Source organism: Streptomyces sp. NPDC027962 (genome assembly GCF_055566095.1).
Window position 1 is genome coordinate 1 of record NZ_JBVHTA010000041.1, and the last position, 40980, is coordinate 40980.

Annotated in this window: 32 protein-coding genes and 4 pseudogenes; 18 read left to right on the forward strand and 18 right to left on the reverse strand. The window is 70.3% G+C overall.

Going from position 1 to position 40980, the window contains the following annotated elements; genetic code table 11:
* Positions 1 to 914: adenosylhomocysteinase (locus tag ACZ4SA_RS29370; RefSeq protein WP_468280532.1), on the reverse strand; the 914-nt coding region annotated here is incomplete at its 3' end.
* 735 nt (positions 915 to 1649) lie between these two features.
* Here ACZ4SA_RS29370 and ACZ4SA_RS29375 point away from each other — a divergent pair.
* A pseudogene (locus tag ACZ4SA_RS29375) lies at positions 1650 to 2011 on the forward strand (fructose PTS transporter subunit IIA).
* A gap of 119 nt (positions 2012 to 2130) precedes the next feature.
* Positions 2131 to 2325 carry a hypothetical protein gene (locus tag ACZ4SA_RS29380; RefSeq protein ID WP_468280534.1) on the forward strand — a complete coding sequence of 65 codons (195 nt, stop codon included), beginning with the start codon at positions 2131 to 2133 and terminating at the stop codon, positions 2323 to 2325.
* Between the two features lie 177 nt (positions 2326 to 2502).
* Here the strand turns inward: ACZ4SA_RS29380 and ACZ4SA_RS29385 are convergent, their stop codons facing one another.
* The 6 genes from ACZ4SA_RS29385 to ACZ4SA_RS29410 all read right to left on the reverse strand — a co-directional run bounded on the left by ACZ4SA_RS29385 (position 2503) and on the right by ACZ4SA_RS29410 (position 8632).
* Positions 2503 to 3468, reverse strand: a complete 966-nt coding sequence (locus ACZ4SA_RS29385; protein ID WP_468280536.1) for a cation diffusion facilitator family transporter — start codon at positions 3466 to 3468, stop codon at positions 2503 to 2505.
* Between the two features lie 94 nt (positions 3469 to 3562).
* Positions 3563 to 4741 carry a mannose-6-phosphate isomerase, class I gene (gene manA, locus ACZ4SA_RS29390; RefSeq protein WP_468280538.1) on the reverse strand — a complete coding sequence of 393 codons (1179 nt, stop codon included), beginning with the start codon at positions 4739 to 4741 and terminating at the stop codon, positions 3563 to 3565.
* Positions 4742 to 4918: 177 nt separating this feature from the next.
* Positions 4919 to 6058 carry an SIS domain-containing protein gene (locus ACZ4SA_RS29395; RefSeq protein ID WP_468280540.1) on the reverse strand — a complete coding sequence of 380 codons (1140 nt, stop codon included), beginning with the start codon at positions 6056 to 6058 and terminating at the stop codon, positions 4919 to 4921.
* A 102-nt stretch (positions 6059 to 6160) separates the two neighbouring features.
* Positions 6161 to 6343, reverse strand: coding sequence for a Trm112 family protein (locus ACZ4SA_RS29400; protein ID WP_356630592.1), 183 nt, complete (start codon positions 6341 to 6343; stop codon positions 6161 to 6163).
* Positions 6344 to 6553: 210 nt separating this feature from the next.
* Positions 6554 to 7915: a phosphomannomutase/phosphoglucomutase gene (locus ACZ4SA_RS29405; protein WP_468280542.1), complete on the reverse strand. Its 1362-nt coding sequence runs from the start codon at positions 7913 to 7915 to the stop codon at positions 6554 to 6556.
* 288 nt (positions 7916 to 8203) lie between these two features.
* Positions 8204 to 8632 (reverse strand): DUF3499 domain-containing protein, encoded by a 429-nt coding sequence (locus ACZ4SA_RS29410; RefSeq protein ID WP_468280544.1) that lies wholly within the window; start codon positions 8630 to 8632, stop codon positions 8204 to 8206.
* A 274-nt stretch (positions 8633 to 8906) separates the two neighbouring features.
* Here ACZ4SA_RS29410 and ACZ4SA_RS29415 point away from each other — a divergent pair, with 274 nt between their 5' ends.
* Complete coding sequence (locus ACZ4SA_RS29415) at positions 8907 to 9335, forward strand: metallopeptidase family protein (RefSeq protein ID WP_468280628.1); 429 nt, start codon at positions 8907 to 8909, stop codon at positions 9333 to 9335.
* A 69-nt stretch (positions 9336 to 9404) separates the two neighbouring features.
* Here ACZ4SA_RS29415 and ACZ4SA_RS29420 read toward each other — a convergent pair whose 3' ends face one another.
* From ACZ4SA_RS29420 to ACZ4SA_RS29430, 3 genes are all read right to left on the reverse strand, one after another.
* A complete protein-coding gene (locus ACZ4SA_RS29420; protein ID WP_468280546.1) occupies positions 9405 to 10961 on the reverse strand; it encodes a DUF5719 family protein in 1557 nt (518 codons plus the stop codon).
* On the reverse strand, positions 10958 to 14689 hold the full coding sequence (locus tag ACZ4SA_RS29425) for a glycosyltransferase family 2 protein (RefSeq protein ID WP_468280547.1): 3732 nt from the start codon (positions 14687 to 14689) through the stop codon (positions 10958 to 10960). The genes ACZ4SA_RS29420 and ACZ4SA_RS29425 overlap by 4 nt, the downstream gene beginning before the upstream one ends.
* A gap of 196 nt (positions 14690 to 14885) precedes the next feature.
* Complete coding sequence (locus ACZ4SA_RS29430) at positions 14886 to 15149, reverse strand: WhiB family transcriptional regulator (RefSeq protein ID WP_053557226.1); 264 nt, start codon at positions 15147 to 15149, stop codon at positions 14886 to 14888.
* A gap of 644 nt (positions 15150 to 15793) precedes the next feature.
* Between ACZ4SA_RS29430 and ACZ4SA_RS29435 the strand changes: the two genes are divergently transcribed.
* From ACZ4SA_RS29435 to ACZ4SA_RS29445, 3 genes are all read left to right on the forward strand, one after another.
* Complete coding sequence (locus ACZ4SA_RS29435; protein ID WP_468280549.1) at positions 15794 to 16288, forward strand: cysteine dioxygenase; 495 nt, start codon at positions 15794 to 15796, stop codon at positions 16286 to 16288.
* Between the two features lie 120 nt (positions 16289 to 16408).
* A complete protein-coding gene (gene cofD / locus ACZ4SA_RS29440) occupies positions 16409 to 17365 on the forward strand; it encodes a 2-phospho-L-lactate transferase (RefSeq protein ID WP_468280551.1) in 957 nt (318 codons plus the stop codon).
* Positions 17362 to 18660: a coenzyme F420-0:L-glutamate ligase gene (locus ACZ4SA_RS29445; protein WP_468280553.1), complete on the forward strand. Its 1299-nt coding sequence runs from the start codon at positions 17362 to 17364 to the stop codon at positions 18658 to 18660. The genes cofD and ACZ4SA_RS29445 overlap by 4 nt, the downstream gene beginning before the upstream one ends.
* A gap of 441 nt (positions 18661 to 19101) precedes the next feature.
* Here the strand turns inward: ACZ4SA_RS29445 and ACZ4SA_RS29450 are convergent, their stop codons facing one another.
* The 3 genes from ACZ4SA_RS29450 to ACZ4SA_RS29460 all read right to left on the reverse strand — a co-directional run bounded on the left by ACZ4SA_RS29450 (position 19102) and on the right by ACZ4SA_RS29460 (position 22973).
* Positions 19102 to 20100, reverse strand: a complete 999-nt coding sequence (locus tag ACZ4SA_RS29450; protein ID WP_468280554.1) for a DNA-3-methyladenine glycosylase family protein — start codon at positions 20098 to 20100, stop codon at positions 19102 to 19104.
* A 9-nt stretch (positions 20101 to 20109) separates the two neighbouring features.
* Entirely contained in the window at positions 20110 to 21201 is a 1092-nt protein-coding gene (gene manB, locus ACZ4SA_RS29455) for a mannose-1-phosphate guanylyltransferase (protein ID WP_468280556.1), read from the reverse strand.
* A gap of 116 nt (positions 21202 to 21317) precedes the next feature.
* Positions 21318 to 22973, reverse strand: coding sequence for a peptidoglycan recognition protein family protein (locus ACZ4SA_RS29460; RefSeq protein WP_468280558.1), 1656 nt, complete (start codon positions 22971 to 22973; stop codon positions 21318 to 21320).
* A 129-nt stretch (positions 22974 to 23102) separates the two neighbouring features.
* On the opposite strand from ACZ4SA_RS29460, the gene ACZ4SA_RS29465 reads away from it, so the two are divergent.
* The 4 genes from ACZ4SA_RS29465 to ACZ4SA_RS29480 all read left to right on the forward strand — a co-directional run bounded on the left by ACZ4SA_RS29465 (position 23103) and on the right by ACZ4SA_RS29480 (position 29363).
* Complete coding sequence (locus tag ACZ4SA_RS29465) at positions 23103 to 23855, forward strand: TIGR03089 family protein (protein WP_468280560.1); 753 nt, start codon at positions 23103 to 23105, stop codon at positions 23853 to 23855.
* Positions 23856 to 24076: 221 nt separating this feature from the next.
* Positions 24077 to 25618, forward strand: coding sequence for an LCP family protein (locus ACZ4SA_RS29470; RefSeq protein WP_468280561.1), 1542 nt, complete (start codon positions 24077 to 24079; stop codon positions 25616 to 25618).
* 222 nt (positions 25619 to 25840) lie between these two features.
* A complete protein-coding gene (locus tag ACZ4SA_RS29475; protein ID WP_468280563.1) occupies positions 25841 to 27616 on the forward strand; it encodes an LCP family protein in 1776 nt (591 codons plus the stop codon).
* Between the two features lie 61 nt (positions 27617 to 27677).
* On the forward strand, positions 27678 to 29363 hold the full coding sequence (locus ACZ4SA_RS29480; RefSeq protein ID WP_468280565.1) for an LCP family protein: 1686 nt from the start codon (positions 27678 to 27680) through the stop codon (positions 29361 to 29363).
* Positions 29364 to 29420: 57 nt separating this feature from the next.
* Here the strand turns inward: ACZ4SA_RS29480 and ACZ4SA_RS29485 are convergent, their stop codons facing one another.
* Positions 29421 to 30449: a glycosyltransferase family 2 protein gene (locus ACZ4SA_RS29485; RefSeq protein ID WP_468280567.1), complete on the reverse strand. Its 1029-nt coding sequence runs from the start codon at positions 30447 to 30449 to the stop codon at positions 29421 to 29423.
* Positions 30450 to 30559: 110 nt separating this feature from the next.
* Here ACZ4SA_RS29485 and ACZ4SA_RS29490 point away from each other — a divergent pair, with 110 nt between their 5' ends.
* Positions 30560 to 32065, forward strand: coding sequence for an LCP family protein (locus tag ACZ4SA_RS29490; RefSeq protein WP_468280569.1), 1506 nt, complete (start codon positions 30560 to 30562; stop codon positions 32063 to 32065).
* Positions 32066 to 32094: 29 nt separating this feature from the next.
* Here ACZ4SA_RS29490 and ACZ4SA_RS29495 read toward each other — a convergent pair whose 3' ends face one another.
* A complete protein-coding gene (locus ACZ4SA_RS29495; protein ID WP_468280571.1) occupies positions 32095 to 32643 on the reverse strand; it encodes an acyl-CoA thioesterase in 549 nt (182 codons plus the stop codon).
* 108 nt (positions 32644 to 32751) lie between these two features.
* Here ACZ4SA_RS29495 and ACZ4SA_RS29500 point away from each other — a divergent pair, with 108 nt between their 5' ends.
* The 4 genes and pseudogenes from ACZ4SA_RS29500 to ACZ4SA_RS29515 all read left to right on the forward strand — a co-directional run bounded on the left by ACZ4SA_RS29500 (position 32752) and on the right by ACZ4SA_RS29515 (position 35787).
* A complete protein-coding gene (locus tag ACZ4SA_RS29500) occupies positions 32752 to 34023 on the forward strand; it encodes an LCP family protein (RefSeq protein WP_468280572.1) in 1272 nt (423 codons plus the stop codon).
* A gap of 396 nt (positions 34024 to 34419) precedes the next feature.
* Complete coding sequence (locus ACZ4SA_RS29505) at positions 34420 to 34782, forward strand: DUF1304 domain-containing protein (RefSeq protein ID WP_468280630.1); 363 nt, start codon at positions 34420 to 34422, stop codon at positions 34780 to 34782.
* A pseudogene (locus ACZ4SA_RS29510) lies at positions 34773 to 35324 on the forward strand (TetR/AcrR family transcriptional regulator); the annotation flags it as partial. The gene ACZ4SA_RS29505 and the pseudogene ACZ4SA_RS29510, both read left to right, overlap by 10 nt.
* A 196-nt stretch (positions 35325 to 35520) precedes the next feature.
* Positions 35521 to 35787 (forward strand): hypothetical protein, encoded by a 267-nt coding sequence (locus ACZ4SA_RS29515; RefSeq protein WP_468280573.1) that lies wholly within the window; start codon positions 35521 to 35523, stop codon positions 35785 to 35787.
* A 134-nt stretch (positions 35788 to 35921) separates the two neighbouring features.
* Here the strand turns inward: ACZ4SA_RS29515 and ACZ4SA_RS29520 are convergent, their stop codons facing one another.
* Entirely contained in the window at positions 35922 to 36128 is a 207-nt protein-coding gene (locus ACZ4SA_RS29520; protein WP_468280574.1) for a DUF397 domain-containing protein, read from the reverse strand.
* A 229-nt stretch (positions 36129 to 36357) separates the two neighbouring features.
* Between ACZ4SA_RS29520 and ACZ4SA_RS29525 the strand changes: the two are divergent.
* A pseudogene (locus ACZ4SA_RS29525) lies at positions 36358 to 37571 on the forward strand (IS110 family RNA-guided transposase).
* Positions 37572 to 37619: 48 nt separating this feature from the next.
* Here ACZ4SA_RS29525 and ACZ4SA_RS29530 read toward each other — a convergent pair.
* A pseudogene (locus ACZ4SA_RS29530) lies at positions 37620 to 38006 on the reverse strand (DUF5753 domain-containing protein); the annotation flags it as partial.
* A gap of 189 nt (positions 38007 to 38195) precedes the next feature.
* Here ACZ4SA_RS29530 and ACZ4SA_RS29535 point away from each other — a divergent pair.
* Positions 38196 to 38492 carry a hypothetical protein gene (locus ACZ4SA_RS29535; RefSeq protein WP_468280576.1) on the forward strand — a complete coding sequence of 99 codons (297 nt, stop codon included), beginning with the start codon at positions 38196 to 38198 and terminating at the stop codon, positions 38490 to 38492.
* Positions 38493 to 38587: 95 nt separating this feature from the next.
* On the opposite strand, the gene ACZ4SA_RS29540 is transcribed toward ACZ4SA_RS29535, so the two are convergent.
* Positions 38588 to 40036 carry a helix-turn-helix domain-containing protein gene (locus ACZ4SA_RS29540; RefSeq protein ID WP_468280577.1) on the reverse strand — a complete coding sequence of 483 codons (1449 nt, stop codon included), beginning with the start codon at positions 40034 to 40036 and terminating at the stop codon, positions 38588 to 38590.
* A 146-nt stretch (positions 40037 to 40182) separates the two neighbouring features.
* On the opposite strand from ACZ4SA_RS29540, the gene ACZ4SA_RS29545 reads away from it, so the two are divergent.
* Positions 40183 to 40347: a hypothetical protein gene (locus tag ACZ4SA_RS29545; protein WP_468280579.1), complete on the forward strand. Its 165-nt coding sequence runs from the start codon at positions 40183 to 40185 to the stop codon at positions 40345 to 40347.
* Positions 40348 to 40980 lie beyond the last annotated feature (633 nt).

Genomic DNA, 40980 nt, shown 5'->3' on the forward strand with positions numbered 1-40980 from the left:
GCCGCCTGCAGCGCGCAGATCGGGTCGATCTCCGTGATGATCACCCGCGCACCCTGGCCGCGCAGCGACTCCGCACAGCCCTTGCCCACATCGCCGTACCCGAACACGACCGCCGTCTTGCCACCGATCAGCACATCGGTCGCACGGTTGATGCCGTCGATCAACGAGTGCCGGCAGCCGTACTTGTTGTCGAACTTCGACTTGGTGACCGCATCGTTCACATTGATCGCCGGGAACAGCAGCGTGCCGTCACGGTGCATCTCGTACAGACGGTGGACACCGGTCGTGGTCTCCTCCGTCACACCGCGGATCTCGGACGACAGCTGCGTCCACTTCTGCGGGTTCTCGGTGAGGGTGCGGTTGAGCAGGCGCAGGATGTAGCCGTACTCCTCGCTGTCCGCCGTGGCGGGGTCGGGAGCCGCGCCCGCCTTCTCGAACTCGACACCCTTGTGGACCAGGAGGGTGGCGTCACCACCGTCGTCGAGGATCATGTTCGGGCCGCCGGTGGGGGTGTTCGGCCAGGTCAGGGCCTGCTCGGTACACCACCAGTACTCCTCGAGCGTCTCGCCCTTCCAGGCGAAGACGGGGACGCCCTGCGGGTCGTCAACGGTGCCGTTCGGGCCGACCGCGATGGCGGCGGCGGCGTGGTCCTGGGTGGAGAAGATGTTGCAGGACGCCCAGCGCACCTCGGCACCCAGTGCGACCAGGGTCTCGATCAGCACGGCGGTCTGAACGGTCATGTGCAGGGAGCCGGTGATGCGCGCGCCGGCGAGCGGCTGGGCCGCGGCGTACTCCTTGCGGATCGACATCAGGCCGGGCATCTCGTGCTCGGCGAGGGTGATCTCCTTGCGGCCGAAGACGGCGAGGGAAAGGTCGGCGACCTTGAAGTCCTGGCCATTGGCGACAGTCGACATGCGAGCTGCTCCTCGTGGTTCGGGTCGAGGGTGGTTACGGCTGGCTCTGCGGCGGCCAGGGCATACGAATGCCCGGGAGTCCACAGGACAGTCCGTCGGAGGCCCTCTCTCCCTCGGTCGGTCCGCACGGGACCGCCCGACCGCCATCAGCAGCGACGTCTGACTGGTTACGAATCTACACCGATCGGCCCAGCCGACCCCAGCCCGCCCCTGTGCGGATTCCAGCCAGTTCGCTGGGGCCGTGGCGGGGAGAAGCAGCGCGACCGGGGGCTTTGGTCATGGCCGGAATCCGTTGCGCGATGCTGCGACATCCTGCTGCGGGACCGGAGGCATCCGTACCAGCGCAACCATCGCAGGACGAGCGTTAGGAGAACCACGTGACCAGTCCGGCGAGCGTGCAGCGGAAGTTGAAGCTGCTTGCGATGCCCGCCATGCGCTGATCGGTATCAACGAGCGCGGTAGCCGTCGCACCGCCCCTGCCCTCGTCCCCATCGGTGCCGCCACAGCCAGTGCCACAGCAGGAAGCGGTGCCGTAGCAGGCGCCGGAGGCCGTGCCGGAGCCGAGGCTCTCGTGCCCGATACGGCGAGTGCCGGCGCAAGGGCCACAAGCGCCCCGGCAGTCCAGGAGGCGAAGGCCGTCAGGGCAACCGCGCCCGCCGCCCCGCAGCAGCAGCGGCCGAGGCGGAGCATGCGGACGAGGTCCTGTCCGGCTATCTGACCGCGCAGACCGTCAAGGTGCGGCTCGAGGCCGCCGACAAGGACTCCGCCATCCGTGAGATGGCCGCGATGCTCGCCACCACCGGCAAGGTCGCCGACCCCGGGGCGCTGGTGCAGGCCGCGTTCGCGCGCGAAGAGCAGGGAACGACGGGGCTCGGCGAGGAGATCGCCATTCCCCACGCCGAGACCGACGCCGTCACGTCGCCGATCGTCGGCTACGCGCGGTCCTCGGAGGGCTGGAGTGGGGGTCGCTCGACAGCACCGAGGCCAAGCTGATCTTCATGATCACGGTTCCGGAGGCGGCTGCGGGCGACGAGCACCTGCGGATTCTGGCCATGCTGTCGCGCAAGCTCATGGACACGAGTTCCGTGAGCGGCTGACCGGGGCGCCGGACGAAGCCGCTGTCCTCACCATGCTGCGCGAGATCCGGTAGCGCACCGGGAGCGCCCGCCACGTCTCGTGATCGTGCGTCAGGTCCGTCCCGTAGGGTGCGGGCGCCGTGCATCGTCTGCGCGGCGCCCACGGCGGGACCGTGCCGGTGTCCGCCGTGCAGGAGCGGGTGCTCGAGGACAACACCGTCCCGGTTGCGCTCGGCCTCGGCGCGATGCTCGGGGTCGCGGCCGGCCTGACCGGGGCGGGTTGCGGGCCCGCCGAGTGGCTGTCAGGGCGGCTGCTCCCGGTTGTGTACGCCTGAACCGGCAGCGCGCGCCCCGAGCGCACATGTCGCACACGCGGCGGCAAGCGGACGGCCCGAATCCACCCCACAGCAACCCCGCCCCAGCAACGGGGCTGAACGGACAGGGTCCCGGACCGTCAGGTCCGGGACCCTGTCCGGCACTTTCGCGCTACCGCGCTCCCGCGCCGCGAGGCCTCAGTGGCCTTCGCCGCCCGAGGACTTGGACGAGTCGGCGCCCGCCGCGGCCGCCGACTCGTTGTAGATGTCCGGCTCGAGGTAGATCACTCGCGCGATCGGCACGGCTGCGCGGATGCGGGCCTCCGCGGCGTCGATCGCGTTCGCGACCTCGTCCGCGGTCTCGTGCCGCTCGACCGCGATCTTCGCCGCGACCAGCAGTTCCTCGGGGCCGAGGTGAAGCGTGCGCATGTGGATGATGCGTGTGACCGTCTCGCCGTCGACCGTCGCGGCCTTGATCTTCTCGATGTCGTCGAGACCGGCGGCCTCGCCGAGCAGCAGCGACTTGGTCTCCGCGGCCAGCACGATCGCGATCACGATCAGCAGGACACCGATGCACAGGGTGCCGATGCCGTCCCAGACGCCGTTGCCTGTGGCCAGCGCCAGGCCGACACCGCCGAGGGCGAGGAACAGACCGGCCAGCGCGCCCAGGTCCTCGAGGAGGACGACCGGAAGCTCGGGGGCCTTGGCGCGGCGCACGAACTGAGTCCAGCTGAGCTTGCCGCGCACGAGGTTGGACTCCTTGATGGCGGTCCGGAAGGAGAACGTCTCAGCGATGATCGCGAAGACGAGGACGCCCACCGGCCAGTACCAGGCCTCGATCTCGTGGGGGTGCTTGATCTTCTCGTAGCCCTCGTAGATGGCGAACATGCCACCGACGGAGAAGAGCACGATGGAGACGAGGAACGCGTAGATGTAGCGCTCGCGCCCGTATCCGAAGGGATGCTGCGGCGTCGCTTCGCGCTGGGCCTTCTTCCCGCCCAGGAGCAGCAGTCCCTGGTTGCCCGAGTCCGCCAGCGAGTGGACGCTCTCCGCAAGCATCGACGACGACCCGCTGAACAGGAACGCCACGAACTTGGCCACCGCGATTGCGAGGTTGGCGGCGAGTGCCGCCACGATCGCCTTGGTACCGCCTGACGCGCTCATGTTTGCCGGATGTCCCTTCGTACGTATCGCCGACCGGTCCTTTGCCCGGTCTTTGCGGTGCGCCATTGTTGCAGCACCCGCCGGCGGTGCCGACTCAGGCCACCACTGTTGCGCGGAAGACGGTTCCGGAGCCTTTGCCCGTGCCCGAGATCTCCGCCTGCTCCCCTGCGGGCACGAACGCCGACTCGCCGGGCGCGAGGGTCAGTTCGCCGGCGGTGACGCTGCCCGCCGTGCACAGCAGGATCTGCGGTGCGGACGCGGTGACGTCACAGGGCTCGGCGTCCGGCGCCAACACGTAACGGGACAGCCGGAACTCGTCGACAGGAGTGTCGTAGACCTCCTCGCCGGACGGGGAGACCTCGGGGCGCAGGATGCCGGGCTCGGTCGCCTCGAAGCGGACGATGCGCAGGAGTTCGGGGACATCCACGTGCTTGGGGGTCAGCCCGCAGCGCAGCACGTTGTCGGAGTTGGCCATGATCTCGACGCCCAGGCCGTCGAGATAGGCGTGCGGCACGCCGGCGCCCAGGAACATGGCCTCGCCGGGCTGCAGTCGGACGTGGTTGAGCAGCATCGCCGCGATGACACCGGGGTCGCCTGGATAGTGGTGGGCGAGTGCCGCGTAGGGCGCGTAGTCGCCGCCGAGCCGCTCGGCGGCCGCCGCGGCCTCCGTGACCGTGTGCGCCATCTCCTCGCGGTCCGCGGTCAGTACGGCGGTCAGCACCTCGCGGAGGGCTCCCTCCTCCGGATGGGCGTGCAGCAGGTCGACGTACGGCTTGAGGGAGTCGACGTCGAGACCGGCGAGCAGCTCGGCCGACTCGGCGGGTGCGCGGAAGCCGCACAGGCCGTCGAACGGCGTCAGCGCACAGATCAGTTCGGGTTTGTGGTTGGCGTCCTTGTAGTTGCGGTGCGGCGCGTCGATGGGGACGCCAGCGCTCTCCTCCGCGCCGTAGCCGTCCCTCGCCTGGGCGAGATCAGGGTGCACCTGGAGGGAGAGCGGGGCGCCGGCCGCAAGGATCTTGAGGAGGAACGGCAGACGAGGACCGAACTTGGCGACGGCCGCCTCGCCGAGTTCCCGGTCGGGTGCGGCGGCGATGACCTCGGAGAGCGGCTGGTCGGCGGCCCCGCCGCGGGTCACGCGGGACGGCGCTCCCGGGTGGGCCCCCATCCACATCTCGGCCTGTGGCTCGCCGGTCGGGGCGACGCCGAGCAGCTCCGGAATGGCCGTCGTGGACCCCCAGGCGTAGGGGCGCACGGTGTTGACGAGGCGATCCATGATGTTCCCTGGTCCTTCATCGGTACGTCGTGGTGCGGGTACGTCGTGGTGCGGGCGCGTCGTGATGCGGGCGCGTCGTGATGCGGGCGCGTCTTCGTGCGGATGCCGCGTGATGGGGCTGCGTCGTGATGCGGGTACCGGCCGACGAGGCGCTGCTGCGGCGCGAGGCCGACGTGTCTACGTCTGGTGGTTGCCCGAGGACGCGAGGGCCAGGTACACCGCCGCGAAGTCGGTGATGGTGAGCAACTCGGCGATCGACTCGAGCTCCGAGCCGTCCTCCGGCTCGAGTTCGCTGATCGGCGTGTCATGGCTGAGTGCGAGCTCACGCGCGGCGGGCGCCGCGGTGAGGCCGCCGACCGGCCGGTCGCGCAGCAGCACGACACGGGCCCGCAGCGCCTGCGGCTCGTCGACCCGGTCACGGAAGAAGTCGTCGGGGTCGGCGCCTGCCGCGAAGTCGCCCACCAGAAGGACGCCATGGGCAGGCAGCGCCTCCGGCAGCTCGGCGGCGAGCGCGGGGCGTCCCGCGAGCTCGGCCAGGACCGCGGCGAACCGGCGGCCCGCCGGGGCAGCCCCGGGGCCTTCGGTCCAGATGAGCGGCAGGCTGTCGGCCAGGTCGGCGGCGAGCGTCTTGGCCGGGTTGCTGTACGTCGCGATGGCGGGCCCGCACCGTTCCGCCGTGTGGTCGAGACGATCGGCGACCTTGGCGACCGTCTCCGGCGGCGCCTCGATCAGGCCCACGCGGTCGAGGAGCGCGAGAAGCGGCGTGAAGAGCGCCCACAGCGCGCCGGGCGTGGCTGCCTGCACCTCCTCGTACGCCTCGTACGGCGCGGTCGCCATGGGAACGACCAGGCCGTGCACCCCGTCCACCGCCTCCGCCAGCGGTGAGCGCTGCGGAGAGACGGCGACGACGGTGCAGCCACGCCGGTAGGCCTGCTCCGCGAGCAGCGCGAGCCCCGGTTCGCTGCCGTCGGTGGTCGTCAGGAGCAGCAGGTCGAGCGAGCCCGCCCAGCCGGGCAGAGCCCAGCGCAGGGCCCCTGCCGCATGCGCGACACCGGTGGGGCGCAGGGCGATGACGGGTGCGGAGGCGCCGGCCAGGGCGCCGATCAGGTCCGCGACTCCGAGCGCGGCGGTGCCGGGGCCCGCGACGAGGACGGCGCGCGGGCGGCCCTCCGGGGTGAGCTTGGCGATGCCGGCTTCGTCGGCGTGCCGGGCTGCGGTACGCACCCGGGCTCCTGCCTCGGCCGCGCCGCGCAGAAGACCTCTGCGGTCGGCGCGGGCCAGGGCTTCCGGAGCGTCGAGGAGCGACTCGTCGAGCATGAGGGTGGGCCTCCGATCGCCGTACGCGTGCGAGGGGTCAGTGCGGTTGTAGGGGACGGATCCGTCCCCTACAACTTCCGCCTGAAGCGTGTTGCAACAGCTTCAGGCGGGGCGGCGCGCCTCGTCCACGAGGAGCACCGGGATGCCGTCCCTGACCGGGTAGGCGAGGCCGCAGCCCTGGCCGGTGCAGATCAGCTCGGGTGTTTCGGCTGCCGTGCGGTCGTCCAGCGGTGCGTGGCAGGCCGGGCAGGCGAGGATCTCCAGGAGGCCGGCTTCGAGCGGCATAACAGCGATGTCCTTTCGGGCATGTGACACATCAAACGGAGCGGTTGCGGTCGCGTCGGACATGCGGTGACGGTCAAGCGGATCAGGCCTCGTCAGCCTACCGCCGGGGGGCGGGGTGCGGCTTGTTCTGGAGGCGCCCGCCGGACGCGGTTGCGCGAGGGCGGGGTGTGCACGGGTGGGGACCGGACGTCCCCACCCGTGCCGGCGGACTCAGGCGCGCACCAGCGCCAGCACCTCGTCGCGGACCTTGGCCATCGTCGCCTCGTCGCGCGCCTCCACGTTCAGCCGCAGCAGCGGCTCCGTGTTCGAGGCGCGCAGGTTGAACCACCAGTCGGCGGCCGACACCGTGAGCCCGTCCAGTTCGTCGGCCGTCACATCCTGCCGGGAGGCGAATGCCGCCTTCACCGCCGCCGCCCGTCCGGACTGGTCCTCGACCTTGGAGTTGATCTCTCCGGAGGCCGCGTACCGGTCGTACTGCGCGACCAGGTCGGACAGTGTGCCGTCCTGGGAGCCCAGCGCCGCGAGGACGTGGAGAGCCGCCAGCATGCCCGTGTCCGCGTTCCAGAAGTCGCGGAAGTAGTAGTGCGCCGAGTGCTCACCACCGAAGATCGCGCCGGTGTGGGCCATCTCCTCCTTGATGAAGGAATGCCCCACTCTGGTGCGTACCGGGGTGCCGCCGTTCTCGCGCACGACCTCCGGGACCGACCACGAGGTGATCAGGTTGTGGATCACCGTGCCGCCGGGGTGCTTGGCCAGTTCACGTGAGGCGACGAGGGCGGTGATCGCCGACGGCGAGACGCCCTCGCCCTGCTCGTCGACGACGAAGCAGCGGTCCGCGTCGCCGTCGAAGGCCAGGCCCAGGTCCGCTCCCTCGGACCGCACACGCGCCTGCAGGTCGACGATGTTCGCCGGATCGAGCGGGTTCGCCTCGTGGTTGGGGAAGGTGCCGTCGAGCTCGAAGTACATCGGGACGACGGTGAGCGGCAGCGACTCGAAGACGGTGGGGACCGTGTGGCCGCCCATGCCGTTGCCGGCGTCCACGACGACCTTCAGGGGCCGCACGGCCGACAGGTCCACCAGGGACAGCAGGTGGGCGGCGTAGTCGACCAGCGTGTCGCGCTCGGTCACGGTGCCGGGCGTCCCTGCCGGGGCCGGCGCGCCCTGCTCGGACCAGGTCTCCACGAGCTCGCGGATGTCCGCCAGGCCGGTGTCCTGGCCGACGGGTGCCGCGCCCGCCCGGCACATCTTGATGCCGTTGTACTGCGCCGGGTTGTGCGAGGCGGTGAACATCGCGCCCGGCAGCCCCATGTGCCCGGAGGCGAAGTACAGCTGGTCGGTCGAGCAGAGGCCGATGAGGGTGACGTCGGCGCCCCGGGCCGCGGCGCCCCGCGCGAAAGCGCCCGACAGCCCCGGCGACGAGGGCCGCATGTCGTGACCGACGACGATCGCGTCCGCTCCCGTCACCTGGACGAAGGCGGCGCCGAACAGTTCGGCCAGCGACTCGTCCCACTGATCCGGCACCACCCCGCGGACGTCGTACGCCTTCACGATCGCAGACAGATCAACAGCCACGGCCCAACCCCTTCTGAAGTCCATGTGGTCACCAAACTACCGGCACGAAAGGGTTCGGCCGCCCGGCCCGGCTCGAAGAGCTCGCGGCCCGGCTCGAAAGGAGTCATGCGCGTGGCGCCACGCGATCGTGCGGGAGAACAGCCGGCGACCGAAGGGGGACAGGGGCAGGGACCGGAGCGGAGCAGGGACCGGAGCGGAAAGGAGCAACTGACAGGGACCGGAGCCGGGAAAAGACAGGACCGGACGCGGCTACGACAGGCCCGGAAAGAAAGGGGAAACCGGCTGCGGTCAGGAGTCGGGCGAGCGCAGCACCCGCAGATGGCCGCGGCGGGCGACCTCCATCGGGTCCGCCGAGCGCCGGCCCCCCTGGCCGCCGGCCTCCGCCCTGCGCCCCTGGGGGCGCGCCGCCTCGCGCACGGCGTTCGCGAGTGCTTCGAGATCGTCGCCGCTGGGGCGGGCCGGGGCGGAGCCGTCCGTGAGCCGTACGACCTCCCAGCCGCGCGGCGCCGTCAGCCGCTCGCTGTGCTCTGCGCACAGGTCGTAGCAGTGGGGCTCGGCGTAGGTGGCGAGCGGACCGAGGACCGCAGTCGAATCGGCATAGACGTACGTCAGTGTCGCGACGGCAGGGCGGCCGCACGCGGTGCGCGAACAGCGACGTACAGGGCTCACGACGTTGGACGGTACCGCACTCTTGAGCGGGCTGCGACGACTCTCCACCAGGTCACTCCCCCGTGTCGTCGTGTGACATCGGACATATGGGCAGCTCGAGCAACTGGCCTGACCTGCACGGAAAGAGAACCACATGGGCGACGGCCACACGCCGCGTGGTCATGAGTTGGGGTGAATCAGGTCAACGGCATCGAGAACACCGATCGCGAGAGTCTCCGAATCGAGCCCAACGATGGCTGGAATGTTCAATTGGAGACATGCCTGTCGCCCGGTGACTCCGGGGCGATCGCCGCATGCCCGGGAGAGCTACCCTGCGTCAGTGATGGACAGTCCTGTACCGCCCCGACCGGCAGAGCCGAGGCCCCGTCGCCGTGACCGGCACGGGCGAGGCATGCGCGGGCCCGTCGCCCCTCCGCAGGTGCCGCTCTCCGCCAGCCGCGCCGAGACCTTCCGCGACCTGGTCCTGGACTCTGTGGAGCGGCTCGAGCGGCGCTGGCCGCAGCTGGCCGATGTCGACTTTTTGGTGCTGGAGGTCCCGGGCTCGCCCGAGGAGTCGGTGCCGCTGGGCAACGCCGTCCCGGCGGACAAGGAGCGGCCCGCACGGATCATGATCTATCGCCGACCGGTCGAGATTCGGACAAAGAACCGCGACGAACGAGCACTTCTTGTCCACGAAGTCGTCGTCGAGCAGGTGGCGGAGCTGCTGGGGCTGGCCCCCGAGTCGGTCGACCCCCGCTACGGGCAGGACTGAGCTCCCTGGGGGTACACACCGGGCCCGACCACGCGGGGTCGGGCCCGGCTCGAAGTACACCCGATCGCGTCAGTCGTCGAGCACCGACAGGTCCTGCTCCGCCTTCGGCACCGCCACCGTGCCCCGATCGTCCGGCATCGTCTGCACCGTGAACATCGGGATGCCGTCCTCGGCGATCTCCAGCGACCGCGACGCGTGCACCGGACCGCCTGAGACCGTCTCGACCGTGATCGCGTACGAACCCTTCAACCCGGCGGGCACGGGCGCTGTGATGGCCAGCGTCGTGCCCGCCTTCACCTTGTACGTCTTGACGGTCGGGCTGCCACCCTCCGTGCCGGCCGATGTGATGACCTTGACCTCCCCGGCCTTGTCCGGTGCAGTCAGCGACAGCAGGGCGCCCTTGGCCCGGTTGTCGGCCACCGAGGCGCGCCCGCCCACCGGCGCGGTCGCCGGGATGAACGCGATCTCCTTCTTGTCACCCTTGCCCCGCACCACGCGCAGCGCGGCGACCACCGGAGTCGCCCGGCCGCCCGATGCGGGGCTGAGGATCAGCGAGCCGGCCTCGCCCCTGGTGATGTTCTGGAGGTCGACGCTCGCCGTCATCCCGGACTTCACGTGCAGCGTCTCGTGCCCGGCCGGGGTGATGGTGCCGGTCGCCCCCGCCAGCTGGAGCTTCAGCTCTGCATCGTCGTCCCCGGGAGCGAAAGCCACCAACTGCACCGACGTCGCGTCCGCCGGGACGCCGGGCAGCACGGCCGTGCCGGACGGGTCGGACGAGGCGCTGAGCCAGTCGCTGCCGCTGTCCTCGTCCGCGGACCGCACGACAGCGCCCACCCGGCCGGCACGGGTGGTGACATGGACGGTCACGTCCTCCGCCGGATCGGAGGTCAGGGTCGAGAGCAGGACCGGGACACTCGATCCGCCGGGGACCGTGATGCCCTCGGTCAGGTCGCTCTTGAGCGCGCCGTCCTTGCCGAACAGCTCGATGTCGACGACTGCGGCGCCCTCGTCCGGGTTGGTGAGGTGGACGTAGTCCTGGTGCTTGTCGGCGAGCGAGGCGGCCGGGAACCAGAAGTCCGTGTCAGGCGCGGTGCAACTGACGCCCAGGAGACCACGGCCACCACCCGCGGAGACCGTGGTGGTCTGCTGCGCGGTCCAGCCAGGGGCGAGCCGGCCGGTGGCCGTACCGACGAGCGCGGGAGCCTGGCCGCCGCTCTTCTCCGCGGAGACGGGCTTGCCGGGCTCCTTGAGCGCGAGAAGGGGTTTGTCGGAGGCGGACTGTTTCGCCTCGTCCTTCTCCTCGTCCGTCTTGCCCTTGTCCTTGTCGTCCTTCGCGGCGTCCGGGTCGGCCAGGGTGGCCGAAGACGGCTTCAGTTCGGCGGAGTCCGCCTCGACGCCATCCTCTGCTCCCGCCTTCGCCGCCGGGGTGAACGCCGTGTACTGCGTCTCCGCGAGATCCGAGCTGCTCGGCGCCGGACAGAGCAGGCTGGAACGTTCGACGGGCAGCCGTGCCGGAGCCTCGCCCGCCACCGGCCCGCCGCCGTCCGATGCCGTCAGCGAGGCGAAGCCGGTCACCGCGGCGAGAGCCGTGGCGACCGCGATCAGGGAGATGGTCGTGCGCTTCACTCTGACTCGCCTCGCGTCCTGCCCGGGGCTTGTGCCGGGGGTTCTGGGTACTGGCCGCCGTTCGGGTCGCCGTAGCCGTAGGGGTCGTACTGGCCGTCCTGCGGATGCTGCTGGAACTGGCCGTCCTGCTGGTACTGCCCGTTGCCGTACGAAGCGGCCTGGTACGGGTCGGCCTGGTACGGATCACCTTGGTGCGGCTGCTGGTACTGGGGGTCGCCGTACTGCTGGTCCCCGCCGTACTGCTGACCGTCGCCGTAGGACCGGCCCTCGTACTGACCGCCGCCCTGGTACTGCCCCTGGCCGTACGAGGTGTCATAGCCGGCGTCGGCGTACGTCTGCGTGTCCCACTCGCCGTACTGCTGCTGCGGCACCGCCGCGTACGGTGCGGGCTGCTCTGCCCGCGGCTGCTCCTGAGCCTGCCCGGGCTCCGCGCCCGCGTCCGTTTCCGCGGACTCCGCTTCCGCCTCCGCCTGGGCCCGCAGCCTGCGGGCCCTGCGGCCCTCCCCGGACACCGGCTGGTCCGGTACGGCGGCGGGCTCCTCCGGCAGATCGTCGTCGATCTCCCGGCGCCTGCCCGGAGTTGCGAGGACGAGCAGCACGAACGCGAGGAACGCCTGGGTCCATATCCAGGCCGTGTGAGCGGCCGGGTCGTCGTACGTGAGGTCCAGGCGGCCGCCCTCGGCGGGCAGCTCGAAGCCCTGCGCCCAGCCGTCCACGGTGGTCTTGTTCAGCGGCGTCCCGTCGAGCGTGGCCTGCCAGCCCTGTGCGGCGCGGTCAGCGATACGCAGGATCCGCCCGCTTTCACCGGCGGGGATGTCGGCGTGCGCCTCCACGGCGTCGGAGGCCACGGGCAGCGGGTCGCCCTTGCCGGTGACGATCGTGGCCCTGGCGACCTGGCGGTCCACCCGCCACAGGGCGCTGCCGTCGAGCTGGCTGAGCCGGGTCAGGCCGGGGGTGGCGTCGAGGACGCGACTGGTCTGGCGGGGCGCTCCGTCACGTACCAGCACGTAGCGGATCGCGAAGCCGCTGAGCTGGCTTGTCTGGTCGGCGCCGGAGCCGGCGACCAGGTTGGCGACGATCTTGTCGAGGCGGGCGTCGCCGCCCCCGGCCTCGGTCAGCTCGGCGTCGCCGAGTCGGCCGCCGGAGCCCCGGACGAGCGTGTAGGACACCTTGGCCGCCGAGGTACCCCCGAGGACGAGGGTGCGCGGCTGGTCCCGGGTGTCGCTCTCCTCCGCGACGAACGCCGGCACCTGGACCGGGTCGCGCCGCTCGAGCGGTCCGCCCGCGCCGCTCAGCATCCAGTTGGCCGCGGCGACGACCGGAGCGAGACCCGCGGCCAGCGCCACGAGGGCGGCGACGGGCTGTCGCCAGCCGAAGCTCTGGGCGGCGACGCGGGTGCGTCCGCCCTCCGCGCCGAGCACGGCGGCGGCGAGCAGCGCGATTCCGTAGACGAGGGTGGCGGGTCCGGCCCAGCCGGCGCCGGTGTCGCCGGAGCCGTTGACGAGCACCGCGAAGACGAGCGCGACCAGTGCGACCGTCCAGGCCCCGCGGATCGCGAACTGGCGCTCCTCGCGCAGCAGTGCGCCGAGCGCGGCCAGCACGACGCCGATCATCAGGAGGCCGCCTACCGTCCCGGGGCCGCCGGGGCTGATGCCGAGCAGGTCGGTCGCGCCGGCCGCGCCGCTGCCGTACTCGCGCCCGGCCTCGCGGAAGAACGCGGAGGGACTGGTCAGCAGGGACAGCGACCAGGGGGCGAGGACGAGCACCGGCGTGCCGACGGCCGCGAGGAAGCGCAACCCGTAGGCGGTGATGTCGTCCCGCCGCAGGAGGAGGACGGCGATGCCGATGACCACCGCGATCGGCCACACGACGGGCGTGAAGGCCATGGCGAAGGTGAGCAGCAGCGCGTACGCCCAGGTGGCCCGCCATGTGCCGCGTCCGTCTCCCCGCAGACGCAGACCGTGGGCGGCGACGGCCGCACGCGCGATGAGCGGCAGCACGATCGCGAGCACCGCCGTGCCGAGCCGCCCGGTCGCCAGCGCGCCGGTGGCGGCGGGCAGGAAGGCGTACGCCACGCTCGCCCAGGCCCGCAGCAGCCGGGACTCGACCATGGGGCGGGAGGCGAAGTACGCGGTGAGGCCGGCCAGCGGGACCGAGCAGACGAGCAGCACGGTCAGTGCCAGGCCGGTCGAGCCGAGGAACAGCGCGGAGAGCACTGCCAGGACCGCGAGGTAGGGCGGCGCGGTCTGGGTGCCGCCGGTACCGGTCGGGTGCCAGCTGTCGGCGTAGCGGCCCCAGAGGTCGGAGATGTCGGCGGGCGCGGGCAGCAGCGCGCCGCCGGCCAGTGCACCGCCGGCGAAAAGTCCGCGGCAGGCGACGAGGGAGGCGACGAGCAGCAGGGCGAAAAGCAGCGGGCCCGGCTTGCGGGCGATCTTCTTCAGCCTGGCGAACTGCTCGATCTCCAGGAAGTCCGCGTCGTCGCCACCGGGGCCGGTCTCGACGGCGCCGTGCCGGGAGCCGCCGGATTCGGCGTCCGAGCCGCCGAAGCCGGAGACGACCTGCTCGACGGTGGCGCGGACGGTCGCACCAGGTGGCGGGAACAAGGGGCGCAGCTCGCCGGCCTCGACCGCCCGCCCGGACCGTCTGCGCCGTCGTCCCGCCAGGATGCGCTCCGGGCGCAGCAGGACGCCGAACAGGCCCATGACCTCGTCGACGGCCTGCCCGGGCACTTTGCCGACCAGGTAGGCGAGGGTGCGCAGCAGGGTGCCGAAGACGATGCGCAGCAGTACGTACGGCAAGGCGATGCCGCGGGTGTTGGTGAGCAGGGTGTAGACGGCGCCGGCCTTGTCGACGCGGTGCGGACTGGCGACCGACCGGCCGGCGCAGTCGACGGTGCGGCGCTCGCGGGCGGCGGCCTCGGCGTGCCTGAGGACGGCGTCGGGTGCGATGAGGACCCGGTGCCCGGCGGAGTGGGCGCGCCAGCACAGGTCGACGTCGTCGCGCATGAGGGGCAGCCGCCGGTCGAAGCCGCCGAGCTCTTCGAAGACGTCTCGTCGGACGAGCATGCCCGCGGAGGAGACGGACAGGACGGAACGGATCTGGTCGTGCTGGCCCTGGTCCTGTTCCCGGCGGTCGAGTCCGGTCCAGCGCCTTCCGCTGTTGGCGATGGAGACGCCGGTCTCGAGGAGTTGCTTGCGGTCGTACCAGCCGCGGAGTTTGGGGCCGACGATCGCGGCGTACTCGTCAGAGTCGGCGACGCGCAGCAGCTCGGCGAGGGCGTCGGGCTCGGGTGCGCAGTCGTCGTGGAGGAGCCACAGCCACTGGACGGGCTCGCCGTGCGGCAGCTCCGGCATGTCGTAGGTGTCGTCGCGCCAGGTCCTGCTGACCGGGTCCCAGCCGCTGGGCCGCTTCAGGTAGGGGAGGTCGTCGGGGCCGAGGACGCGGGCCGTGCGGGCGGCTTCGTCGACGGCGGCTCCGAAGCCGGTACGGCGCGCGAGGTGCAGTACGCGGTCGGCGCCGAGGGCGTCGGTGAGCAACTGAGCAGAGGCGTCGGCGCTGCCGGTGTCGGCCGCGACGACGTTCTGCACGGGGCGTTCCTGGCCGATGAGTCCGGCGAGGGCGTCGGGGAGCCACCGCGCGCCGTCGTGAGAGACGAGCACGGCGGTGACGACGTGCCGCGGGAACTCGGGCGCTGCTGCCGGAACAAACTCGGCTGTGGTGGCGGACATTGAGGTACGGGCCCTCCGGCCGGGGTCGCCCTGTCGGGGCTGTGGTGCGTCACGGACGGGGCCCCACACTAACGGCTGGCATGTATGCGGTCCGCCGCCTGTGGACAACCCACAGACCGCGGACCGTTCGTTACGTATGCAGTTGACGCGCTTGTACCGTTTGGCCGGACGGCGATCGGACGGTGATTCGGGCTGTTCAGACCGCCGCCTTCTTCAGGCGCCGGCGCTCCCGTTCGGAAAGGCCGCCCCAGATTCCGAATCTCTCGTCGTTGTTGAGGGCGTATTCGAGACATTCCGAGCGGACCTCACAGGCGAGGCAGACCTTCTTGGCCTCGCGGGTGGAACCACCCTTCTCGGGGAAGAAGGACTCGGGATCGGTCTGGGCGCACAACGCGCGCTCCTGCCAGCCGAGTTCCTCGTCCGCGTCCTCGACCAGCAGTTGTTCGAACAGCTCGGTCATGTGCGCCCCTCGTCTGTCTTTGCGTCCCCGTGATGTTGCCGCGATCGATTTCGGCCGAACGACACGAGTGAAATTACAAGTGTGTGGCTCCGAGCCAGTCAAGCCGAGATCTGCTATTGGGCCCGGTATTCACTCTGCGGAACCAAGGCTATGCGGAAAGTGTTCAAATCACCAAAATCGTGACACATGCCAGCGGCCTGCTCCGCACCCTGCCCCCCTCGGAAAGGAAGACGACTCAAACATCGATCTTGTTTCGGTCGAGCCGGCGAAGCGATCCGGATCACAGTCCGATCACTTCAGGCCTCGTTGACGTTTGCGAGCAGAGTTGCTGCCGCATGTCTCCGCGCCACCGACTGCACAAACCTTTCTCCGTTCGCAGTAACCGGAAAAGGTGAAACATTGCCGCCAAATCGGTCATTGGGTTGACAGTGGACGAGCCGACACGTCACCTTTGATCCCATGCCAGCGACCACAGCGCCCCTTGCGACCCGCCACCGCGGGTTCCGCAGCGCTGTCCAGGCTCGCTGTTGCTGTTGCTGTTCCAGCTGTTGATGCCCTCGCGCTCCAGCCAACGCTTCTGCGTTCTCTTCACCCTCTTCCTGCTCTGCGACACCCACGCACTTCTGCCGAGGAACCCCCGCACCGTGAACAGCGACAGCGACCTCCAGATCGCCGGCGACATCCTCGCCGTCCAGCACCTTCTCCGGCCCGCCCCCGAGCACCCGGCCACCGTGGCCGAGTTCGCCGGGCTCGCCCGCTCCATCGCCGCCGATCGCGCGCAGTGGGAGCATCTCGTCGAATACGACGCCACCTCCCGCTGGTACCACCGGCTCCGCACCGGTCCCGGCTATGAGATCTGGCTGCTCAGCTGGGTTCCCGGCCAACGCAGCGGACTGCACGACCACGGACCCTCCTCCGGTGTGCTCACCGTCCTCGAGGGCGAGCTGACCGAGCGCACCCAGAGCGGCGAGCGGTCGCTCGCGGAAGGCTCCCAGCGGGTCTTCGCACCCGGCTATGTGCACGAGGTCGTCAACGACACCCTCGAGCCGGCGGTCAGCCTGCACGTCTACTACCCGGGCCTCACCGAGATGCCGATGCACACCGCCGCGCGCTGCACGGCGGACGCCGTTCCCGCGTAGCGCCGGCGGAGAGCACGCACAGGGCCCGCAGGGAGCCCCCCGTAGAGCCGTTCTCCTGGATCCCGGCCTGATCCGAAGGAGCGGCCGTGAGCCGTCGGACGGACCTGCAAGGATGTCCGTATGCGCATTGTGGTTCTGGCCGGCGGTATCGGCGGCGCCCGTTTCCTTCGCGGTCTCAAGCAGGCAGCGCCGGAGGCGGACGTCACGGTGATCGGCAACACCGGTGACGACATCCATCTGTTCGGGCTGAAGGTCTGCCCCGACCTCGACACGGTGATGTACACCCTCGGCGGTGGCATCAACGAGGAGCAGGGCTGGGGACGCCAGGACGAGACCTTCCAGGTCAAGAGCGAACTCGCGGCCTACGGAGTGGGCCCCGACTGGTTCGGCCTCGGCGACCGCGACTTCGCGACGCACATCGTCCGTACGCAGATGCTGAGCGCCGGCTATCCGCTCAGCGCCGTCACCGAGGCTCTCTGCGACCGGTGGAACCCGGGCGTGCGGCTCCTGCCGATGTCCGACGACCGGGTCGAGACCCATGTCGCCGTGACACTCGACGGCGAGCGCAAGGTCATCCACTTCCAGGAGTACTGGGTGCGGCTGCGTGCCTCCGTGGCGGCTGAGGCAGTGGTGCCGGTCGGCGCCGACCAGGCCAAGCCGGCGCCGGGCGTGCTGGAGGCGATCGCCTCCGCCGACGTCATCCTCTTCCCTCCGTCGAACCCGGTCGTCAGCGTCGGCACCATCCTCGCCGTGCCCGGCATACGCGAGGCCATCGCGGAGGCGGGCGTACCGGTGGTCGGCCTCTCCCCCCTCGTCGGAAACGCGCCCGTGCGCGGGATGGCCGACAAGGTGCTCGCGGCGGTGGGCGTCGAGGCGACGGCCACCGCTGTCGCCCAGCACTACGGCTCCGGGCTGCTCGACGGCTGGCTCGTCGACACCGTCGACGAGGACGCGGTGCCCGCTGTCGAGACGGCGGGCATCCGCTGCCGGGCCGTGCCCCTGCTGATGACCGACGTGGACGCGGCAGCCCAGATGGCGCGCGAGGCGCTGGCCCTGGCCGAGGAGGTACGGGCGTGAGCCAGGCGTCGTACCGGGTCTGGGCGCTGCCCGGGCTCGGCGAGGTCCTGCCGGGCGACAACCTCGCCAAGCTGATCGCCGCGACGTCGCCCGGGCTGACCGACGGGGACGTGCTGCTCGTCACCTCGAAGATCGTCAGCAAGGCCGAGGGCCGGATCGTCGAGGCGACGGACCGGGAGGCGGCCATCGACGCGGAGACGGTACGGGTCGTGGCACGGCGCGGCCCCCTGCGCATCGTCGAGAACCGGCAGGGCCTCGTCATGGCGGCGGCCGGGGTCGACGCGTCCAACACCCCCGCCGGGACGGTGCTGTTGCTGCCCGCGGACCCGGACGCGTCGGCACGCGCGATCCGTCAAGGGCTGCGGGACGAACTCGGCGTCGACGTCGGCGTGATCGTCACCGACACCTTCGGACGGCCCTGGCGGACCGGGCTGACCGATGTCGCGATCGGCGCGGCGGGAGTGCGGGTCCTGGACGACCTGCGCGGCGGCACCGACGCGTACGGCAACCCTCTCGGCGCGACGGTCGTGGCCACCGCCGACGAACTCGCCGCCGCCGGCGACCTGGTGAAGGGCAAGACCAACGGCCTGCCGGTCGCAGTGGTGCGCGGCCTGGCCCATGTCGTCGCCGAGGACGCGGAAGGCGCGCGGTCCATGGCGCGGAGCGCTGCCGACGACATGTTCCGGCTCGGGACGTCGGAAGCGGTACGGGAGGCGGTGACGCAGCGCCGTACCGTCCGGGAGTTCACGGACGAACCGGTGGACAGCGGCGCGGTGCGGCGCGCGGTTGCCGCGGCGGTGACGGCACCGGCCCCTCACCACACGACGCCGTGGCGCTTCGTGCTCCTCGAGTCGCCGGAGTCCCGCGTCCGGCTGCTGGACGCGATGCGTGACGCGTGGATCGCGGACCTCCGGCGCGACGGCAAGTCCGAGGACTCCATCGCGAAGCGGGTCCGCCGCGGGGACGTCCTGCGCAACACGCCGTACCTGGCGGTGCCTTGCCTGGTGATGGACGGCTCCCACACATACGGCGACGAGCGGCGCGACGCGGCGGAACGCGAGATGTTCGTGGTCGCGGCGGGCGCGGGCGTGCAGAACTTCCTCGTGGCACTGGCCGGCGAGCGGCTGGGATCGGCGTGGGTGTCGTCGACGATGTTCTGCCGGGACGTGGTGCGGGACGTACTGTCGCTGCCGGCCTCGTGGGACCCGATGGGCGCGGTGGCGATCGGCCACGCGGCGGCTGCGCCGAAAGCGCGCCCGGCGCGGGAGGCCGAGTCGTTCATCGAGGTGCGGTAGGGCAGGGCGTGGGGGGTCTCCCCCACGCCCTGCCCTACCCGAAACCGGGGCCCCGCCCCGGACCCCGGTCCCTGCCGGGGCGGAAGACCTGGGGGTTGGCACCCCTCCCCTGAAGCGACGGCTCCGCGCCGCACCGGCAGCACCGGCGGGGACTGGCGCCTCCGCGCGCCGAGAACCAGCGGCTTCGCGCTGCGAATCGCCTCGCGCCACGTACGCCTGCGCCGGCAGCGTCGTGCTGAGGTACGCGACCCCGCGCCCCACCCGGCGCATGTGCGCCCAAGGCGGTAGCCGAACCACAGCGGCCGGCGCGCCGCCCGAGCGCCGGAAACGGGTCGCCGCACACCGAGCCGCGCACGCCACAGGCAACGCGGAGCACGCGAACGGCCGGCCGCCCCGCCCGAGCGCCGGAAACGGGTCGCCGCACGACGGGACGCGGGCGGGTTACCAGTTGGCGATGTCGACCTTGCGCATCTTTGGTTCTCGGCGGGGTGGGGTGCGGCCCGAGAGAAGGATGAGGCGGGCGGCGCGGTGGCGGTGGCCGGTGTAGGGGGCCAGGAGCGACAGCATCGCCGCGTCGTCCGTGTTGCGGTCGCCCGCCAACGCGTAGCCCACGATGCGCGGCAGATGCAGGTCGCCGACCGTGACCGCGTCCGCCGCGCCGTTGCTGCGCTGGATGACCTCCGCAGAGGTCCACGGCCCGATTCCGGGGATCAGCTCCAGCCGGGCCAGGGCCTGTTCGGGGGCCATCGTCGCCGCTTCCTCCATCCTGCGCGCCACCTTCACCGCGCGCAGGATCGTCGACGCGCGCTTGTTGTCGACGCCGGCGCGGTGCCATTCCCAGGAAGGAATGAGTGCCCAGGTCCGCGGATCCGGCATGACAAACAGCCCGTTGTCGGGGCCCGGTGCCGGTTCGCCGTACTTGCGGATCAGCAGCCGCCAGGCCCGGTAGGCCTCGTCCGTGGTGATCTTCTGCTCGAGGATCGAGGGGATCAGGGACTCCATGACGAGCCCCGTGCGCAGCAGCCGCAGGCCGGGCCGCCGATGCTGGGAGGCGGCGACCAGCCGGTGGTGCGGGGTGAAGGCTTCGGGTTCGTCGGAGGCGCCGAGCAGGTCGGGCAGCCGGTCGAGCAGCCACTCGGCGCCCGGCCCCCAGGCCTCGGCCTCCGCGGTACCGCCGCGGAGGGCGACGCGCAGGGTGCCGGGACCTTCGGGCGTCCGGCTGGCCCGCCATACGGACCCGTCCGGCGTCGTGCGGAAGGTCGGGTCGGCCGGGCCGCGGCGCAGCGGCCCGAGGACCAGGCCGAGGTCGAGCGGCCACGGCGGGGTCCACCGCCGTGTGCGGGCGGCGTGGCGGACCTGTCGCGGTACGGCGGCAGGCACGGGCGTCACGCCACCGGGCACGGTGGCGCGACTCGTACCCGGTTCGAAGCGACCTGCCATGCGGTCAGGCTACTGGTCGGACGAGAAGCGGATCGCGCCCGCGGGAATCACCGCGTCGCACCACACCCGCGCGCCGTCCTGGAGCTCGTTGTCCGCGCCCACGTCCGCGCCGTCGCCGACGACCACGCCGGACAGCACCGTGCGCGCCCCGACCCGCGCCCCCACGCCGACGAGTGAGTCGGAGATCACGGCGCCGGGCTCCACGACCGCGCCGGCCAGGACCGTGCTGCCGTCGATACGGGCGCCCTCGCCGATGCGTGCGCCCTCGCAGACCACCGTGCCGCCGGTCAGCTTCGCGCCGGGCGCGACGGACGCGTCCGGAAGCACCAGCCGGTCACCGCGTCGCCCCGGAACCGCGGGGGACGGGGCCTGGCCGAGCACCAGGTCGGCGGAGCCGCGCACGAAGGCGTGCGGTGTGCCGAGGTCCAGCCAGTACGTGGAGTCGACCATGCCCTGGAGGTGCGCTCCGGCGCTCAGCAGTTCGGGGAACGTCTCCCGTTCGACGGAGACGGGCCGGCCGGCCGGGATGCTGTCGATGACCGACCGCCGGAACACATAGGCGCCCGCGTTGATCTGGTCGGTGACGATCTCCTCCGGCGTCTGGGGCTTCTCCAGGAACGCCGTGACGCGGCCGGTCCCGTCCGTCGGCACCAGGCCGAAGGCACGCGGGTCGTCGACCCGGGTGAGGTGGAGGGAGACGTCCGCGCCCGACGAGCGGTGGGTTGCGACGAGGGCCTCGATGTCGAGTCCGGTGAGGATGTCGCCGTTGAAGATCAGCACCGGGTCGTCGGGGCCGGACCGCAGCCGGGAGGCGACGTTGCGGATCGCCCCGCCCGTGCCGAGCGGCTCGTCCTCCGTGACGTACTCGAGGTGGAGGCCGAGCGCCGAGCCGTCGCCGAAGTACGGTTCGAAGACCTCGGCCAGGTAGGAGGTGGCGAGCACGATGTGCTCGACGCCCGCCGCCCGCGCCCGCGCCAGTTGGTGGGTGAGGAAGGGCACGCCTGCCGCCGGAACCATCGGCTTCGGGGTGCGGACGGTGAGCGGACGCAGCCGGGTGCCCTTGCCTCCGACCAGGAGAATCGCTTCTGGGGCCTGGTTCAATGCGTTCTCTGCTTCCTGCTGGGATTTGGACGGGGCCGGGGCGCGGTCGCTGGTTCGACCGGCCAGTGTATGCAGTGCGTTTCCCGGCATACGCCCCGTACCCGTTCAGGAAGCGGTCATCGGCCCTGGTACTTGGCCGAGGCCGTTCGGGCCGTGCCGAGCTTGCTGTAGAGGCGGTCTCCGGGACAGTCCGTGAAGTAGCCGTCGCGGTGTCCGGAGATGGCGTTGAGATCGACCTTCCTGCCCTCGGGGTATTTGCCGCTCCCCGCCGACGTGAGCGTCACCTTGCCCTCCGGATCGACCCCGCTCAGCCCGAGCTTCCACGCGGTCAGTTTGGCCACGGCGGTCACCACGGCCTCCGGCGGATTGGACGAACTGTACGTGCCGAGCACGGCGATGCCGGTGCTGTTCGTGTTGAAACCCAGGGTGTGTGCGCCGAGCACCGGCTCGGCCACGCCTCCGGCGCGCCCTTCGTAGATGTTTCCGCACTTGTCGACGGCGAAGTTGTAGCCGATGTCGCGCCAACCGCTGCTCTTGACGTGGTAGCGGTAGATACTGCGGATAACTGAGGGCGCCTCCTCGCACGAGTAGTTGTTGCCGGTGGCGCTGTGGTGCACGAACGCGGCCTTGGCCGAGCCCGTGTAGACGAACTCCTTCTCCCGCCACGACTCGTCCGCGCCCCACCCCTTGCGGGTGACGATGCGCGGCCGCGGCCCGATGTACGGCTTGGCGCCGGCGGCGAGGTCGCCGGTGAGGAGGTCCCCCGCCGCCACCGCCTCGGCCTCCGTGTCGGCCTGGTTGAGGGCGGGGATCTCGAGGCCGCCGAGCGGGACGCGGCCGATGGTGGTGTCGGCGCTGGTGCCGGTTCCGGATCCGGTGCCGGTGCCGGTGCCGGTGCCGGTGCCGGTGCCGGTGCCGGTGCCGGTGCCGGGGTCGGTGCCGGTTCCGGGGTCGGTGCCCGTTCCCGTTCCGGGGTCGGTGCCAATGCCAATGCCAATGCCAATGCCCGTTCCGGGGTCGGTGCCGGGGCCGGTGCCGGGGCCGGGGTCGGTTCCCGTGCCGGGGCCGGGGTCGGGGTCGGGGCCGGGGTCGGTGCCGGGGTCGGGGCCGGGGTCGGTGCCTGTGCCGGTTTCGGGGTCGGTGCCTGTGCCGGTTTCGGGGCCGGCTGCGACGGGGGCGGAGCCCGGGTCTGTTCCCGGAGCGGTGTCGGGGGCCGTGTCGCCGGGGGCCGTCGGATCGTCGCCGGGATCGACGAGCTCGAGGCGCAGGCCGTCCGGCAGCCCGCCCGAGACGCCGTCCGCCGTCCGTACGCGCACCTCCACGCCGTCCGACTCCCCGACCCAGAGCGGAGCCGTGGAGCCGCGTACCGAGCGCGCCTCGCTCTCCGGGGTTCCGGGGTCGGGTGCGTGCTCCGAGTTGTGCGTCTCGACCTGCTGCCAGCCGGACCAGTCGCCGGTGCCGGCATTCCGAGTGCGTACCTCGACCGTGCCGTCGAGTTCGGTCTGGGCGTCCTCCCAGACGACGCCGACCAGTGAGAACCGGTCGACGTCCTGGCGGGGCAGGCCCTGCTCCACCCGGCCGAGCGAACGGTCGGAGGGGGTTTGGCCTATGGACTTCAGTGGCAGGGACTGGGTCGAGCCGGGCACGTCCGGTACTTGTGGGACCGAGGCGGCCTGCAGGGGCGCGGCGACGGCGCCGGAAGCGAGCGAGAGCGGAACGGCGAGCGCGGTCGCGCACACCACTCCGACGTATGAAGCCAGGTATCCACGCATGGCAGAAATCCTGGGACGGGCCCGTGAACTGTGCCTTCGGAGGAGAACTGACGCCCCGTCGCTCCGACCGGGGGACCCGTTCACCCCAGCGGCGGCGTTCCTCGTCGGGCGCGGCGTACGCTTGCGCGGGTGAACGCCAGCGACCGCACCCCTGCCGACCTGCTGCGATCCGCGCTCGCCGCGGACCCCGCGCGCCCCTTGGTCACCTACTACGACGATGCCACCGGTGAGCGGGTGGAACTGTCCGTCGCCACCCTCGCCAATTGGGTGGCCAAGACGGCCAATCTCCTCCAGGGCGAGCTGTCCGCCGGGCCCGGCGACCGGCTCGCGCTCCTGTTGCCCGCGCATTGGCAGAGCGCGGTGTGGCTGCTGGCCTGCTCCCCCGTCGGAGTGGTTGCGGACGTCGGAGGCGACGCGTCCGGCGCGGACTATGTGGTGGCCGGACCCGGGCAGTTCGACGCGGGGCTCGCCTGCTCCGGCGACCGGATCGCCCTGTCCCTCGCACCGCTCGGTCGCCGCTTCCCCACCCCGCCCGCCGGTTACGCCGACTACGCGGTGGAGGTGCCCGGTCAGGGGGACAGGTTCGCCCCTTACGCGCCGGTGGATCCGGAAGAGGCCGCGCTGGTGGTCGGTGACGTCGAGCTGACCGGTGCCGAACTTGTCGAACGAGCGCGGGCGGACGCGTCACGGCTCGGTCTGGGGCCCGGGTCGCGACTGCTGAGCGGGAAGCCGTACGACTCCTGGGACGGCCTCTCCGCGGGGCTGTTCGCGCCGCTGGCGTCAGGTGGGTCCGTGGTGCTCTGCCGAAACCTGGACGAGCTGTCCCAAGAGGGCCTGGAGAAACGCCTCGAGAGCGAGCGGGTCACCGACACGGCACTGTGACGAGCCGGGTGGCCAGGCGGTGGACGAGCCGGTGTGACAAGCCCTGGACGTCCACTCGTGTGGCGCACACTCAGGCCGAGCCCTCCCCGTCCGGTGGTCGGCCCCGGTGGATGATCGGCGACAAGCGTGCTTCAACGCACAACCAAGCGCCGGGCCCAGCCGTCTAGACCAGCGATCGGCGACCCAGCGCGCCGCCGACGCCACGAAGGATGGACGCACACGTGACGGACAAGGCCGGCCGCCCGTCGGAGCCCGCGGGCTCCGCTGAAGCGGACGAGAGCGCGGGGTCCGCAGGCTCCGCTGCCGAGAACGACTCCGCCGCGTCCACTGACCCGGCAGGCCCCGTCGAGGCCGCGGAGACCGCCAGGGCCGCCGAGACCGCCGAGACCGCGTCCGGCGAGACCGACGCCGGTCCCGAGCTGAGCGCCGTTGCACCGGAGGGTGACCCGGACGACACGGTCGGCTCCGGTCCGGAACCGAGCGGCGAGGCCGGCGACCCCGGGGACGACGTGGTCAGGTCCCGTGCAGCGGACGACGGCCAGGCTGCCAGGCCCGAACCCGACGACGGCAACGGCAGCGATGCCGGGGACGGAGACAACGACGGGCACGGGGACGGCGAGGTCGGCGGCCGGCCGCGGTACTGGTTGCGTTGGGCGGCGTTCGGGACCTCGCTCGTCGTGCTCGCCGCCGCCGGTGTCGGCTGGTGGTTCTACCGCAAGCTCGACTCCAACATCACCACGGACATCACGGCCGCGGCCGAGCTCGAGACGTACGAGAAGGAGCGCCCCGCACCCGTCGCCGTCGACGCCCAGAACATCCTGCTTCTCGGTTCCGACACCCGCACCGGTAAGGGCAACAGCAAGTACGGCCGTGACGAGTCCGGCGGCAGCGAGCGCTCCGACACCGCGATCCTGCTCCACATCTCTGCCGACCACAAGAGCGCGACGGCGATCTCGATCCCGCGCGACCTGATGGTCACGATCCCGAGCTGCGGCAAGCGGGACGGCGGGCGCACCAGGGAGCAGCTCGCGCAGTTCAACTGGGCGTTCCAGTTCGGCGGGGCGGCCTGCACGATCCGTACCGTCGAGAAGTTCACCGGAGTCCGGATCGACCACCACATGGTGATCGACTTCCGCGGCTTCAAGGACATGGTCGACGCGGTGGACGGCGTCGAGGTGTGTCTCCAGCAGCCGATCGACGACAAGGACGCGCGTCTCAGGCTGCCGGCGGGGCCGCAGACGCTCCGCGGCGAGCAGGCCCTCGGGTTCGTACGGGCGCGCAAGACGCTGGGCAACGGCAGCGACACCGAACGCATGGAGCGCCAGCAACAGTTCATGGGCGCGCTGGTCAAGAAGGTGCAGAGCAACGGTGTGCTGCTCAATCCGACGCGGCTCTATCCGGTGCTCGACGCGGCGACGAAGTCGATCACCACGGATGCCGGTCTGGACTCGCTCAGGGATCTTTACGATCTGACCAGGTCAATTCGCAGCATCCCCACGGAAAAGGTGCAATTCCTCACTGTGCCGCGACGGCCGTACACCGCGAACCCGAACCGGGACGAGCTTGTCCAGCCCGAAGCGAGTCAGCTTTTCAAGAGCCTCCGCGACGACGTCCCGGTCACCGTCGTCCCGACGGACGAGCCGGAGGGCACGGACAGGACGGGCGAGGAGACCACCGGAAAGCCGGAAGCCGACCGTACCGACGGCCCCAGTCCGACCCCGACGTTCCCCGGCACCAACGCCGCCGAAGGGATGTGTGAGTAAAGCAATGGCCAAACGGAAGCTGAGAGTGAATACGGATTGGGCGGATTACCCCGTTGTAAGCAGCGTGCAATTTGTCACGGACGTCGCTCGACGCCGAACTGGGCGGATAGTGTGACGCGATCTGGTGCTTCCGACCCTGTGTCGCGCACTGCTGGATCGAAGGACCGAGCGCCTGTCGGGGGGAGGCGCCTCGCGTGGCACCGACGGAGGACTCAAGCAACCGTGGATGCGCAAAGCCGTGGGCGGGCGGACGAGATCGACCCCGCCGACCAGTGGGTACTCAACCCGCAGACCGGCAACTACGAACTGCGACTGGACCAATCCGCACCGCGGTCGGTTCCGTCCTCCAGAGGTTCGGGCCCCCGCGGTTCCGGGGCCGGAGCGGCGGGCAGCCGTCGCGACGCGGTGACGCAAAACGGGTCGGTCGGCGCCGGCACCCGGCGCCGTACGGCGGCACCGGCCCCCGAGGTTCCCGGGCAGCGCAGCCGCCGCGCCGGTGATGCCTCCGGCGGCCGGGCCGCCCCGCAGCAGGCCGGCCGGCGCAAGCGCAAGCAGGCCAAGACGCGCAAGAAGAAGGCGCTGCTGTGGACGGGCGGCACCCTGGCGTTCGTGCTCGTGGGCACCGCCGCCGCCGGTTACCTGTATCTCGAGCACCTCAACTCGAACATCACCTCGGTCCCCGACGACGGCGCCGGCACCGGCGGCTTCAGCAAGGACCGCGCCATCAACATCCTGCTGATCGGTACGGACAAGCGCACCGGCGACGGCAACGAGGGCTACGGCGACAAGAACAGCCCCGGCCACGCCGACACCACCGTGCTGCTGCACGTGTCCAAGGACCGCACCAACGCGACGGCGTTGAGTATCCCGCGTGACCTGATCACCGACATCCCGGACTGTCCGACCACGCAGGAGGACGGGGCCACCGAGACCATCCCGGGGACGCCCAACACGCGGTTCAACGTGAGCCTCGGCCAGTCGGGCCGCACGCCGAGCTGCACGATGCGCACGGTCACGGAGATCACCGGCATCAAGCCGGACCACTTCATGGTGGCCGACTTCAACGCGGTGAAGACGCTGAGTTCGGCGGTCGGCGGTGTTCCCATCTGCCTGGCGAAGGACGTCAACGACCCGGACTCGCATCTGAACCTGCCGGCGGGCGAGCACGAGATAGAGGGCGAGGAGGCCCTTGCCTTCGTCCGGACGCGGCATTCGTTCGGCAACCAGGGCGACCTCGACCGCATCAAGATCCAGCAGCAGTTCCTCAGTTCGCTGATGCGCAAGCTCAAGTCCAACGACACCCTCACCAGCCCCACGAAGTTGGTGAAGCTGGCGGAGGCGGGCACCAAGGCGCTGACCGTCGACTCCAAGATCGACGATGTCTTCAAGCTCCGTGACCTCGGTCTGGAGCTGGGCAAGTTCGACATGAAGAACCTGACCTTCGCCACGGTGCCGGTCCTCGACAACCCGACGGAGAAGGTCAAGGCCACCGTCGTGCTCGACACCGCCAAGGCCGAGGCGCTGTTCTCCATGGTCCGCGAGGACGTCTCGCTCACCGAGGTCGAGGGCCAGAAGAAGGCGGCCAAGGACAAGCAGAACGCCCTCCTCAAGGGCACCAGGGCCGAGGCCTCCGACGTGCGCGTCGATGTCTTCAACGGCGGCGGCCCCACCGGCTCCGCCCAGAAGACCCTCGACTGGCTGCAGAACACCGAGGGAGTCCTCAAGTCCGCCAACAAGGGCAACGCCGAGACGAAGGTCTCGAAGACGACCCTGGAATACGCGCCGAACCAGGCCGACCAGGCCCGCAAGCTCGCGGATCTGGTGGGCCTGCCCGCCGCGGCGCTCAAGCCCGGCACCGAGGACGCGGAGGGTCTGGAAGCCATGACGCTGACCCTCGGCCCCGATTTCAAGGGCGCAGGGGTGCCCATCACCGGTCCGGCGAAGCTGCCGGACGACGTATCGCGAGTCGAAGCAGACAAGAAGGTATGCGCCGAGTGACGCCAGAGGAACGGCTCATGGGGCGGGCCTGAATACACCTGAATACGAGGGGGAACCAGGGGTGGGACGCAACAGCGTGCGCGGGGAGGGGACCCGGGAGCACGTTGCGGAACCCGGCGATCTCGGCTGGGACGGCGAGGGGGCCGGCCGAGTACCCGGCAGCCGTACGGCTCCGGACGGCGAGCACGGCGCGCCGGAGCCAGCCGGCCACGGTCACCGGCGAGGCGGTCCACGGCGGCGCGCGAAGCGCGGCAAGCGCCGGATACTCCGCGGCATCGCGATCACGGTGTCGGTGCTGGTGCTCGGCACCGCCGGGGCGGGTTATCTCTATTACGAGCATCTGAACAGCAAGCTCAAGAAGGACGACCTGACGCTCGGCGACGCGATGCCCGACCACAAGGCGAACGCCGCCGGTCAGACACCGCTGAACATCCTGCTGATCGGCTCCGACGCACGGAACTCCACGGCGAACCAGAAGCTCGGCGGCGCCAAGGAGACGTTCGGCGCGCCGCCGCTCGCCGATGTCCAGATGCTGCTGCACCTGTCCGCGGACCGCAGCAACATCTCGGTCATCAGCATGCCGCGGGACACGATCGTGAACATCCCGGAGTGCACCGACCCGGACACCGAGAAGACCTTCCCCGCCACCGAACTCGCCCTGACCAACGAGTCACTGGGCCGCGGCGGGCCGGGATGCACGGTGGCCACCTGGTACGGGCTCACCGGCATCACCATCGACCACTTCATGATGATCGACTTCGCGGGTGTGGTCTCGATGGCCGACGCGATAGGCGGCGTCCCGGTGTGCGTCGAGGAGAACATCCACTCCCGCACCCCGGGTGGAGAGGGCTCCGGCCTGAAGCTGGAGAAGGGTACGACGCCCATCAAGGGCGAGCAGGCGCTGCAGTGGCTGCGTACCCGCTACGGCTTCGACGACGGCACCGACCTGGCCCGTGCGCACGGTCAGCACATGTACATGAACTCGATGGTCCGCGAGCTGCGCAGGAACACCAAGCTCACCGACCCCAACAAGCTGCGCAAGCTCGCCGAGGCGGCCATCGACGCGCTCACCGTCGACAAGGGCATCAACACCGTCAAGGACCTGTACGACCTGGGCACACAGCTCAAGAGCGTCCCGACCGCCCGCATCACGATGACGACGATGCCGAACGTCTACAGCCAGCGGCCCGAGGCCCGTTTCAAGGGCAAGGTGGAGCCCATGCCGGGTGACGCCGAGAAGCTGTTCCGTATGGTCCGCGAGGACATTCCGCTGGACGGCAAGGGGCCGAAGAAGCCCCCGGCCAAGCCCGCCGAGTCCAAGGATCCCGCGGATGTCCCCGCGGAGATCCCGGTCATGGTCCGCAACGGCACCGGCGGCGACGGGCAGCTCGCCGAGCGCGGCCGGGCGACGACCGTGACGGGCCTGCTGGTCGACAAGGGCTTCGCGCTCGCGAAGGCGGACACCACGCTCGACCCGCAGAAGACGTCGGTTGTGCTGTACTCCAACGCCGAACTGGAGGGCGACGCACAGGCGGTCGCCAAGTCCCTCGGGATTCCGATGAGTTCGGTGAAGAGGTCCACCGACGCCACCGGTATCCAGCTGATCGTCGGCGCGGACTGGCGGGAGGGCGACACCTACCCGGAGTCGAACGCCAAGCCCGACAACAAGACCCCGGACACGGCGAACGTCCTCCGCGGCGACAACGAGGACGCGTGCATGCCGGTCCAGGAGGGCTTCACCTGGTAGCAGCAGAGCACGGAGAAGGGCCCGGTCACACCGACCGGGCCCTTCCTCGTGCCTGTGTCAGACGGCGGCCTTGACCGACGGCCTCTTGCTCGCGATGACCTTCTTCGCCAGCGAACGCGGGCTCGTCAGGAAGCCGTAACCCCACGACATGTGCATCGCCGCCAGCGCCAGCGGGATCTGCAGCCGGGCCTTCGGCGAAAGACCCTTGCCGGCCGGGACCGAGCCCGCGGTGATCGCCGCGAGGTAGCCGGCGGGGACGACGAAGGCCCACGGCGTGAGCACCGCGCCCGCCACGACACCGGCGGCGACGGCGCACAGGGCCGTCGGCGGAGCCAGGTAGCGGAGGTTGATGGAGCCCTGGTGGTAGCGGGCGACGACATGGCGCCAACGACCGTAGTCCTTGTACTGCTTGGCAAGCGCCCGCACGGAGGGCCGCGGGCGGTACTGGACCTTCAGCTCGGGCGAGAACCAGATCAGGCCGCCGGCCTCACGGATCCGGAAGTTCAGCTCCCAGTCCTGGGCGCGGATGAACTCCTCGTTGTAGCCGCCCTGCTGCTCCAGCGCCTCCCGGCGGAAGACCCCCAGGTACACGGTCTCCGCCGGGCCGGCCTGGCCACCGGTGTGGAACGCGGCGTTGCCGACACCGACCTTGGACGTCATCGCGGCCGCGACCGCGTGCTCCCAGGCGTTCTCGCCCTCGGCGTGCATGATGCCGCCGACGTTCTGCGCGCCGGTCTCCTCCAGCAGGCGGACCGCGGTCGCGATGTAGTTCGGCGACAGCATGCCGTGGCCGTCGACGCGGACCACGATCGGATGCTTCGAGGCCTTGATCGCGGCGTTCAGCGCGGCCGGCGTGCGACCGGTCGGGTTGGGCACGGTGTGGACACGGGCTCGTTCGTTTGAAGCGGTCTCGCGTACCAGTTCGGCGGCGATCTCGTCGGTGCGGTCCGTGGACGGTCCGAGGGCGATCACCACCTCCATCTCGCCGTCGTAGTCCTGCTCGAGGATGTGACGGACGGAATCGCGGAGATGCCGCTCCTCATTGAGGACCGGCATGATCACGGAGACAGCGGGCGTGGCGTTCATCGTCCGCCACGTTACCGCGAACGGGGGACACCGAGGCGCGGCGGCCGGTGGTCGCAGATCGTATCGGCCTACGGTGCGGGGAATCCCCTGTCGTCCGCGGAGGTGTCCTCTTGCCCTCACCGCCCCGCCCGCGCCCCCGCCCCGGTAAGGCTCCGCAGCCCGGCACCGTACGGCCCGCCGCGCGCCAGACGTCACGGCAGACGCCACGGCAGACAGCACGACCGCGCCAGGGCGAGCGTCCGCGCTGGGGCCCCCGGTTCGTGACAACTCTCTCTGTTCTGGTGCTGGGCGTGGGAGGCATCGGGCACGCCGTGGTCACCAGCCTCGACACCGAGATCGGCCGGGTCGATCCCTTCAGCGACATGAAGAACCGACCGGAGGCCGGCCGCGGTATGAACGTCCTCATCGTCGGCACCGACGGCCGGGACAAGATCACACGGGAGCAGAAGGAGAAGTACCGGCTCGGCGGTGCACCCTGCAACTGCACCGACACGATCATGCTCGTGCACCTCTCCCGGAACCGTGAGCGCGCCAGTGTGGTCAGCCTTCCCCGGGACAGTTACGCGGAGATCCCCGAGCACACGGACACCACCACGGGCAAGCACCACAAGCCGCATCCCGTGAAGCTCAACGCCGCCTACGCGGAAGGCGGCCCCGGCCTGACCGTCCGCACGGTCGAGCACATGACCAAGGTGAAGATCGACCACTACCTCGAGATCGACTTCACCAGCTTCATGAAGACCGTGGACGCGCTGGGCGGGGTGGAGGTCTGCACCGCCCGGCCGATGAAGGACACCTACACGGGTCTTGACCTGCCGGTCGGCACCCACAAGCTCACCGGCGGGCAGGCGCTGCAGTATGTGCGCTCACGCCATGTCGACGGGGCCGCGGACCTCGGTCGTATGCAGCGCCAGCAACGCTTCCTGGCTGCTCTCGTCGACCGGGCGACCAGCAGCGGGGTCCTGCTCAACCCCGTGAAGCTCCGTGACATCGCCTCGACCATGCTGGGCTCGGTCCGCGCCGACAAGGGCTTCGGCACCCAGGAAATGCTCGCTCTTGGCAGGGCCATGCACGGCTTTTCCCCCGCGTCGTCCGAGTTCACGTCCGTGCCGGTCGGCGACGTCGGCTTCCTGGTCCCGGGTGTCGGTTCCACCGTGAAGTGGGACACGAAGAAAGCGGAGAAACTCTTCGGGCTGCTGCGCGACGACAGGCCGCTGGCCCCGCACCGGCCGAAGCGCCAGAAGGCCGATGTGGTCGAGGTCTCCCCCGACCGGATCCAGGTGCAGGTCTACAACGGCACCGACATCAAGGGTCTCGGCAGCAAGGTCGACAAGGCCCTGGACGAAATCGGCTTCGACACCACACGGGCCCCGTCGGACGACGGAGGCCGCCGGGTGCAGCGCACCTACGTGACGTACGACCCTCGCTGGGACCGTTCGGCGAAGTCGCTCCAGGTGGCGCTGCGCGGTGCGGAACTGCGCCCGGTGAGGGGCCAGGGGCCGATGCTGAAGGTGACGGCGGGGACCGACTTCAGGTCCGTCACACCGGTGCGGACGCAGGCGCCGCAGCGCGGGGAGTTCGGCGCCGTGACCGGCGACCAGGTGGTGTGCCCGTAAGGGCCCCTCTCGTCGGGCTCTTGGCGGGCTCAGTCGTCCATGCCCTCCGCGGCGCGCTTCTCGCGCAGCTCCCGGATCGCCCGCCGCCTGGCCAGCCGGTGCGTACGCCGGATCTGCGCCTCCTGGTAACGCCGGTGGTCCCGCTCGGTCTCCGGGACCACCGGCGGTACGGGCCGGGGCTTGCCGTCCGCGTCCACGGCCGCGAAGACGAGATAGGCGCTGCCGACCTGCTGGGCCGGCGTCGACTCGTTCCAGCGCTCGGCGAGGACGCGCACGCCGACCTCCATCGAGGACCGGCCCGTCCAGTTGACCTGCGCCTTCACATGAACCAGGTCACCCACCCTGACCGGCTCGAGGAACACCATCTCGTCCATCGAGGCGGTGACGGCGGGTCCGCCGGAGTGCCGGCCCGCGACGGCTCCGGCCGCGTCGTCCACCAGTTTCATGATCACGCCGCCGTGCACGGTGCCGAGGAGATTCGTGTCACTTCCGGTCATGATGTGGCTGAGGGTGGTACGGGATGCCGAAGTGGGCTTGCCCGGAATTTCACTCTCCGGGCGCGGGGCCTGATCTGTCATGACGCCCACCATATGCCGGGGCGGAAATGCATCAGCTTCGCTACAGCCCTGGTGCGATTCCTCACCCGCCCTGTCTGGCCGGCCACCGCGCCCTGCACACTGTTGCGCATGAATGACTGGCCGGATGGATGGACGGACGACGGCGGCAACGGCAGAGGCCGCGGCTACGGGCACGGCGGCGCCGGTGCGCAGCCCGAGGGCGCGCGCGTCATGCGCCATGTCCAACGACCGGCCGCACCGCCGCACGGCGGGGTCCCCCCGCAGCAGCAGCGCGGTTACGACCAGGGCTACGCGGAGCCCGGGTACGACAGCGGCTACAACACGGGCCAGGTCTACGGCGGGACCGGCGGCGGGGGCAGCATTCCCCCGCAGGGCCGGCCGCCCCGGCAGCCCGGCCCGGCGCCGGACTGGCGCCGCAGGTTCAAGGTCGGCTCGATCCTCGTGCTCGTCGCCGTCCTCGCCACATCCATCGGCACGTACTTCTGGGCCGACTCAAAGGTGCGGCGCGAGGTCGACCTCTCCAAGGTCGTCGAGCGTCCGGCGGAGGGCGACTGCACCACGTATCTGATCGTCGGCTCGGACAGCCGTGAGGGTCTGTCCGCCGAGGACAAGAAGCGGCTGCGCACCGGCTCGGCCGAGGGCAAGCGCACCGACTCGATGATGATCCTCGCGGCGTGCTCCAGCGGCAACACCATGGTGTCGCTGCCGCGTGACTCGGACGTCGAGATACCGACGTTCGTCGGCTCCGAGTCGGGCAAGACGTTCCCGGGGACGGGCCGCCGGGTCAAGCTCAACGCCGCGTACGCGGAGGACGGGCCCGAGCTGCTGGTCCGCACGGTCGAGCACAACACGGGTCTGCGGATCGACCACTACGCCGAGATCGGTTTCGCCGGCTTCGCGAACATCGTGGACGCGCTCGGCGGTGTCGAGATGGACATCGAGAAGGGCTTCAAGGACAAGAAGTCCGGCGCCGACTTCGAGGCCGGCAAGCAGACCCTCGACGGCGAGCAGGCACTGGCCTTCGTCCGCACCCGCTACGCGTTCGCGGGCAGCGACCTGGACCGGACGAAGAACCAGCAGAAGTTCCTTTCCACGCTCGCCAACCAGGCCGCGACTCCCGGCACGATCCTCAACCCGTTCAAGCTGTACCCGACGCTGGGCGCGGGACTCGACACCCTGATCGTCGACAAGGACATGTCCCTGTGGGACCTGGGGTCGATGTTCTTCGCGATGAAGGGCGTCAGCAGCGGCGAGGGCACGTCGATGAACATCCCGATCTCCGGCAGCCGCGGCGGCAACCTCGTCTGGGACAAGGCGAAGGTGCAGCAGCTGGTGAAGCAGATCCAGAACGACGAGAAGGTCACCGTCACGGGCAAGTGACCTCGCCCGCGAAAGGGCCCGCACCGGAGGTGCGGGCCCTTTCGCGCGTCCGACAGGTGCCCAACGCGCCGGGAATGCCACGGACACACCCCACACGGTCACCGCGAACCCCACTCAGTGGTCGGCTCCGGAAATCCTGCGGGGGTTGACGGTGGGTCAGGTTTGCGCGGTGCGGGATGGCTTGGTGCGTTCGACGGGTCCTCGCGGCAGGCCGGGGCGCTGCGCGAGACGGGTGATGGCCGTGGGTGTCTGTGCGGGAGGGCCAGACGATCCGGGCTCGCCGCGACGGGGGGGCGTCCAAGCCGAGCTGCCTCGCCGGCCGCGGACACGGCAATCTTTCCTGGACGACTGTCCATGTATGATGGACACCTGTCCAGGAAAGTGGGAACGATGACAGTGGGAACGACGGCGAATGTCCTGGTCGGCCTGGTGGCCGCCATACATGCGTACATCCTGGTTCTGGAGATGTTCCTGTGGGAGAGGAAGCCGGGCCGCAAGCTCTCCGGTTTCGATACCGCCCTGGCCCGCGCCACCGCACCGCTGGCCGCGAACCAGGGCCTCTACAACGGCTTCCTGGCCGCCGGACTGGTGTGGGGCCTGATCGCCGGCGACCCGACCGGGTTCCGGGTCCGGGTCTTCTTCCTCGCTTGCGTGCTCATCGCCGGGCTGTACGGCGGGATCACCACGAACCGGCGCATCCTGGTCGCCCAGGCCCTGCCCGGGGCGCTGGCCCTCGCCGCCGTCCTGGCATCCCGGTGACTGCCCCGCAAGATCCCCGGGCCGCTCGGACCCGGGCCAAACTGCGCCAGGCCCTGCTGGGCGAATGCGCCGAGCGCCCGCTGGCCGAGGTCGGCGTCGCCGCGTTGGTGCGCCGGGCCGGGGTCGGCCGCGCCACCTTCTACCTCCACTACAGCGACCTGGAGGCGCTGGCCGTCGACGCCTGCGCCGACGTGGTCCGCGACGCAGTGGACGCCCTGCATGCCTGGCGCGGCACCCCCGACCCCGCCACCCCGCCGCCCGCGCTGGTCGACTTCTTTACCGGCCTCACCCCACACGCGGGTCTCTACCGGGCCCTGCTGCGGCCCGGAGGCGGCGGCCCACTCGGCCGCGTACTCCATCAGGACCTGCGCGCCCGCAGCCGCGCCGAGCGCACCCTGGCCGGCGCACCGGAACCCGACCTGATCGCTTCAGCTGTGGCCGCGACGTTCGCCGGAGTGCTCGCGGACTGGCTGCACGACCTCATCGAAGCCACCCCCGCGCAGATCGCCCACCAGGTCTGGCGCCTGCTCGTCACGCTCCACCGCACCCCCAACCGGGACCCGGTCCGCACCCGGCACGCTGATCCGCCCGGCCCGGCCGAAGAGGCCCACCTTCCCTGCCCGCCTGTGCTGCCCGCCCGATAGCCCCGACTGCCACCGAGCGCACACGGCTGAAGAAGATGGCCTACGGCCACAAGAAGCCGCCGATCGCCTGGCCGCCGCATTCCCGAACGCGGTCATGGTCCACACCCCGGTGCACGCCTCCTGGTTGAACCAAGTGGAGATCTTCTTCTCCGTCGTGCGGCGCAGGGTCGTCTCACCCAACGACTTCACCGACCTCGGTGAGGTCAGGGACCGGCTCCGGGCTTTCGAAGACCGCTACAACGCCACGGCACAGCCGTTCCAGTGGAAGTTCACTACCTCCGGCCTGGACGCTCTGCCGGCCAGGCTCGACCGGCACACCGCCGATCACCCAGAGGAATCCTCCGCCGCACCAGCAGCATGATCAACACCCGCAGCATTTCCGGAGCCGACCACTAAGGCGAAGGCCACGCCCACTGACGAGGATCAGATCAGCTTCTTTTGACGGCAGCGCGCCCCGACGCCAATGTAACCCGGCGTCGGGGCGCGAGGACCGGGTCAGCTACCGGACGCGTACGTCACGAAGTCCGCCCAAGCGGTGGGGCCGAAGCCGAGCTCCGGGCCCGGCACGTTTTTGGAGTCTCGGACATGGACCGCGCTGACGGCCGCTGCGACCTCGACACAGTCAGGTCCGTCGGCGGTGCTGTAGCTGCTCTTGACCCACGTCAGCCCGGAAGCGCTTCCGGCCGAGGGCGTGACACTCATGTCCATACCTTCTTTCGTGGGTTGATTCGGGTCAGTCGTAAGATCCGGACACCCGGGGGCGGCGGCTGTGGGTTGGTCATGTCTGCCGGAGTTGTGGCTTGGAGAGATTGGCCGCCCGTCGCCCCGCGACGACTCGACTGCTGATTGGGATGCGCGAATCAGATCGCTTGTATGGACGTGACAGCGAGGTCGTCTGCTGGGCCGGTGCACAACGACGAAGGAGGGGCCGGTGCCCGAACTGTGGGCAGGGACGGACGCGGGCAAGGCCGAGCATCACTGCACGGTCATCGACACCGACGGCGCCAAGGTGCTCTCGCGCCGGGTGGCGAACAGCGAGGCCGAGCTGCTGCAACTCCTCAGTGACATCCTGGAGCTGGCCGACGGCGCCCCGGTCACCTGGGCGGTGACCTGAACGCGGGCGGCGCCGCGCTGTGGATCGCCATGCTGGTCAACCACGGACAACAGCTCTTCTACATCCCCGGCCGCACCGTGCACCACGCTTCCGGCTCCTACCGGGGCGACGGGAAGACCGACGCGAAGGACGCCTACGTCATCGCCGACCAGGCCAGGATGCGGCGAGACCTGCATCCCCTGCAGGAGATCAGCGAAATCGCGATCGACTTGAAGATCCTGACGAGCCGGCGCATGGACCTGGCCGCCGACCGCACCCGGGCGATCAACCGGCTCCGCGCCCAACTGCTGGAGTACTTCCCGGCCCCGGAACGCGCCTTCGACTACAGCACGTCCAAGAGCGCGCTCATCCTGCTGAGCGGCTGCCGGACCCCGGCCGCCCTGCGGCGGATCGGCCGGGCCCGGCTGGCGACGTGGCTGAAGAACCATGGGGTCCGCGCCAGCAGCACCGCGACGAACGCCGCCGACACCGCGGTTGCCGCGGCCGAGACCCAGTTCACCGTTGTTCCCGGGGAGAAGACCGCAGCGAAGATGGTCCACACTCCGGCCAGGGAGGTGATGACCCTCGACGAGGAGATCTCCGATCTCAACGCCCTCATCGAGGGCCGGTTTCGTGAGCATCCCGACGCCGAAGTGATCACCAGCATGCCCGGCATGGGCGACATGCTCGGCGCCGAGTTCATCGCCGCGACCGGCGGTGACCTGACCGCCTTCGGCAGCCCGGACCGCCTCGCCGGCGTCGCCGGACTCGCCCCGGTCCCACGCGACTCGGGCAAGGTCAGCGGGAATCTGCGCAGGCCACGACGCTACAGTCGGCGGCTCCTGCGCGTGTTCTACATTTCCGCGCAGGTCGCCGCCATCCACTGCCCCGAGTCCAAGGCCTTCTACCAGCGCAAACGCACCGAGGGCAAGACCCACAAGCAAGCCGTCCTCGCCCTCGCCCGACGCCGTCTGAACGTCCTCTGGGCACTGATACGCGACCACCGGACCTTCGAAGCAACCGTGCCCGGCCCCACTGCCGCAGCGGCATGACCCGATCACGAGGCGTGACCCTCGGGGCTTGACAACGTCATTGGGAATCTCTCCCAACAGTTTCTCAATGAAGGCCCGCGACAGCCGAGGTGTAAGCGCCTGGGCCCTGATCAGGCCGTACCGCATCTCAAGGATCTGGACTTCCTTGGGCTCGCTGATCAGCCGACTGGTGAGCTGCACCTCGTTGTGCCCAACAGTCGTGCCGTCCCTCAGCTTAAGCACTCGGTGCGAACCGTCCAGGCCTGCGTGCTCTTCCGTATCCGTCGGCATGACCTGGATCTCGACATGTCTCAACGAGCTGACCTCCAGCAGGCGTTCAAGCTGCCGACGCAGCACCATCCTGCCTCCGGTCGGCTGCCTCAGGGTCGCCTCCTCCTGGACAAACGCCAGCAGCGGGGCGGGCTGCCGGTCAAAGACCGACTGGCGGGCCATACGGACGCGGCCACAAGACACCCTGCTCAAGAACTGCCGGGGCATCGTGCAGCGGATCACGGCGGGAAGCGAGGCGCCCACAGGCTTCTACACGTCGCCCGAAGAGTGGTATCAGGGCTGGAAGTTGGCCGAATTCCAGTGGCTGCTCGGCCGCGGAGCGATCTCCGGCATCGTCGTGGACGCGCCAGGCTTGTGCTGCCCGACGAGCGCACCGAAGTAGCCGGCGATCTCCTCGTCGAGCAGCGGTTCAGCGCTTGGCTCCAGGGGAGGTGTCCCGAACCCTGGCTGCCGGAACGCGACCGATCCACCGACGAGTTGCTGGCAAACAAGCTGAACGTGATCAACCACAACGAAGCGCGGGTGTACCAGGCGATCGCCCCCAGGGCCCGGCGGACCTGGCACTCGATCAGGCAGAACACCAGCAGGGCCAGGCAGATCACGGTGACCAGTGCGGCAAGGCGCTTGTCGTCCTGGCCCGGCACACCGTAGACGCACACCGCCCCATCCCAGGCCACTTCGGAGGCGACTCGACCAGCGGCCCGCCCCCGCCCCCGGAACCCGCGCCGCAGCGGGAAGTTCCTTCATCAAGAGGGTTGCCACCTGATGAGGAAGATGCTCAATTCTCCCGTTCGTTTGACGTTGACTACTTCAAAGTGGCCGATCGTGTTCCCAGCTTTGACGCAGTACCGATTTCCAGCGGCGAGCTTGTGACGGGAGATCAGTTGATTTGTGGCAATGTCTGAGCACTCACTGGGTCCGGGGATCGGATCGCCGCTGGGTACGACTCCCAGAGACACTTCCCTGGCCTGCCCTGGAGTGATGTAGGGGTCGACGCCGGAATTGCTCTGAATATACAGGTCGTTGTCGCCGCCAAGGTCGCCATGCGGTTCGCCTGTTCGGTCGATGGTGATTAGGCCGCTGGTGGATTTGTGTTCGGCGTTCCAAGTTACGAGGTATCCGTCTTCCTCCGGCGGTGGGGGCGCGGTGGCCGGCGTGGTGCCGGGTTCGTTCCCGGGATTAGATGGATCCGTTGTAGGGATGGTGTCCGCGGTGGGCGGGCTGGTGGGTGATGTGGTGTTCAGGGGAGTGGGCGTTGCCGACTGGGATGCCGGTGCTTGGGGTTTGCCGGCTTCGTCGGAGGCGGTTGTGGTGTTGGGTTCGGTGATGCGGTAGATCAGGAAGGCGCCCAGGGCGAGTGCCACGACCGCAGCCGCGGCGACGATCTTTGTCACGGTGCTGTTCTTCGCCGCTGCGGGGGCGTTGCCGGGCGGCAACGCCATGGCTGGTGGGTGTTGTGGGGTGGCAACGCCCAGGTCAGGGACCGGTGAGGGGGGTGAGGGAGTGGCGTTCGGGCGGGGGACGGGCTGGGCTTGGGGGGTGCAAAGCGCGTCGAGCTGGGCGGTGAGCCCGTCCCGCCGAGCGCAGAGGTCTGCACGGCGGATCTCGAGCTGCCGGAGCTGTTCTTCGAGGCGCTGTTCCTGTGCAGGGTCGGGCGCCTGTCCGTCGTGGACGGCCTGGCGGTAGCGGTCGCGTTCGGCGATCAGGCCCTGCATCTGGTGGTGGACGCTGCCGAGTTCCGCGATGAGTTCCTCACGCTGCTGGGTGAGGTCGAACACCGTCCACATCCGCTGGTGGACGGCGTCGCTGCCGGTTTCCGTCAGCCGCTGAAGCAGGTGCCCGTAGGCGCGGTGGGTGTCATGGAGGACGTCCGGGGTGACGTTGCTGCGGTTTTGCGCTTCCCGGATGAGGAGCGTGAGGTATTCGAGCGGCGGGACACGGGGGTCTTCGTCGAGTTCATAGTTGCGGATCGTGGTCTTGTGGACGTTCAGCAACTCGGCGCATTCCTGCAGGCTCATGCCCGTCTGGGAACGCAGGTCTGCCAGTCGGCGGGCGAACTCTCTTCTTTCTTCCTCAAGGCTTTGGGCGGGCTGGGGCAGGTTCTCGCTGTGGCGTTCTGTCACTGTGTTGTCTCCCGTCGACGCTGGCGTTGCGCCGTGTCGGTTCAGGTCTGGCTCTTTGTTGTTCTTCTGCAACCCCGGTGGTCCCGGCGATGGTCGTTCCTGTCAGTCCGTCAGCGGAGTGAATCCACATGGTGGTTCTCTTCGTTCACGGGGTTCGTTTTTCCGCTCTCTGTCAGGCGCCGGGCGCGAGGGCGACGGGATTCCTTTCGGGAGACGCCATGAACAACAGCACTGACCCGCAGCCGGCCGTCATTGTGGTGCTGCTCGCACTCGTCGGCATCGTCACCGGCTATGCCGCCTACGGCAGCCCTCAGCTCGCGAACGCTCTCGTGGCCGCCGCGGCCATGGCCGGCCTCACATGGGCCGTCTTCACCAGCCGATAACCCCACCGGGCGAGTGCCGCAGGCTGTGTCCCGCCGTATCACACCGACCGGCGGGACACAGCCCGCGCCACGCGGCCCTTTCCCGACATCACCTACATGTGCCCATCTCCCCCCACACACAGGCGTGAATGCAGCCTGCGCCCTCCCCACGGCAGCCGGGCTCAGTCGGCACACGACGTCACAGGCCGCTGCCGACGCACACAACGCTAGCCATCCTGCACCCCCAGAGAGGCGTAAACCGGCTATAGACCCCCCTTTCTTGTCATGAGCGGATCTGCACAACTTCCGGGGCCGGGGAACCCTGCCAGCCCATCGTCGCGACGGTTGCGGCCGCACAGCGGCGCCGGGCTCGCCGACATCACGCAGACCTACGACTGCGGGCTACTGCCAGCGGTAGGGCTTGATGCTGGGGTCGTAGGAGCAGGTGACCATGGTGCCGTTGGTGGCTTTCAGGGTGCGGCCGCGATCCGCGTTCGGGCAAAACTGCGCAGGCCAGCGGCGCGTGTGCCCCAACAGGTTGAACCCGTAGCGGGGGGGGGGGGGGGGGGGGGGGGGGGGGGGGGGGGGAAGGGGGGGGGGGGGGGGGGGGGGGGGGGGGGGGGGGGGTGGGGGGGGGTGGGGGGGGGGTTTTGT

What these genes read in the sequence shown, in the direction of transcription:
- ACZ4SA_RS29385 (WP_468280536.1), bottom strand. Translation starts at nt 3,468, where the DNA reads ATGAGCGCGTCAGGCGGTACCAAGGCGATCGTGGCGGCACTCGCCGCC.
- manA (WP_468280538.1), bottom strand. Translation starts at nt 4,741, where the DNA reads ATGGATCGCCTCGTCAACACCGTGCGCCCCTACGCCTGGGGGTCCACG.
- ACZ4SA_RS29395 (WP_468280540.1), bottom strand. Translation starts at nt 6,058, where the DNA reads ATGCTCGACGAGTCGCTCCTCGACGCTCCGGAAGCCCTGGCCCGCGCC.
- ACZ4SA_RS29400 (WP_356630592.1), bottom strand. Translation starts at nt 6,343, where the DNA reads ATGCCGCTCGAAGCCGGCCTCCTGGAGATCCTCGCCTGCCCGGCCTGC.
- ACZ4SA_RS29415 (WP_468280628.1), top strand. Translation starts at nt 8,907, where the DNA reads ATGGACAGTCCTGTACCGCCCCGACCGGCAGAGCCGAGGCCCCGTCGC.
- ACZ4SA_RS29425 (WP_468280547.1), bottom strand. Translation starts at nt 14,689, where the DNA reads ATGTCCGCCACCACAGCCGAGTTTGTTCCGGCAGCAGCGCCCGAGTTC.
- ACZ4SA_RS29430 (WP_053557226.1), bottom strand. Translation starts at nt 15,149, where the DNA reads ATGACCGAGCTGTTCGAACAACTGCTGGTCGAGGACGCGGACGAGGAA.
- cofD (WP_468280551.1), top strand. Translation starts at nt 16,409, where the DNA reads ATGCGCATTGTGGTTCTGGCCGGCGGTATCGGCGGCGCCCGTTTCCTT.
- ACZ4SA_RS29450 (WP_468280554.1), bottom strand. Translation starts at nt 20,100, where the DNA reads ATGGCAGGTCGCTTCGAACCGGGTACGAGTCGCGCCACCGTGCCCGGT.
- ACZ4SA_RS29460 (WP_468280558.1), bottom strand. Translation starts at nt 22,973, where the DNA reads ATGCGTGGATACCTGGCTTCATACGTCGGAGTGGTGTGCGCGACCGCG.
- ACZ4SA_RS29485 (WP_468280567.1), bottom strand. Translation starts at nt 30,449, where the DNA reads ATGAACGCCACGCCCGCTGTCTCCGTGATCATGCCGGTCCTCAATGAG.
- ACZ4SA_RS29495 (WP_468280571.1), bottom strand. Translation starts at nt 32,643, where the DNA reads ATGACAGATCAGGCCCCGCGCCCGGAGAGTGAAATTCCGGGCAAGCCC.
- ACZ4SA_RS29500 (WP_468280572.1), top strand. Translation starts at nt 32,752, where the DNA reads ATGAATGACTGGCCGGATGGATGGACGGACGACGGCGGCAACGGCAGA.
- ACZ4SA_RS29515 (WP_468280573.1), top strand. Translation starts at nt 35,521, where the DNA reads ATGGTCCACACCCCGGTGCACGCCTCCTGGTTGAACCAAGTGGAGATC.
- ACZ4SA_RS29520 (WP_468280574.1), bottom strand. Translation starts at nt 36,128, where the DNA reads ATGAGTGTCACGCCCTCGGCCGGAAGCGCTTCCGGGCTGACGTGGGTC.
- ACZ4SA_RS29545 (WP_468280579.1), top strand. Translation starts at nt 40,183, where the DNA reads ATGAACAACAGCACTGACCCGCAGCCGGCCGTCATTGTGGTGCTGCTC.